General features: G+C 70.8%; 53 protein-coding genes (1 of these 53 cut by a window edge). 19 read left to right on the top strand and 34 right to left on the bottom strand.

The genetic code is table 11. From position 1 onward, the window contains the following. On the bottom strand, window positions 1–3951 hold the 5' portion of the coding sequence (locus tag ASF18_RS09270; protein WP_056350991.1) for a VCBS domain-containing protein. Its footprint begins 1365 nt before the window's first position; the window shows 3951 of its 5316 coding nt (coding positions 1–3951); the start codon lies at window positions 3949–3951; the stop codon falls past the left edge of the window. Between the two features lie 666 nt (window positions 3952–4617). Between ASF18_RS09270 and ASF18_RS09265 the strand changes: the two genes are divergently transcribed. After that, window positions 4618–4902, top strand: a complete 285-nt coding sequence (locus ASF18_RS09265) for a hypothetical protein (RefSeq protein WP_056350989.1) — start codon at window positions 4618–4620, stop codon at window positions 4900–4902. A 34-nt stretch (window positions 4903–4936) separates the two neighbouring features. Here ASF18_RS09265 and ASF18_RS09260 read toward each other — a convergent pair whose 3' ends face one another. Further along, on the bottom strand, window positions 4937–6070 hold the full coding sequence (locus ASF18_RS09260; RefSeq protein WP_056350987.1) for a glycosyltransferase family 4 protein: 1134 nt from the start codon (window positions 6068–6070) through the stop codon (window positions 4937–4939). A gap of 338 nt (window positions 6071–6408) precedes the next feature. Here ASF18_RS09260 and ASF18_RS09255 point away from each other — a divergent pair, with 338 nt between their 5' ends. Together ASF18_RS09255 and ASF18_RS09250 are read left to right on the top strand one after the other, a co-directional pair. Next, window positions 6409–7593: an acyltransferase gene (locus ASF18_RS09255; protein WP_082487319.1), complete on the top strand. Its 1185-nt coding sequence runs from the start codon at window positions 6409–6411 to the stop codon at window positions 7591–7593. A 971-nt stretch (window positions 7594–8564) separates the two neighbouring features. Continuing rightward, on the top strand, window positions 8565–10736 hold the full coding sequence (locus tag ASF18_RS09250; protein WP_056350984.1) for an AAA family ATPase: 2172 nt from the start codon (window positions 8565–8567) through the stop codon (window positions 10734–10736). A gap of 532 nt (window positions 10737–11268) precedes the next feature. On the opposite strand, the gene ASF18_RS09245 is transcribed toward ASF18_RS09250, so the two are convergent. Next, the gene (locus ASF18_RS09245) at window positions 11269–12798 is read right to left on the bottom strand and encodes an oligosaccharide flippase family protein (protein WP_082487313.1); all 1530 of its coding nucleotides are present in this window, start codon (window positions 12796–12798) and stop codon (window positions 11269–11271) included. A gap of 246 nt (window positions 12799–13044) precedes the next feature. On the opposite strand from ASF18_RS09245, the gene ASF18_RS09240 reads away from it, so the two are divergent. Continuing rightward, window positions 13045–14106: an acyltransferase gene (locus ASF18_RS09240; RefSeq protein ID WP_056350982.1), complete on the top strand. Its 1062-nt coding sequence runs from the start codon at window positions 13045–13047 to the stop codon at window positions 14104–14106. Here ASF18_RS09240 and ASF18_RS09235 read toward each other — a convergent pair. Then, the gene (locus tag ASF18_RS09235) at window positions 14054–15466 is read right to left on the bottom strand and encodes an O-antigen ligase family protein (protein WP_082487308.1); all 1413 of its coding nucleotides are present in this window, start codon (window positions 15464–15466) and stop codon (window positions 14054–14056) included. The genes ASF18_RS09240 and ASF18_RS09235 overlap by 53 nt on opposite strands. 79 nt (window positions 15467–15545) lie before the next feature. Between ASF18_RS09235 and ASF18_RS09230 the strand changes: the two genes are divergently transcribed. Then, a complete protein-coding gene (locus ASF18_RS09230) occupies window positions 15546–16625 on the top strand; it encodes an acyltransferase (protein ID WP_056350978.1) in 1080 nt (359 codons plus the stop codon). 67 nt (window positions 16626–16692) lie between these two features. On the opposite strand, the gene ASF18_RS09225 is transcribed toward ASF18_RS09230, so the two are convergent. The 5 genes from ASF18_RS09225 to ASF18_RS09205 all read right to left on the bottom strand — a co-directional run bounded on the left by ASF18_RS09225 (window position 16693) and on the right by ASF18_RS09205 (window position 21629). Further along, window positions 16693–17880: an MFS transporter gene (locus ASF18_RS09225; protein WP_200941369.1), complete on the bottom strand. Its 1188-nt coding sequence runs from the start codon at window positions 17878–17880 to the stop codon at window positions 16693–16695. Window positions 17881–17983: 103 nt separating this feature from the next. Further along, window positions 17984–19462, bottom strand: coding sequence for an MmgE/PrpD family protein (locus ASF18_RS09220; protein WP_056350976.1), 1479 nt, complete (start codon window positions 19460–19462; stop codon window positions 17984–17986). 328 nt (window positions 19463–19790) lie between these two features. Then, complete coding sequence (locus ASF18_RS09215; protein WP_056350974.1) at window positions 19791–20372, bottom strand: YceI family protein; 582 nt, start codon at window positions 20370–20372, stop codon at window positions 19791–19793. Beyond that, complete coding sequence (locus tag ASF18_RS09210) at window positions 20369–20971, bottom strand: cytochrome b/b6 domain-containing protein (RefSeq protein ID WP_056350972.1); 603 nt, start codon at window positions 20969–20971, stop codon at window positions 20369–20371. Before ASF18_RS09210 ends, ASF18_RS09215 begins: the two co-directional genes overlap by 4 nt. A gap of 34 nt (window positions 20972–21005) precedes the next feature. Then, a complete protein-coding gene (locus ASF18_RS09205; protein WP_244472638.1) occupies window positions 21006–21629 on the bottom strand; it encodes a YceI family protein in 624 nt (207 codons plus the stop codon). A gap of 112 nt (window positions 21630–21741) precedes the next feature. Between ASF18_RS09205 and ASF18_RS09200 the strand changes: the two genes are divergently transcribed. The 5 genes from ASF18_RS09200 to ASF18_RS09180 all read left to right on the top strand — a co-directional run bounded on the left by ASF18_RS09200 (window position 21742) and on the right by ASF18_RS09180 (window position 25360). Beyond that, window positions 21742–22749 carry a LysR family transcriptional regulator gene (locus ASF18_RS09200; protein ID WP_056211869.1) on the top strand — a complete coding sequence of 336 codons (1008 nt, stop codon included), beginning with the start codon at window positions 21742–21744 and terminating at the stop codon, window positions 22747–22749. 64 nt (window positions 22750–22813) lie between these two features. Continuing rightward, the gene (locus ASF18_RS09195) at window positions 22814–23857 is read left to right on the top strand and encodes a YihY/virulence factor BrkB family protein (protein WP_056211871.1); all 1044 of its coding nucleotides are present in this window, start codon (window positions 22814–22816) and stop codon (window positions 23855–23857) included. 197 nt (window positions 23858–24054) lie between these two features. Continuing rightward, complete coding sequence (locus ASF18_RS09190) at window positions 24055–24507, top strand: hypothetical protein (RefSeq protein ID WP_056350970.1); 453 nt, start codon at window positions 24055–24057, stop codon at window positions 24505–24507. Window positions 24508–24530: 23 nt separating this feature from the next. Next, window positions 24531–24794 (top strand): hypothetical protein, encoded by a 264-nt coding sequence (locus ASF18_RS09185; protein WP_156389806.1) that lies wholly within the window; start codon window positions 24531–24533, stop codon window positions 24792–24794. Then, window positions 24791–25360 carry an NUDIX hydrolase gene (locus ASF18_RS09180; RefSeq protein ID WP_056350966.1) on the top strand — a complete coding sequence of 190 codons (570 nt, stop codon included), beginning with the start codon at window positions 24791–24793 and terminating at the stop codon, window positions 25358–25360. The genes ASF18_RS09185 and ASF18_RS09180 overlap by 4 nt, the downstream gene beginning before the upstream one ends. 101 nt (window positions 25361–25461) lie before the next feature. On the opposite strand, the gene fabI is transcribed toward ASF18_RS09180, so the two are convergent. The 3 genes from fabI to fabA form a co-directional block, all read right to left on the bottom strand. Next, window positions 25462–26295 (bottom strand): enoyl-ACP reductase FabI, encoded by an 834-nt coding sequence (fabI, locus tag ASF18_RS09175; protein ID WP_056350964.1) that lies wholly within the window; start codon window positions 26293–26295, stop codon window positions 25462–25464. Window positions 26296–26700: 405 nt separating this feature from the next. Further along, entirely contained in the window at window positions 26701–27927 is a 1227-nt protein-coding gene (gene fabB / locus ASF18_RS09170; protein WP_056211879.1) for a beta-ketoacyl-ACP synthase I, read from the bottom strand. A gap of 114 nt (window positions 27928–28041) precedes the next feature. Next, window positions 28042–28617, bottom strand: coding sequence for a 3-hydroxyacyl-[acyl-carrier-protein] dehydratase FabA (fabA, locus tag ASF18_RS09165; RefSeq protein WP_056211882.1), 576 nt, complete (start codon window positions 28615–28617; stop codon window positions 28042–28044). A 337-nt stretch (window positions 28618–28954) separates the two neighbouring features. On the opposite strand from fabA, the gene irr reads away from it, so the two are divergent. After that, window positions 28955–29464 (top strand): Fur family transcriptional regulator Irr, encoded by a 510-nt coding sequence (gene irr, locus ASF18_RS09160; protein ID WP_056211884.1) that lies wholly within the window; start codon window positions 28955–28957, stop codon window positions 29462–29464. Window positions 29465–29616: 152 nt separating this feature from the next. After that, window positions 29617–30201, top strand: a complete 585-nt coding sequence (locus ASF18_RS09155; protein ID WP_056211886.1) for a histidine phosphatase family protein — start codon at window positions 29617–29619, stop codon at window positions 30199–30201. 8 nt (window positions 30202–30209) lie between these two features. Here ASF18_RS09155 and ASF18_RS09150 read toward each other — a convergent pair whose 3' ends face one another. The 8 genes from ASF18_RS09150 to ASF18_RS09115 form a co-directional block, all read right to left on the bottom strand. Beyond that, window positions 30210–30923: a hypothetical protein gene (locus tag ASF18_RS09150; protein WP_056350963.1), complete on the bottom strand. Its 714-nt coding sequence runs from the start codon at window positions 30921–30923 to the stop codon at window positions 30210–30212. A gap of 121 nt (window positions 30924–31044) precedes the next feature. Further along, entirely contained in the window at window positions 31045–32052 is a 1008-nt protein-coding gene (locus ASF18_RS09145) for a nickel transporter (protein ID WP_056350960.1), read from the bottom strand. Beyond that, window positions 32043–32738 (bottom strand): DUF1007 family protein, encoded by a 696-nt coding sequence (locus tag ASF18_RS09140; RefSeq protein ID WP_056277364.1) that lies wholly within the window; start codon window positions 32736–32738, stop codon window positions 32043–32045. Before ASF18_RS09140 ends, ASF18_RS09145 begins: the two co-directional genes overlap by 10 nt. Before the next feature lie 220 nt (window positions 32739–32958). Continuing rightward, window positions 32959–33429, bottom strand: a complete 471-nt coding sequence (locus ASF18_RS09135) for a cytochrome c-type biogenesis protein (protein ID WP_056277367.1) — start codon at window positions 33427–33429, stop codon at window positions 32959–32961. Beyond that, entirely contained in the window at window positions 33426–35426 is a 2001-nt protein-coding gene (locus ASF18_RS09130; RefSeq protein ID WP_056350958.1) for a heme lyase CcmF/NrfE family subunit, read from the bottom strand. The genes ASF18_RS09135 and ASF18_RS09130 overlap by 4 nt, the downstream gene beginning before the upstream one ends. A 76-nt stretch (window positions 35427–35502) precedes the next feature. Next, window positions 35503–36024, bottom strand: a complete 522-nt coding sequence (gene ccmE, locus ASF18_RS09125; protein ID WP_056211898.1) for a cytochrome c maturation protein CcmE — start codon at window positions 36022–36024, stop codon at window positions 35503–35505. A 145-nt stretch (window positions 36025–36169) separates the two neighbouring features. Further along, complete coding sequence (gene ccmI / locus ASF18_RS09120; protein ID WP_056350957.1) at window positions 36170–37699, bottom strand: c-type cytochrome biogenesis protein CcmI; 1530 nt, start codon at window positions 37697–37699, stop codon at window positions 36170–36172. 207 nt (window positions 37700–37906) lie between these two features. Further along, on the bottom strand, window positions 37907–39325 hold the full coding sequence (locus tag ASF18_RS09115) for a sensor histidine kinase (RefSeq protein WP_056211902.1): 1419 nt from the start codon (window positions 39323–39325) through the stop codon (window positions 37907–37909). Between the two features lie 249 nt (window positions 39326–39574). Here ASF18_RS09115 and ASF18_RS09110 point away from each other — a divergent pair, with 249 nt between their 5' ends. Both ASF18_RS09110 and ASF18_RS24390 read left to right on the top strand, forming a co-directional pair. Continuing rightward, window positions 39575–39832 carry a type II toxin-antitoxin system prevent-host-death family antitoxin gene (locus ASF18_RS09110; RefSeq protein WP_056350956.1) on the top strand — a complete coding sequence of 86 codons (258 nt, stop codon included), beginning with the start codon at window positions 39575–39577 and terminating at the stop codon, window positions 39830–39832. A 241-nt stretch (window positions 39833–40073) separates the two neighbouring features. Then, window positions 40074–40280 carry a hypothetical protein gene (locus ASF18_RS24390; RefSeq protein ID WP_056350955.1) on the top strand — a complete coding sequence of 69 codons (207 nt, stop codon included), beginning with the start codon at window positions 40074–40076 and terminating at the stop codon, window positions 40278–40280. Window positions 40281–40282: 2 nt separating this feature from the next. Here the strand turns inward: ASF18_RS24390 and ASF18_RS09100 are convergent, their stop codons facing one another. The 6 genes from ASF18_RS09100 to ASF18_RS09075 form a co-directional block, all read right to left on the bottom strand. After that, a complete protein-coding gene (locus ASF18_RS09100) occupies window positions 40283–40960 on the bottom strand; it encodes a response regulator transcription factor (RefSeq protein ID WP_056211908.1) in 678 nt (225 codons plus the stop codon). A 101-nt stretch (window positions 40961–41061) separates the two neighbouring features. Further along, on the bottom strand, window positions 41062–41433 hold the full coding sequence (locus tag ASF18_RS09095) for a PepSY domain-containing protein (RefSeq protein WP_056211910.1): 372 nt from the start codon (window positions 41431–41433) through the stop codon (window positions 41062–41064). Between the two features lie 100 nt (window positions 41434–41533). Next, window positions 41534–41743: a hypothetical protein gene (locus tag ASF18_RS09090; protein WP_056350953.1), complete on the bottom strand. Its 210-nt coding sequence runs from the start codon at window positions 41741–41743 to the stop codon at window positions 41534–41536. 10 nt (window positions 41744–41753) lie between these two features. Next, a complete protein-coding gene (locus ASF18_RS09085; RefSeq protein ID WP_056277385.1) occupies window positions 41754–42101 on the bottom strand; it encodes a hypothetical protein in 348 nt (115 codons plus the stop codon). Window positions 42102–42146: 45 nt separating this feature from the next. After that, on the bottom strand, window positions 42147–42728 hold the full coding sequence (locus tag ASF18_RS09080) for a hypothetical protein (RefSeq protein ID WP_082487334.1): 582 nt from the start codon (window positions 42726–42728) through the stop codon (window positions 42147–42149). Window positions 42729–42778: 50 nt separating this feature from the next. Beyond that, window positions 42779–43462, bottom strand: coding sequence for a lysozyme (locus ASF18_RS09075; RefSeq protein WP_082487291.1), 684 nt, complete (start codon window positions 43460–43462; stop codon window positions 42779–42781). A gap of 98 nt (window positions 43463–43560) precedes the next feature. On the opposite strand from ASF18_RS09075, the gene ASF18_RS09070 reads away from it, so the two are divergent. Continuing rightward, the gene (locus ASF18_RS09070) at window positions 43561–43770 is read left to right on the top strand and encodes a hypothetical protein (RefSeq protein WP_056211916.1); all 210 of its coding nucleotides are present in this window, start codon (window positions 43561–43563) and stop codon (window positions 43768–43770) included. Window positions 43771–43780: 10 nt separating this feature from the next. Here ASF18_RS09070 and ASF18_RS24660 read toward each other — a convergent pair whose 3' ends face one another. Both ASF18_RS24660 and ASF18_RS09060 read right to left on the bottom strand, forming a co-directional pair. Next, on the bottom strand, window positions 43781–45298 hold the full coding sequence (locus tag ASF18_RS24660; protein WP_056350948.1) for a DUF2793 domain-containing protein: 1518 nt from the start codon (window positions 45296–45298) through the stop codon (window positions 43781–43783). A gap of 42 nt (window positions 45299–45340) precedes the next feature. Further along, complete coding sequence (locus ASF18_RS09060; RefSeq protein ID WP_056350946.1) at window positions 45341–49234, bottom strand: glycoside hydrolase/phage tail family protein; 3894 nt, start codon at window positions 49232–49234, stop codon at window positions 45341–45343. An 85-nt stretch (window positions 49235–49319) separates the two neighbouring features. Between ASF18_RS09060 and ASF18_RS09055 the strand changes: the two genes are divergently transcribed. Both ASF18_RS09055 and ASF18_RS09050 read left to right on the top strand, forming a co-directional pair. Further along, window positions 49320–49574 carry a type II toxin-antitoxin system RelE/ParE family toxin gene (locus tag ASF18_RS09055; protein ID WP_056212124.1) on the top strand — a complete coding sequence of 85 codons (255 nt, stop codon included), beginning with the start codon at window positions 49320–49322 and terminating at the stop codon, window positions 49572–49574. A 48-nt stretch (window positions 49575–49622) separates the two neighbouring features. After that, window positions 49623–49997, top strand: a complete 375-nt coding sequence (locus tag ASF18_RS09050) for a helix-turn-helix transcriptional regulator (protein WP_056211922.1) — start codon at window positions 49623–49625, stop codon at window positions 49995–49997. On the opposite strand, the gene ASF18_RS09045 is transcribed toward ASF18_RS09050, so the two are convergent. Genes ASF18_RS09045 through ASF18_RS09035 form a run of 3 tightly spaced genes read right to left on the bottom strand, consistent with a single transcriptional unit; the run spans window position 49994 to window position 52260 of the window. After that, window positions 49994–50461 carry an NlpC/P60 family protein gene (locus ASF18_RS09045; protein WP_244472637.1) on the bottom strand — a complete coding sequence of 156 codons (468 nt, stop codon included), beginning with the start codon at window positions 50459–50461 and terminating at the stop codon, window positions 49994–49996. The two genes, ASF18_RS09050 and ASF18_RS09045, sit on opposite strands and share 4 nt — an antisense overlap. A gap of 7 nt (window positions 50462–50468) precedes the next feature. Further along, window positions 50469–51362, bottom strand: coding sequence for a DUF2163 domain-containing protein (locus ASF18_RS09040; RefSeq protein ID WP_056350944.1), 894 nt, complete (start codon window positions 51360–51362; stop codon window positions 50469–50471). A 22-nt stretch (window positions 51363–51384) separates the two neighbouring features. After that, window positions 51385–52260, bottom strand: coding sequence for a LysR family transcriptional regulator (locus tag ASF18_RS09035; RefSeq protein WP_056350942.1), 876 nt, complete (start codon window positions 52258–52260; stop codon window positions 51385–51387). A 149-nt stretch (window positions 52261–52409) separates the two neighbouring features. Between ASF18_RS09035 and ASF18_RS09030 the strand changes: the two genes are divergently transcribed. Both ASF18_RS09030 and ASF18_RS09025 read left to right on the top strand, forming a co-directional pair. Next, complete coding sequence (locus ASF18_RS09030) at window positions 52410–53024, top strand: glutathione S-transferase (RefSeq protein WP_056350940.1); 615 nt, start codon at window positions 52410–52412, stop codon at window positions 53022–53024. 29 nt (window positions 53025–53053) lie between these two features. Further along, window positions 53054–54004 carry a pyridoxamine 5'-phosphate oxidase family protein gene (locus tag ASF18_RS09025; RefSeq protein ID WP_056350938.1) on the top strand — a complete coding sequence of 317 codons (951 nt, stop codon included), beginning with the start codon at window positions 53054–53056 and terminating at the stop codon, window positions 54002–54004. Here ASF18_RS09025 and ASF18_RS09020 read toward each other — a convergent pair. The 3 genes from ASF18_RS09020 to ASF18_RS09010 all read right to left on the bottom strand — a co-directional run. Beyond that, window positions 53985–54638 (bottom strand): DUF2460 domain-containing protein, encoded by a 654-nt coding sequence (locus ASF18_RS09020; RefSeq protein WP_056350936.1) that lies wholly within the window; start codon window positions 54636–54638, stop codon window positions 53985–53987. The two genes, ASF18_RS09025 and ASF18_RS09020, sit on opposite strands and share 20 nt — an antisense overlap. A gap of 19 nt (window positions 54639–54657) precedes the next feature. Continuing rightward, entirely contained in the window at window positions 54658–55233 is a 576-nt protein-coding gene (locus ASF18_RS09015) for a phage tail tape measure protein (protein WP_056350933.1), read from the bottom strand. A 16-nt stretch (window positions 55234–55249) separates the two neighbouring features. Further along, window positions 55250–55498: phage tail assembly chaperone (locus ASF18_RS09010; RefSeq protein ID WP_244472636.1), on the bottom strand; the 249-nt coding region annotated here is incomplete at its 5' end.

Raw genomic sequence — 55498 nt, 5'->3', positions numbered from 1 at the left:
GTAGGTCCAGTGGCCATCCGCATCGAGGTGGAACGTCCCGTAATTCGTCTGGACGTCCGAGCTGAGGAAGAGAGCCCCGGTCGAGATCGCCAGGTCTCCACTCACGACGAAGGCCTTGTCCTCCATGACGCTGCCGCTGGACAGGCCGGAGATCGCCGGGATGACGACGGGGCCGGCGACCGTCAGATCGAGCGTGGAGGTCTGGGTGCTGCCGACGCCATCCGCCACCGTGTACGAGAAGAGGTCGTGCACGACCGTATTGATCGGGACGTCCACCGTCCGGACGTAGGAATAGGACCCGTCGTCGTTGAGGGTGAGGGTGCCGAAGGCGCCGCCGATGCCGACACCGGTAGTCCCCGTTCCTTGTGCACCGGACACGTCCACAATCTTGAGCGCGTCGCCATCCGCATCGCTGTCGTTGGCCAGAACGCCAGCCGCTGCGTCGACTTGAAGGCTCGACCGCTGGACGAGGCCGACATCGGCGTTCGCCACAGGCGCACGGTTCACGAGCACGTCGAAGGTCGCCGTCGTTGAGCCGCCATGTCCATCATCGACCCGATAGTCGAAAACGTCATGGATCTTACCGGACACGCTCGCGATCGCCGTCTCGTCCGGCGTGTAGGCGAACAGACCACCGGCGGTGACGGACAAGGCGCCGTAGCGCCCGGCGATCGTGGTCCGGCTCTCGGAAACCGCCACCATGGTGTCGGGACTGCCATGAAGACCGATACCCGACAGCGTCAGCGCATCGCCGTCGAGATCGAAGCCGGACATCAGCGAGGTGAACGGCGCGCCGGTCTCATGCGCGCCGGACCCGTTCGCGGCGGCGTAAATCGTCCTGCCCGTCTGATCGAGGACAGGAGCCCGGTTGAGCTCCATCGAAAGTGTGGCGTCGACAGTCCCGCCCAAGCCGTCCCCGACGGTGAACGTGAACACATCGCTGGCATGGCTGCCGACCACATCGGGAACGCCAGTCACCGTGTAGGTGTACCGCCCGTCCGCGCCCAGGACGAGGTCTCCGAAGCTGCCATGCAGGACCTGCCCGACGCCAGAGGAGTCGTTTCCGAACGAGACGACCGAGAGCGTGTCCCCATCCGGGTCGACCCAATCCGTCAGGACGCTGCCGTTCTGGGACTGACCAGGCGCCGTCAGGACCGACCGAGTCACGTCATGCGGGACGGCGGCGCGATTGAGCTCCACGGTCAGGGAGGCGGTCTGGACGTGGCCGTGGCCGTCCGTGACGGAGTAGGTGAAGAGATCGGTCGGATGCTCGCCGCTGGGCAGATCCGCACGCGTGAGCACGTAGCTGTACGAGCCGTCCGCGTTCAGCGTCAGGTCGCCATAGGTGCCATGCAGCGTCCCGAATTCCGTCAGAGGATCGAGCGACGTGAAGGCAAGCAACCGGTCGCCGTCCGGGTCGCTGTCGTTGGCCAGCACGCCCGCGGCCGCCCCGACCAAGGCACGGCCCCCGGGCGCCAGAGTCAGGGTGAGGGTGTCGTTCACCGTGATGGGAGCATCGTTGACGACGAGATCGGACGCGAGGGTGTCGCCGTCTTCGAAGCGGAACACCTCGACGTTCGTGACGATGTCCGTGCCATGGTCGTCGAGACCGCCCACGTGGGCGATGGTGAAGGATTCGGTCTCCGTCGAGTAGCTGATGTCGTATTCGGCGCGCTGGCCGGAGAAGATGGCTATGTCCGTGCCCGCACCGCCATCGATCCGATCGTTTCCGCCGCCACCGGTCAGGGTGTCGTTCCCGTCGAGACCTTGCAGAACGTTGTCGCCGCTGTTGCCGACGATCACGTTGTCGAGCTGATTCCCTGTCCCCTGGAGCGGGGCCGAGCCGACAAGAACCAGCGCTTCGACATTGTCCGCCAACGTGTGGCTGACCGCGCTGCGCACGGTGTCGAAACCCGCGCCCGCCGCCTCGACGATCACCTCGCCCGCATCATCGACGACGTAGAGGTCGTCCCCGAGCCCGCCCGACAGTGTGTCGGCGCCCGCTCCGCCATCGAGCGTGTCGTTGCCGGCTCCGCCCGAGATCACGTTGGCGACCGTGTTGCCCCAGATCTGTGCGTCGCCCGTCCCCGTGTAGATCAGGTTCTCGACGTTGTCGGCCAGGTGGTAGTCGTGAAGCGTCGTGTAGACACTGTCGTTGCCGCCCCCGATGCCCTCGTAGATCGGGGCACTATCGGCTTTGACGATATAGAAGTCGTCCCCGTGATGCAGGCGCATCTGCTCGACGGGGTCCACCGGCGCGGCATCCGGCATGGAGGCACCCGGTCCCGGGGTGCGGAAAGCGTTCGGATCGGTCACGTCGACCGTCGTCCCGTCCGGGTGGACGACCTGCTGGGCCGTCGCCACGCCGCCCGTGTACGACGTGATCGTCGTCGTTCCATCCACGCCCACGAACGTGTCGGTCACGATGACCCCGGCGTCATCGTAGTTTCTGGTCTCGGAGCTGCCGTCCTTATACGCGTAGCTGGCGTAGAAGAGCGAATTGTCGTCGCGGTACTGCTCGAGCGTGATCTGCTTGTTACTGTCGGTGAAGGCCCGGTAGGCCCAGCTGTAGGGCTGGCCGGTGATGTGGTAGGCAACGATTTCCATCGTCACGTAGGCTGTCGTGCTGTAGATCTTATGCGTAACCTGAGCGACATCACCGTTCTTGACCGAGGTCGTGAACGCCTCGGTGGCGGTTCCGGTCGTGTCGTAGGTCGTGAAGGTCCGGTATCCGGTGACGCCTGACCAGAAGCCGAAGTTATACCCGCCCTCGATCAGCGCCAGCGTATCGCTGTTCGTGGCGACCAGCGACTTGAGCTGGGCGAGCGACGACACCGTGAGGGTGTGGGTGTCCGTCAGTTCGATGGCGCCGAGACTCGTCATCGCGTCGAGGTAGGTCAGGCGTGCGACCACATCGGTCGAGGTGCCGACCTCCAGCGGGATTTCGGACGATACCTTCGAGAGAACTCCGGACCCATCGACGACCGCGGCCGTGAACAGATGGCTGCCCGAGGAGAACTTGAGATCGGCCGTGAAACGCCCGTTCTCGTCGGCGATCGCGGTCGTGAGGAAGGTGGGGCCGTCGAAGATGGCGACCGTGCTCCCGGCGGCCGCATGCCCGGAGAACGTCGCGGTCACGGCTGACCCGATGCCTTCGTTCCGATCCAGTTGGAGCGTCGGGGCCTCCGCGAGCACGTGGCTCGCCGTACCGACGGCGGGGATCTGGACGTTGTCGCCGTAGGTGATGTCGAGGTCCGAGTAGACGACCGCCACGGTCTCCGACGCATGATAGCGGTAGAGGCCTTCCTTCCAGTAGACGGTGCCTTCTCCCGCCGGAGCGAATCCGAGCGGGCCGCTGTAGTCGGCGATGACGACGCCATCGCGAACGATGACGAGGCGCCCGTTCGGCCCATTGTCGAAGTTTGCGTAGACATCGTATTGATACGTCTGTCCACGAACGATCCCAGTGGAATCGCGGAAGATCTCTTGTGCGTATATATTGCCGTCCGCATCCTTCCAGCGGATCGTGGCTCCGATTCGATCGTCGCGATACGTATCAAATGCGAACGGAGGGGGGGATACTTGCTCGTCGGTCAGGAATTCGTGATGAATCTGTCCGAGCACCATCCAGGTAGCCGTAATCTTTGCCCCAGGCTCCAGCTGGAACTTGTAGGAGACATGCATCGGCGTACCGTACGTGACCTGCTCCGTACTGCCGATCTCCGATCTTTCCTTGCCGGTACCCACATCGTACCAGTTCACGTCGCCCGAGCGCACCTCGAAACGCAGCGCATCGGGCCCGACGGCGCGAACCGCCCAGCTGGCATACGGATTGAAGCCATAGCCACTGCCGGCGTTGTAGACGGTGTAGTCGTGGTTGCCGAGACCCAGCGTGTAATAGATCGGTGACTTTGTTTTCCAATCTTCCGCGGATACAACTACACCAGCCATTATGACGTCCTGTAAAAAACTATTAACCGTAAAGCCGGTGATTTTGGGGCCTACCGAGCGATTTGGAAGAATATAAGGCGGAGTATCGGTCGGGCGGGCGGAAGTGCGACTGGTTGGTAGGGTTAATTATTTCCTGTGGCAAGCCTTGTGCCAGCGGTGTGCGAGTCCGGGCCTCGCTGCCGAGATTGTCGAAGCTGCGTTGATTGGGCGCACGCGATCTGCCGGGAGTTTCGATGTCGGCCTTCTCGGATCGGCTCTCTGCTTGCTCCTCGACGACTTCCTGTCGGCCTTCGGTGAACTAGGTCCGATCGACTCGGTAGGGCTGGCCGACTGTGTCTTGGCGTACTCTGGTTGGCGCAACACTTCGCGATGATTTGATGGAATATGCGACGCTCTCATTCCGATCTCCGTCGATAGTTCGAACTGGTCTTCCGCCCCTCGGCCGAGCCGCTGCACGTGCGATCGAAGGCGAAGGACCCGGGGGCGTCGGGGATGGGATCGATGGAAGCCGCGAGACCGCAGTAGGCTTTTGGTTCCGTTAACTAAAGCCGATTCGGGCGTGGTCGGGGGCGTGTGCGTTTCATCAATCGATAACGCCTTGCCCCGGACTATGGCGATACATTGATCGACTTCGTCCTTTGTCTCTCTCGTGCTTGGACTTGAAAGATGCCGCAGATCTGGATCACCTACGATGAGCTCGGTGCTCATTACGGCGTTGCCTCCGATGGCGCTCGGGAGATCGCGCGCGCACGCATGTGGAGCCGCCGCCGGTCCCATGACGGTCTGACCCGCGTGAAGCTGCCGCCCGACGTCGCCCTCGCCTACATGTCTGCCTTCGTCAGCGAGGCGGCCGTGACCGCAGCCGACGATCTGAGACAGAGGGTTCAGGCATCGGGGTCCGCCCGCCTGGCAGCCGCCGCGGGGCCCTCCGCGATCGGGCGAGCCGCGTAGTTTCGACAAAGGGTCCGAGGGGACGGGGGCCGGCTCACGCCGGACGCCAGGACTGCACGACCTCGTCGTAGAAGGCATCGAGCCGCTCGCAGATGGTCGCGTCCCGCTCCGCTGCCGGCACGCCCGGCGCCGTCAGGCGCCAGAGGAGACGGGCGCGCGCCGCGCCCTCTCGCGCCAGTCCCTCCGCGAGAGAAGGGTCCTGCGCGAGACGCGCGAGGGCCGCCTCGATCGCCTCCGGCGTGACGGCATCGAGATAGAGCGCGCAATCGCCGCTGATTTCGCGCAGGCCACCCGTGCCCGACGACACGAGTGTCGCCGCACCGGCATGGGCTTCAACGGCGGTTCGGCCGAAGGGCTCGATCCACTTGGAGGGCACGAGGGAGATGGCGACAGATTCGTTAAGTGCCTTGATTCGGCTGAACGGCACCCCGGTCAGGAGTTCAGCCCGCGCTCCCATGGGAGCGAGGGCCGCCTTGACGGCGTCGAAGTAGGTCGGATTGCGCTCGGGTTCGGACACCACGAAGACGGCGCCCCACTCGGGATAGCGAGCCGCGAATCGGGCAACACCCTCGGCGGCCTCCAGGGCCCCCTTATCCTCCTGGGCGCGACCGACGAAGAGCACCTGCTTCGCGCGGGGCACCTTCGGTGTCCAACCTGAAAAGTCGAAGCCGTTGCTCACGACGGCCCGCGGCACCCGAACCTGCGGCCAGCGCGTCTCGAAATCGCGGCGCGTGGTTTCGCTGACGAAGGTGATTCCACCGAGCCGATTCAGACGCCACGCCGTCAGGGCATCGAGCGCCGCGGCAGCGGGGCCTGTTGCCGACGGCGCGACGAAGTTGTGCGTCTGGAGCACGACCGGCAACGAGGGGTTCAACGCCGCGATGCGGGCGGCGGTCGCGATGTGCTGCTGGAAGACGATCAGGTCGCAGCCCAGGCGCGCGACGGCCTGCCTCAGGTCCCAGGCCGTTCGGTAGCTCGCGAGCCGGCGGGCCGGCGCGAAGCGCTCGATCGACACGTCGAGGAGCGGCGCACCCCCGGCCTCGGCGAACACGGTCGTCCCCGACCGGTACCGGCTGCCCGCGACCCAGTCGGCGACGCAGAGTTCGACCGACGTCGCGTGACGCGCCTCGAAACGCATGCGCCGCGGCAAGACTTGGAAGATGCGCATCAAGGACCTCGGCGCGGGAGATGGGGGAACCGGCTGCGTTGGACATGGGGTGCAGGGCTGCCCACGCCGTCGTCGCCGAAGGCGGCAGTCATCACCGGGCTGGGTTCGATGTCCTGCAGCCGAGACGCGCTGGTGGATCGTCCTGCACGCGGCGCAACGGCCTGCAGGCCATAGCCAACCTTCTCAAGAACACCTAATCAGCAACGTCAAGGGAGCAGGCATGCGGGCTGCGTCGCGGCCTGCGCACGGCGTCGGCCTGTGGCTTTCTCGGACGGTCCCGCCGGGCTATGGTGCACCGCACCGTGCTCGACCCCGAAACGCAATGATGGTGGTAATCCTTGGACCAAAGGCCAACCGTCGGGGGCGCCGCGTCGCAGATTCGGACGCCCCGATCGGCGATCGACACGTCTGCGGCGCCCATCGATACGCGCGGCCCGAGCGGACCCCGTCAGCGCTTTACGGGGATCGAGGCGGCGCGCGGGATCGCGGCGCTGCTGGTCGTCGTCTATCACGCCAGTCGGAACATCGCCGAGCCTCGACTATACAATACGATGCTCCTGAATGGTCATTTCGAGATCTTTCATGTCGGAGTCGATTTCTTCTTCGTCCTGAGCGGCTTCATCATCGCCTGGATGCACTGGTCCGACATCGGGCGGCCGTCGCGCCTCAAGGGCTATGCCCTGCGCCGGTTGATCCGCATCTATCCACCCTACTGGGGCATCCTGATCCCGGTGACGATCGCCTTCTACCTCAGCCCGGGGTTCGGTCGTGGATTCGACCGCGAACTCGACACCACCCTCGCATCGCTCGCCCTCGTGCCCTGGCCCAAGCCGCTGATTATCGGCGTCGCTTGGACGCTGGTCTACGAGATGATGTTCTACGTGCTGTTCGGCCTCGCGATCGTTTTGGGCCGGTGGGGCATCTGGCTGTTTCGCATCTGGTTCGTCGCGATCCTGGTGGCGCAGGCCTTCCCGCCCCTTCCGCTTCCGCTCAACATCCTGCTGTCGGCCTACAACCTCGAATTCCTGCTCGGGGTCGCGACGGCGATCTTCCTGTCCCGGGCAAAGGTGTCACGGCCGGCTCTGGTTGCGATCGGCGCAGGGCTGGCCTTCGCGCTCTTCATGGCCCTCGGCAATCAGTTCCCGGACATCTCCCTCGCCTTTCGGCTCGCGTTCGGCCTGCCTGCGGCGGCTCTGATCGCGGGACTCGTGGAACTGGAGCGTTCGGGACGCCTTCGCGTGCCCTCCGTTCTCGTTTTCCTCGGGTCGGCGTCCTACGCGATCTACCTGCTCCACCCGGTCGTCCTGGCTGCGCTCATCCATGTCCTTCTGCGGGGTCTGCCCCAGGACGTGCCGCTCGGCCTCGTGCTCATCACGCTCGTCGCGGGCGGGACTGCGGCCGGGTGCCTGTATCACGTCCTCGTCGAGCGTCCCCTGACCCGGATGTTGAGGCGACGCCTCATCGAGCCATCGAAGCCCCCTGGCGCCGCGTCGGCGGACGTGGCGGGCGGCCTCGTCCGCTGACGCCCCGCCGGCAATGTGCGCCGAGCAAGCTCTATAAGGATGGCTGCGTGCGTTGCACACCGGCCTTGCGCCCAGAGAGGACCTCGGATTGCGAGGCCGGGTCTTCCACCCCGTTCGCGGCGCGCCAATCTCTCCCTGGCCACCGGTGTGGCGATCCGGGATCTGGCCGGCTGGCCCATGTCAGACCGGCGCACGGCCATCGCGAGCGTGCGATTCTAAGATTGGCACCCATTGTCCCGCCGACAGCGCGCATAATTGAAGTAGCAGTTCTGCCGACAGGCGCGATACTCGAGCCTGTCGGGGTTTCCCAGTATCGAGCAGTACTTATTTTGGCACATTACCACGCCGTCGTCGCATTGCTGCGCGCCGCTCGGGGAGCACTTCGGAGTTTGGCCCTGGCCAGAGCCCTGGGCATGCGCAAAATTACAGAGGCACAGGAGAAGGGCTAGAGATATCAACCGCAACACAATGAAATCTCGCGCTACTCTATGTCTGCCCGTGACGTTCGACCGGTCACGTCATCAAATCGTCAATTCGGGCGAAGTTGCATCGTTGGGTTTACGATTCCGTTGATCAATCTCGCAGAAGCGCCGATGAAGCGCAATCCAGCCCTTCCACGGCGTCCGATGTAGACTCACCGTAGACTCATCTGTGCCGTGATCCTGCCGATTTGACTCGATACGGTTCTGTTTGCCGACGCAAATTCAAGCTTCGCGTTCCGTAACAGAGTGACTGATTTTTACCGGTCTTGGCGATTGCGAACTTCCACCCTTACGCCCAAGCCGGGATTTTGATAGACACCCGGATGGGATGAGCGCGGTTCCGACGCGACCGTTACGCCGCACCAAAAAATTCGATCAGGATTGCCGCTTGGCCAGGCCCTTGCAGGTACGACCCTGATGTATGCTTGCTAGAGGTCGAGAATGCTTAGGGTAAACAATCTTAGCCAACCCGCGTCGGTCGATCAGACGATGCCGAGCGGTGGCTTTGAGATCGCGACCTATGTCAAGATCGCGCAGCGGCAATGGCCGACGATCCTGGCGGTGACCCTTCCGCTGGTTATGCTTGCCCTCATCTATGTGCTGACCGCACAGCCCAAGTTCACCGCTTATGCAACGTTGCTGATCGATACGCGGAAGAACCAGCTCCTCTCCTCGCAACAGCAGGTGGTCGGCGATCAGGTGTTCGATTCGACCGGCGTCGAGAGCCAGGTCGAGATCCTGAAGTCCGACAGCATCGCACTCGCGGTGATCCGTGACCTCAAGCTCGTCGACGACCCGATCTTCGCGGATGGTGGCCTCATCCGGTCGATCATCAATCTGTTCGGCTCCGACGAGCCGGCCACACCGGCGGAAAAGGAGCAGGCGACGGTCGCGGCGTTCGAGCGGAACCTGCAGATCAAGCGGGTCGGACTGACCTACGCGATCGAGATCAGCTACACGTCGACCGATGCGGCCAAGTCCGCAGCCATCGCGAACGCCATCGCGGATGCCTACACCACGACCGAACTCGAGAGTCGCTACGAAGCGACCAAGCGCGCGAGCAAATGGCTTCAGGATCGTATCCGGGAACTGCGCGAACAGGCGACGGTCGCGGAGGCGGAGGTCCAGAAGTTTCGGTCCGACAACAACATCATCGACACGGGTCGTGGCTTGCTGACCGAACAGCAATTGGGTGACGTCAACGCCCAGCTCGTATCTGCTCGCGCAGCCACCGCAGAGGCAAAGGCCCGTCTGGATCGGATCAACCAACTCAGCAAGGAAGACATTCCGAACGCGACCGTCACCGATGCACTTCGCGATGACGTGATCACCAGGCTCCGCGCGCAGTATCTCGATCTGTCCGCCCGCCAGGCGGACTTTTCGAATCGCTATGGCGCGACCCACGCCTCGGTGCAAAACCTCGTCCGGCAGATGACAGAGATCCGTCGTTCCATCCGCGACGAGGTCAATCGGATCGCCGAGACCTACAAGAGCGAGTACGAGATTGCCCGCACCCGCGAGAAGTCGCTGCAGGACAGTCTCGCCTCGCTGGTAACGAGTGCGGGCACGACCGGCCAAGCCCAAGTCAAGCTTCGCGATCTGACGAGTTCGGCCCAGACCAACCGAAATCTGTACGACACGTTCCTGCAGCGCTTCATGGAAGCGACGCAGCAGCAGAACTTCCCGGTGACCGATGCGCGCCTAATCTCGGCCGCGACGCCCCCGAAGCGCAAGAGTTCGCCGAAGACGATCATCATCGTGCCGGGTGCCCTGGCGCTCGGCCTCCTGCTCGGGTTTGCCGCCGCGCTCGGCCGCGAGAAGCTCGGTGCCCGCGTCTTCCGCACCGCCGCCGACGTCGAGTCCGAGACGCAGGTCGAATGCCTCGGCATCCTGCCCAATGCGGCTCGCCTTCCCGCCGCGCCAATCCCCGCCACGGCTGGGCTTTTGAGGACTGCCATGGCGCGACAGGCGGTCGACGCCCCGTTCTCGCGCTTCTCCGAGTCCCTGCGCGCGGTTAAAGTCGCGGCCGACATCAGCGCGATGAACCGTCAGAGCCGGGTGATCGGCATCGTCTCGGCATTGCCGAACGAGGGCAAGACGACCGTCGTCGCGAACCTGGCCGGGACCATCGCCGCTTCGGGACGCACGGTGCTGGTGATCGACGGCGACCTGCGCAATCCGTCGCTGACGCGTCTGCTGGCACCGGAGGCACGCGAGGGGCTGATCGAGGTCCTCAGCGGAAGCCGCTCCGTCGCCGACGTCACACAGGTCGATTCCGAGACAGGCTTCCGGCTGCTGCCCGCCGTTCTGAACAAGCGCATGTGGCAGACCGCCGAGTTGCTGTCGTCGGAAGCGATGGCTTCGGTCTTCGAGGCGGCGCGTCGCCAGTTCGACTATGTCCTGATCGACCTGCCGCCGGTCCTGCCCGTCGTCGACGTCCGCGCCGTCTCCTCGATGATCGATTGCTTCGTCATGGTCGTGGAGTGGAACAAGACCTCACGCCAGGCTGTCGCCGAGGCCCTAGATGGAACCGAGTTCCTGCGTGACCGCCTGCTCGGGGTCATCCTGAACAAGGCCAGTCCGGCGCAACTGCAGCGCCTGGAAGGTTATAAGGGCGCCTACTACACCAGTTACTACCACGAGAGGCCTGAGGCCGCCTGAGGCCGCCGCTTCGGTCACGCCGCGCTGCTCTGCATCGGTGCGGCTCGACCGGGATCTCGGCCGGGCATCGAAGGTCGAAAGCCTCGCTGCATGGGCGGTCCGGGATCGGGGCCTCCGGCAGAGGGGGCTCCGACGGCTGCCGGCAGCCTCGATGCATCTCGGGCGACGGGGCCGTCCGCACCGCGCGTTGCGCGCGGGAGGGTCGACGCGCCGGCGCCGTTTCCCTGCCCGGGCCGATCCCTGTCCGCACTGCGACGCGCCCGCGTTGATCCACCATCCACGATCGGTCCGAGCCCGCCGCGTCACGCGAAACGAGGCGCGGGCGTCCCCGCGACCGCTCGCGCGCTCACGGCACGCGGGGCGATCGTAGGGGATTCGGCCCCTGGCGCGTCCCGCCACTCCGCGAGGACGATCGCACCATCCAGCCCCGGGTCGGGTGTCGAGCCCTGCTCGGAGGCGCCTGCGGCCCACCGAGCCGGAAGCCCGGCCTTTCGAAGGCCGAACCGGAGACGCCTCCGCCGTTTCCGAGGCGTCAGGCCCTCCGCCGCTGCAAGCGTTCCAAGAGGGGGGCGCCCAGGCTGCGCAGCCGTCGGAGCGAGGGGGGCAGGAGCAGGGCGAGGAAGGGCGCGGCAATGGCCCAAGGCCCCAGTTCGCGCCAGAACAGTCCGATCGCGGCCGCGCCCCACCACAGGGCGGTCAGCCGGTAATCGGGAGTTCCGACCGTACGGGCGAGGATGAGGTGTAGGATGGCATAGGCGGGGAGCGTCGCCACCTCGCCGAAGCCGTATCCGCGCAGGCCGTAGAGCGGGACGGCGATGGCGGCGACGCCGGCGAACAGGGCAACGTGGACGACATGATAGCCGGCGAGCGGCCAGTTCCGGTTCAGAACCGACAGCGTCGCCGTGTGCATGTTGAACGGCGCCATCGTCAGGTAGGACAGCGCAAGGTAAGGATAGATGTCGAGCACCGGCAACCAGCGCTCGCCGAAGACGAGCGGTACGATCCACTTTCCGAACCAGGCAAAGGCGAGGAGGATCGAGCCAATGGCGAGCGTCTGTAACTCCATGCCCTGGGTGATGGCTCGCAGAAGACGCGGGACGTCGGAGGTCACCGAGCGCAGCACTGCAACGGAAAGCCGCCAGGCGATCGTCTTGAGGACGCTCAACATCTCGACGATGCCGACCGTCATGCCGACGATGCCCACCGCGGTCGCACCGAAGGCGGGTCCGACGATCAGCGGATTGACGAGGCTGCGAGCCTGCCAGATCCAGTTCTGCGCCGAGAACGAGAAGGCGTAGCCGAGCAGGTGACGGGCCGCCGCGGGCTGCCAGCGGAAGACGGGCCAAGCGCGCGTCAGCACGTGGGCGAGCACGAACGACACGCCCTGTTGCCCGACCCAGGCCACGGCCAGCGAGACGGCGCCACTCCCTCCGAGCACCAGCGGAACCGCGATCAGATAATAGGCGAGCTGACCCGAGAGCTCGATGGTCGCGACCGAGCGATAATCGAGCGCCCGCTCGGCGCGCGCGGTCGCGGGAATCGAGAGCACCTGGAGCGGGATCGCGAGCACGAGAACGCTCAGGACGTCACGAAAGCCCTCGACGTTGACGTATCCGGCCAGCAGCGCGCCGCTTCCCTCCAGCACGACCACGAGGGCGAGGGCCGTTGCGGCGAGGAGCGTGTAGCTCGTCCCGTACTCCTCCGCCGTCAATTCTTTCTCGTGGCGCAGAAGGCAGACGCCGATGCCAGCCTGTCCGAGGCTCAACCCGTATTGGTAGACGCCGATGGCCGCCACGTAGGCACCGTAGCGCTCAGGTCCCAGGATGCGACTGATCAGCAGAACGCCGATGAACTTGAGGAAGATCGAGATGATCTGGCGTCCGAACAGGAACGCGCTTCCCCGGAAAATCGCCGCGCGGGCCGTGGTGCCTCCGCCCGCCCCGGCGGGCGCACCGGCGGCGTCGGCGGCCGTCCCCTCGACCGGATTGGGCATCGCGGGCGGGATTGCAGCCTGAGACAGGCCGGAGGTTGCCTCGGAGGCGGGGCGATCAGGATGGGGCATGGCTGATCCTTAGGATGTGCCGCAAGCTTTGTCCCGGCTGCTGGAGTTGGAGATCACGCCTCGCCTCCGAGATCGCCTTGAACTTGCTGCACCTGTGGCTTCGTGGCACCTGTCGGGCGCGGCCGGTGGGTCGGACCCCAGATCGATTGAGAGGAAGATATGGCCGTCATCTTGGGGGAGGCCGCGTCGGTCTCTGTTGCCGGACATCCGCACGCGGTGCCTGCCGCTTCCGGGTCGCGTACGATCATGAGCCTGCAGTATGGACGCGGAGCGGCCGCGCTCCTCGTCTGTCTGTTTCATGTCTATGGCTTCACCGAAAAGTATTTCGGGGTGACGACAGGCGGACGCATCTTCGAGGGCGGCCATTCCGGGGTGGAGTTTTTCTTCGTCCTGAGTGGTTTCATCATCGCGACCGCCCACGCACGGGACATCGGGCAGCCGCATCGCATCGGGACGTTCTTCCGGAAACGGGCGGTCCGTATCCTGCCGATGCTCTACCTCACCGTCGTCCCGCTCGGCGTGCTGTTCCTGACTCACCCCGTCTACGGAGCCGATCGAGCTCTCACACTGCCCAAGTTCATCCTCGACCTGCTTCTGATCCCGCGTGAGGGCCTGCTGACGTTGGCGCCGGCCTGGACCCTTCAGCACGAATTCGTCTTCTACCTGTTCTTCGGTCTCGTCATCCTACGCCCGGCCCTGGGCATGGGGGTGTTCGTCGCCTGGCAATTGGCGTGCCTCGTCACGGTCGCCTTCCGGCTCGTCGAGCCCGACTATCTCATGCCGATCAACAAGCTGCTCGGCGTGCACAATTTCGGGTTCGCACTGGGGCTGGGCGTGGCTTGGCTCTACCGCTCCGCCTATTTCCCCCACCTGACGCGCGTTCTGCCGGTCCTGTCGACCGTCGCCATCGCGGGCCTGATCGCCCTTTTCGTAGGCGAGTGGCGCTCCGGCTCCGGCGTCCTCGGTGGTCCGGTGCCGCTGACGCTGGCCTATCTTACCTGCTACGCCGTGCTGATGACGGCTCTGCTGGCGCTGCCCAACCGGCCCCGCCCGCGCCTCGACGCCACCCTGGGTCTCCTCGGGGCGGCCTCCTACGTGCTGTACCTGATCCACGAGCCCGTCGCGTCGATCGCCGTGAAGGTCCTCATGGCGGGGCCCTTCAAGGCGTATGTCGGACCGAACATGGCCTACATCGCGACGGTCGCAGCCGCGGTCGTGGCTTCGATCATCGTCCACCTCTTCGTCGAACGGCCGGTTACAGCCTTCTTGACACCGAAGCGGCGGGTGGATCCGGCTCGGGGCGCATAACCCCGCCGGCTCGCCGAACGCGGTCCTGTCGGCCTGCGCCGACCGCGCGCCGGCCGGACGCGGCGGCCGGCCCTGACTGGCCGACCCGACTCAGCTCGTCCGTCAGCATGGTGAAGGATAAGGCGAGCCAGAACATCGAGGCCGTGCCCGGGTCGGTCAGGACGGTCTCGCTGAAGCCGCGGATGAAGATGTTGAGGATCAGGAGGCTCGGCAGCATCGTCGTTGCCGAGCCGAGCTTCATCGCCCGCAGCGAGAGCCGGCCCGCCCGCAGGAACAGGAAGGCGGCAAGCGCGACGCCGACCACACCGAGCTGGATCCACACGTCGAGCCAGTTGTTGTGCGAGTGAGGGACGCTCGTGCCGACGAGTCCATCGATGATCTGCGTCTCGGACGACTTGATGTTCCAGAAGCCGTAGCCGTAGCCCAGGATGGGCCGGCGCTGGATGATGTACCAGACAGCCTGCCAGATGGGCGTCCGCCCGGTGAGATCGCTGCTGCGGCCGACGAGACTGAGGAGGTCGGTAGATTGCTGGACCAGAGCCAGGACAAGCCCCACGGTCAGAAGCAGCAGCGTGACGAGAACCTTGTCCGAAGGACTGCGCAGCAGCGAGATCGCTGCGATCACCAGGCAGATCAGCGCGCTGATGGCTCCGGTCGCCGACCGCGCATTGACCAGGAGGCCCAGCAACGCGAGGAACGTGACGGCGGCGAAGAGGCGATTCGAGGCGCGACGCCGGAAGGATTCGAACACCACCAGGGTGCCGAGCGCGGCGGTCGCGCCGAGGAAGTTCTTGTGGCTCGATGCCCCGCGCCATGCGTCGGTGTAGCCGTTGAGCAGGCTGAGGCCGTAGGCGGGGAAGAAGGCCACCGCCACGTAGCTGCTCACCGCCGCGATCGCAAAGGCGCGCGTGAGCAGCTTCAGCAACTCGTCGTACGCGAAGCGCTGCACGAGGTAGATGGGATACACGACAATGATCGTGAGCCGCGCGCACCGATTGATGACCGTGCTCGGCTCCGCCGACCAGGTGACGCTGACGAACGCATAGGCACAGAAGAGCAGTAGCGGCCAAGATTTGAGTGCCGCTTGCATCATCCTGTCGACATCTCGGAAAGAGAAAAATACGAGACAGGCAATGGTGATGACGAGCGTGAGGGTTGCCGACGGGAAGGCCGAGACAACAACCGGATCGTTTGCAAGCCGGTACTGAGGCGCTAGATAGTTCTCAAGCGGCAGAAACGTCGAGAGCATTTGAAAGCCGACGATAATCATCGCGACCAAGCCCTCGATCGAATCTGCTCTACCTGTTTTATCCGTCATGCGCGTCAGCCCCACGGGTGGCGACCCGGTCGGCCAACCCATAGCGGCATCTCGGACGGCTGTCGATTGACGCCGCGCCGGAGAGCTTCCGCGAAAGTTCCCCCTCGTCTATAGCGTTACCATGGATACGTTCGCAGCCACGACCAGCCCGGCGCACGGGCCTGCTTCAGCGGACGGGACCGCATCGCCGGGCCTCCGGGCTGCCCCGGCCGAGCGCGAGCGGCTCCTAGACATCGATCGGGCGAAGGGACTGGCGATCACCCTCGTGGTCCTGGGCCACCTCGTAAAGTCCGGGACCCTGGGCGAGCAGGCCTGGTACGCACAGCTGAAGCTGGCGATCTATGCGTTCCACATGCCCTTCTTCATGTATCTGAGCGGTTTCGTCTTCTTCTATACGGGTTGCCATCTGCGCATCGGGGCCGCCTACGGGCGACTGGTCCGCCAGAGATCGCTGCGCCTGCTGATGCCCTTCGGCATCATGCTGGTGCTGACCATCGTCGGCAAGACTCTGGCCTCGCACGTCATGTACGTCGACGAGGCTCCGAGGGGATTCGGCGGGGGGCTCTACGATGCTGTCTTCGCAACCAAAACCAGTCCGGTCTTCTCCATCTGGTACCTGTGGGTGCTGTTCGTCTACTCGGTCGTCTTTCCCGTGCTGTGGCGCCTCACGCGCGGCTCGTTCCTGGTGATCGCAGTCATCGCCCTGGTTCTTCACGCTCTTCCGGTGGCCGATGTACTGTTCGCCGACCGGATCCTGGCGTTCTTCATCTTCTTCGTCGCGGGTTGCTTCGCGGCCGGCTTTCGCCATGCGATCCTGCCGGCCATGCGGCGTTATCTGCCGCTGAGTGCCGCCATCTTTGTCCTGGCGCTGGGCATCGTGACGCGCGTACCGAACGGGTGGGATGCGCTGCTCGTCGTCGGCCTGCTGTCGATGCCGGCCTTGCATGGGCTGATGCTCAGCAGTCTCGTCGCGCGCGACCGTATCCTGCTGGCGATCGGCAGCTTTGCCCTGGCGATCTATCTCTTCAATACCGTCTTCATCGGCTTGGCGAAGGCCGTCTATCTGAAATTTCTGCCCTACACGGGGGCCGGCTTCGTCGGGCTTATCGTCTTCACCTTCATCGCGGGCCTCGTCGGGCCGATCCTGTTCAAGGTGCTCGTGCTGCGCCGCTCGGCAACACTCGACCGGTTCACGAGCTGACGGCGGCCCGCCGGGTTCTGCGGCGCGCGGGCTGTACCGGCGCGGCGGATCCGTCCCCCTGCGCGCGTCACCGCGACGGCGTCGTCGCCAGGCGCCGGGCCGTGACGAGGCCGAGGCCGGCGATGACGACGGCGCAGAGGCTGAGGGCGGTGAGCTGGCCGAGGCCCCGGAGGGCGCCACCGAGGATGGCCACGCCCAGGGCCTGTCCGCAGAAGAACGAGAAGGCGTGGAGCGCCACCGCCGAGGCGCGGGCGGTCGGCGCCACCTCGGTCACCTGCACCTGAAAGGTGTTGTGGAGCATGTAGAAGCCGAGCCCCAGGGCCACCAGGGCGGCGCAGTCGAGCTGCCAGGTGCCGGCCAGCCCGAGGGTGACGAGGGCCCCGGCGCAGATCAGGCCGCCGCCGATCAGCATCCGCGACAGGCCGAGGAAGCGCAGGAGCAGGCCGACCGAGAACGCGTAGAGCAGCCCGCCGGCGGCGAAGCCGGCCAACGCCAAGCCGGCCTCGCGGGCCCCGCCCTCGCCGCGGGCCTCGATCAGCGGGGCGAGGTGGGGAAAGATCCCGAACACCGCGATCGCCTCGATGAACACGGCCCCGAACAGGATGCGGGCGCGCGGATTGCCCACGATGGTGCGGTAGCGCGCGACCGCCGTGCGGAAGTCCGGTCGCCGGGCCGGGGCTGCCGCGCGGCGGTCGAACCCGAGGAGCGCCGCGCCGCAGCCGAGGGCCGCCACCGCCGCGGTGATGGCGAAGACGCCGGCCCAGCCGATCGCCCCCTCGATCAGGCCCGCGAAGGTCGAGCCGGAGAGCTGCCCGAGAATCACCGCCACGAGGAAGCGGCCGATGGCGACCTGCCGGCGTTCGATCGGGATGCGGTCGCCCATCAGCGCGAGCGCCAGGGGGACGACGCCGCCGGCGCTGCCCCCGGCGATCATCCGCAGGACGAACAGGGTGTCGAGGCTGGTGGTCAGCGCGCAAGCTGCCAGCGCCAGGGTCAGGATGCCGAGGCAGATCGCGATGATCCGCTCCTTGCCCAGGGCATCGCCGACGGGGCCGAGGATCGGCTGGATCAGCGCGTAGGGCAGGGCGAAGGCGGTGGAGAGCAGCGCCACCGTGTGGGGATCGCTCTGCAGGTCGCGCGCCAGCACGCCGACCAGCGGCTCGATGGAGCGGCCCGCGAAGGTGCTGGCGAAGCCGGCGAAGGCCAGGATCACGATCAGGCGCGTGGTCGAGAACTCGGCCTTCAGGTCCGTGATCCTTGCTGGCGGCGGGCGAGGGGGGGCTGGCGCAGGGCGAGGCCCAGGAGCGGGCATCGCCATACGCGGCCGGGATCGGCCCGTCGATCCCGATCCTCCGCGGTCAGGCCTGGACCCCGGCCCGGGCCACGTCGCCGGCATTCGGCAACTCGGCGATGCGCCAGCACAGGTCCATGACCCGGCGCACCTGGGCGTCGGGCAGGATCCCGTCCGCGAGGTCGGTGAACTTGGTCTCCAGCGCCGCGTCCGACATCGGCCGCTCGACGCTGCCGATGGCATGTTCGATGCGCCGGGGCAGGCTGCGGCCGTCCGTCAGCACCACCGTGAGCTCGACCTGCTCGGGCCGGATCGCCGGGTCGACCACCGGCTTCACCCGGGCGCGCAGGGCCGCGATCACGGGGTCGTTCACCGCCCGGTCGCTGAACTGCTTCTCGCCGCCGGCCCCCTCCACCAGCGCCACCGCGACGGCGTGGGTGATGCTGAACTTGCCCTCGAGGCCGGTGCGCGGCGTGGTCTTGCCGGTGAGTTCGAGCACCAGGGGATGGACCTTCATGTCGACCCGCTCGATCATGTCGGCGGTGAGATGGGCCTCGTTGCGCAGCTGCACCGCCGCGTCGATGGCCGGATGCATGACGATGCCGCAGGCGAAGGGCTTGTAGGTGTTCAGCGCCGCCTCGTAGCGGGTGCCGAGCCCTTCCGTGATCTCGCGGTAATCCTGCTTCGTCGAGATGGTGTTGGCCCAGCCGCGCCTGGCCTCGATCATTCCGTCCGAGCTCGTGTAGTTCTTCGCGGCCAGGATCGCGGCGAACAGGCCGTTCGAGGCGGCCCGGCCCGGATTGAAGCTCTTGTTCATGGAGCCGAAGGATTCGCGCAGGCCCACGGGCTGCGAGGCGGCGAGCCCGAGCGCCCAGACCATCTGCTGCTCGGTGAGGCCCATCAGCTTGCCCGTCGCGGCCGCCGCCCCGAACACCCCGGCGGTGCCGGTGATGTGCCAGCCGACATCGTAGTGGTTCGGGTAGACCGCGTTGCCGATCCGGCACTCCGTCTCGACGCCGAGCACCAGGGCGTTGAGGAAGTCCGCCCCCGAGACCGGGTTCATCTCGGCGTAGGCGAGGATCGCCGAGGCGACGGGGCCGGCCGGGTGGATCACGGTCTTCAGGTGGGTGTCGTCGTAATCAAAGATGTGGCTGGCGACGCCGTTCAGGAAGGCGGCGTTCAGGATGTCGAAACGCTCGGGGCGCCCGAACAGGCCGGCCTGCGGCGGGCCGGAGAACGGCTTGAGGGCCGAGACCGCGACATCCAGGGTCTCGTGATGCGATCCGCCGATGGCGACGCCGACCCAGTTCAGCAGGGTGCGGGTGCCCTCGCGGCGGACGGCCTCGGGCAGGTCCGCGTAGCGCGCGCCGACCACGTAGCGGGCGAGGATCCGGGTGACCTCCGGCGGCACCGGCTTCGATTCCGCCTTGGCCTCGCCCTTCGGCTCCGGTGCGGCTTGGGCGGGACGGACGGCGCTGCCGGTTCCCGCGAACGCGAGGCTCGCGGAGCCGAGCAGGGCGCGGCGGTCGATCGTCGGCACGGGCATGGATCTCTTCCTCTGGCGTCCTGCAGCTCGCGCCCGCGTGGACGCCGCCGTGCCGGACGCGCCGGGGCCGAGGCCGCCGGCGGGACCGGAACCGAGGCATAACCCGACCCTCGCGGCAGGGCTCCCGCTTTCTGCAAGCCATCCGCGGTTTTGCGCGCCGGTTACGCATGAGAAACAAGATATCCGGTCGGATACAAAAGTCTCGATGCGCCGTGCAAGCACAGGTTTCGCTTTCGGAGCGTCCTTCCGGCGACGTGCAATCGGAGAGATGCGATTCAGCGTGAATCCCGATGAGCCCGCCGACGGCCCATGTGCTGGCCGATCCGCTTCAGGGCTTGGGGGCCGTCTCCGTCGCAGTGAGGTCGATGTCGACGCCGACCTCCAGGGCGACCCATTGGCCCGAAGCCCAGGGGCCCTGTCCGACGCCGAACTGCGTGCGTACGAGGTCGAGGTGGCCCACCGCCCGGGCCGTCGCTCCCGCGAACGTCAGGCGGAAGGGCAGGACCGCGTCGCGGCGGATGCCGCGGATCGTCAGGCTGCCGACGGCCTCGTAGGCGTCGCCGCCCTTGGCGACGAACCGCGTCGCCTCGAACCGGGCCTGCGGCGTGGCCTTGACGTCGAACCACTCCGCCTGGGGCAGGGCGGTATCGCGCTGGGCATCGCCGGTCTCGGCGCTCGCGAGGTCGATATCGACCACGGCGTGCCCCGTCTCCGGGGTGGCGGGGTCGAAGGTGATCTGTGCGCTGAAGCGCTTGAAGCGACCCTTGAAGGGCGTGCCGACCTGGACGCCCGAGAACCCGATCCGACTCTGGGCCGCATCGACGGTCCAGGCTGCGGCCGCGGCGCAGGCGGGCAGGGCCAGGGGCGCCGCCGCGAGGGCGACCGCGAAGGCGAGGCGAGCGGCGATCATGGCTGGAATCCGGACTTGAGCGGGGCGCGGGGCAGCATCCGCCGGAGGGTGTCGTCGCGCAGGACGAGGTGGTGGCGCAGGGCCGCACCGACATGCAGCAGCAGGAGACCGATGAGGAACCAGGCCCCCCAGGCATGGACCTGCTTCAGCACCGCCTCCACGGCGGCCTTGTTCGCCAGCTCCGGCAGCACCGGCAGGTGCGGCCAGGGCAGGACGCCGTAGAGCACGGTCGGCAGGTTGAAGGGCGAAGCCGAGACCACGGCCCAGCCGACGAGCGGCAGGCCGAGGAGGAGCCCGTAGAGCAGGGCATGGGCCGCGTGCGCGCCGGCCCGCTCCCGGGCCGGCAGCGTCGCGGGCAGGGGCGGCGGCCGGTGGGCCAGGCGCCAGCCGAGGCGCAGCAGCGTCAGAACCAGCACCGTGAGGCCCACCGACTTGTGCCACTGGTAGAGCTGGAACCGGCGCATCGGCGCCAGGTCCCCGTGCGTCATGGCGAGACCGATCGCGATCAGCCCCAGCACCGCCAGCGCACTGAGCCAGTGCAGCGCGATGGCGACGCGGGTGTAGCGCGGCTCGGGCCCGACGCGGGCGGTCTCGGTCATGACGCGCTCCCTTCGGCGGGGTGGACGGAAAGGCCTATTCCTTGCGCTCGAAGGCGCCCGCGATGGTGAGGTGCAGGTCGTCGCCGATCAGCGGCACGTAGGTCTTCACGCCGAACTCGGAGCGCTTGAGCGTGCCGGTGGCCTCGAAGCCCACGGTGACCTTCTTGTTCAGCGGGTTCACGCCGGCGCCGATGAGGGTGACGGTCAGGGTCACCGGCTTCGTCACGCCGTGCAGGGTCAGGTCGCCGGTGACCTTCGCCTTGTCCTTGCCCTCGGGCGTCACCTTCGTGGAGACGAAGGTCATCTCGGGGAACTTAGCCGCGTCGAGCCACTGGTCGCCCTTGAGCTCGCCGGTCAGCTTCTCGCTGGTCGTCATCACCGAGGCCACCGGGATCTTGATGGACAGCTTCGAGGCGGCGGGGGTCTTCGGCTGCAGCTCCAGGGTGCCCGAGACGTCCGAGAAGCCGCCCGAGTAGTTCGAGAAGCCCATATGCGAGACGGTGAAGCCGACCTGGGTGTGGCCGGGATCGACCGCGTAGGTGCCGGCCTGGATCTGGGCCGGGTCGCGGGTCGGCGGGGTCTGGGCGAGGGCCGGCGCGGCGAACGCGAGGGCGAGGGAGAGGGTCTGGGCGACGAGGGACGGCGAGAGACGGATCACGGGGTTCGCTCCGAGGATGAGGGCGCCGATGAGGGTGGCATCTGGGCGCCGGGTCGGTGGAGCGCCAATAGGCCGCTTCCCGCGGGTGCGATAGCGCGCTAATCGGGGACACATGGTTGCGCATCTGGAAACCTTCGCCGGAAACCTCGACGATGTCCGGGCCTTCTGCGCCGTCGTCGACCTCGGCAGCATGACCCAGGCGGGCGCCTTCCTGCGCGAGACCAAGGGCAGCGTCAGCCGGCGCGTCGCCCGCCTCGAATCGGTGCTGAAGGTGACGCTGCTCGCCCGTACGCCCCGGGCGGTCTCGCCCACCGCCGAGGGGCTCGCCTTCCACGCCCGGGCCCTGGAGAGTCTCGCCCTTCTGGACGAGGCCCTGCAGACGGCCCGCGGTGCCCGCACCCTGCCGCGGGGGCACCTGCGGGTGACGGCCTCGATCGATTTCGGGGTCGAGGTGCTGCCGGATCTCGTGGCGAGCTTCCGGGCCCGGCACCCGCAGATCACCCTGGAACTCCTCATCACCGACAGCCGCCTCGATCTCGCGGCCAACCGGGTCGACCTTGCGCTCCGCCTCGGCGGCGGCGACCACCCCGACAGCGGCTACACCGCGCCGATCCTGGCCGACCTGACGATCGGCCTCTACGCGGCCCCGGCCTACCTGGCCCAGCGCCCGGCCCCGGCCGACATCGACGGGCTGGCGGCGCACGACGTGGTGCTGGCCCGGGAGCGTCTCGGTGCCACCCAGATCCTCGTCTCGGATGTGGAGGGGCGGGAGGCCGGGATCACCCTGCGGCCGGCCGTGCGGGCCACGGATTTCGCCACGGTGCTGCGCCTCACCCTGGCCGGGGCCGGGATCGGCCACATCCCGAGCCTCGTCGCGGCCAAGTCCCTGGCCCGGGGCGACCTCGTGCGCGTCCTGCCCGACTGGGCGAGCCGGGGCGGGACCCTGCGCGCCGTCACCCTGGCGGGCCGCGAACTCCCCGCGCGGGTCCGCCTGTTCCGCGAGCACGTCCGCACCGAGATGGCCCGGCGGGCCGCGATCTGCCCCAGGTCCGGGCTCGATCGTCCCACGCCTGTGCCGGCATCGGTGGCGACCTGTGACGAGAGTTCAGGCAGAGTGTGATCCCGGGGGCGGCGCGCCCCGCGCGGCGGGGTTCCGGCGACGAGCGGTCCGGCAGGGTGTCGGCATGGTGCGAGACGACGATGAGGGGCAGGATTGGCGCTCGGTCAGCACCCGCCCCCTGAACCCGGAAGAGCTGGCGGAGGCGCGCCAGCGCGCGCACGAGCCCGGGCGCGGCCGAGGCGCGACCGACCCCGTCGACATCCCCAAGGCCGGCTGGCGGGACATCCTGTGGCGGGTGTTCTGGGCGATGCCGCAGGACCGGGTGCTGACCACGGCGGGCGGCGTCGCGTTCTTCGCCCTGCTGGCGGTGTTCCCGGGCCTCGTCGCGGTGGTGTCGATCTACGGGCTGTTCTCGGATCCCCACGTCATCAGCCAGCACGTCAGCCTGCTGGCGGACATCCTGCCGCCGGGCGCCCTCGAACTGGTCTCGGACCAGCTGGTGCGGATCGCGCAGCGCAGCACCGGCTCCCTGAGCACCACGTCCGGCATCAGTCTGCTGATCGCCCTGTGGAGCGCCAATTCCGGGGTGAGCGCGCTCTTCGACGCACTCAACGTGATCTACAAGGAGCGCGAGAAGCGCAGCCTGGTCCGCTTCTACGCCACCACCTTCCTGTTCACGATCACCAGCGTGGTGTTCTTCCTCGTCTCCACCGGCGCGGTGGTGCTGCTGCCGGCGATCCTCGACCGCCTCGGCTTCATCACCGCCACCGACACCGTCCTGCAGATCGTGCGCTGGCCGGCCCTCCTTGGCGTGGTCACCCTCAGCCTGTCGCTGATCTATCGCTACGGCCCGAGCCGGAACCGGGCGAAGTGGCGCTGGGTGACCTGGGGCAGCAGCCTCGCGGCGCTGTTCTGGGTCGGCGCCTCGGGGATGTTCTCCTGGTACGTGGCGAGCTTCGACAGCTACAACCGCATCTACGGGTCGCTGGGAGCCGGCATCGGGTTCATGACCTGGATGTGGCTGTCCATCGTCATCGTTCTCGTGGGGGCCGAGATCAACTCGGAGATGGAGCGCCAGACCGCCTGCGACAGCACCGAGGGCCGGCCGAAGCCCCTGGGCGTCCGCCAGGCCTTCGCCGCCGACAGCGTCGGGCCGAGCCAGGACTGAGCGGGAGCCCGGGGCCGGGCGGCGCCGTCGCCCCCCTGAGCCCGGGAACAGCGCCGACGCCCGACGGGTTTCCGGACGGCAGAGCGTCGGGAGTGGCGGATGGCCGGACGACAACACGCACGACCACCCGGGCCGGGCGGAGCAGGGGCCGCTGCGGCGCGGGCCGGCGGAGGCGCAGCCGTGACGGGGTCGCGCCCATGGTGAGCGCTTCGGCGACCGTCGCGCAACGGGATCTCGACCGGCTGATCGCCCTCTGGCGGCAGAAGGGCGAGCTCTCCCCGGCCGACCTCCAGGCTGCCCTGCCGATCCACGGCATGAGCGCCGAGGCGATCGCACAGGTGGTCCTGGACCTCGAGGCCGCCGGAATTCCGGTTGAGCTCGAGGACCTGCTCACGGGGCGGGCCCATCCCGACGGAATCGCGCGGCTGCCCCTCGCGCCCGCGCCCGGACCGCCCTCCCTCGACGCCGCACCGGCCGCGCCGCGCCCGGACGCGCCGGCGTCCCGGGCCGGCGCGCCGGTGGCCGCCGGCTTGGAACCGGGTCCCGCGACCCCATCGGCCGAGGGGCACCGGGTCCGGAACGCCGTGCTGGTGGCGGGCCTGATCGTGCTGGTGCTGATGGGGGCGGTCCTGATCGCCCTCGGCCGATGAAGCGCGGCGCTCGGGAGACCGACATGGACATCCAGACGCCCCTCGCGGCGGCGATCGTCGCCGAACTGAAGTGCCGGGCCGAGGCGAGCGAGCACGGCCTGCGGGTCGCGGCCGGCGAGCCGGATTTCGTGACGCGCGACGGCCGGGTGAACCTCGACGAACGGCATCAGGGCGATCGAGGGCGCCCGGGCGGGCGGTCCCTGATGGTCGGCCACCCGCACGACAGGCCCGCGCCCCCGGGCGAGCCGGAACGCGCCCCCAGGGCGAGAAAGACCGTCCCGCGATGAAAGCCGAGATCCTCAGCCTCCGGACCCTCCACGAGGGCTGGAGCCGCTACTCGCTGGCCCGGGTCCGCCTCGCCGACGGCAGCGAGGCCGAGCGCGAGATCGAGGACCACGGCAACTCCGCGGGCGTGCTGCCCTACGATCCGGTGCGCCGGGTCGCGACCCTGGTGCGGGAGCTGCGGGTGCCCGCCCTCTACGTCGCCGGCGAGCAGAGCCAGCTCGAGGCCCCCGCCGGCCTGATCGACGACGGCACCCCGGAGGACAATGCCCGGCGGGAGGTGCTGGAGGAGGCGGGCCTGCGCCTCGGCGACCTCGACTTCGTCGGCGCCACCTATTCCTGCGGCGGCATCTCGACGGAGCGCATCCACCTGTTCCTGGCCGCCTACGCCGCCACCGACCGGGTGGACGGGGGCGGGGGCGCGGACGGCGAGCACGAGAACATCCGGGTCGTCGAGATGCCGTTGGCCGAACTCGCCCGGATGGCCGATCGCTGCGAGCTGACCGACCTCAAGACCCTGACCCTGGTCCTCGCCCTGCGCGCCCGCCGGCCCGCGCTGTTCTCGGGCTGATCCGAGAGTCTGTCAGGAGTCTTGAGCCTGACAGATTCTCGGGTCCTTTCGTCTCGTTTGTCTGTTCGGGATAACCGGTTTCCACGGATCCCCGACAAACGCTAGACCGCGTCGCCGATGACCCCGGCCTCGTCCTGGGCCTGCAGCACGTCGGGGCGGGGCATCGAGATGATGTTGTAGCCGGAATCGACGAAGTGGATCTCGCCGGTGACGCCGCCCGAGAGATCCGAGAGCAGGTACATCGCCGAGCCGCCGACCTCCTCCTGGGTCACCGTCCGGCGCAAGGGGGCGTGCGCCTTCTGGTGGTTGAACATCAGGCGGGCATCGGCGATGCCGGCCCCGGCCAGGGTCCGCATCGGGCCCGCCGAGAGGGCGTTGACCCGGATGCCGTCCGGGCCGAGGTCGCCCGCGAGGTAGCGCACGGAAGCCTCGAGGGCCGCCTTGGCGACCCCCATGACGTTGTAGTTCGGCATGATCCGGGTGGAGCCGCCATAGGTCAGCGTCAGGAGCGAGCCGCCGCGGGGCATTCGCTTGGCCGCGCGCTGGGCGATCTCGGTGAAGGAGAAGCAGGAGATCGTCATGGTCCGCGAGAAATTCTCGCGGGTGGTGACGTCGACGTAGCGGCCCTTGAGCTGTCCCTTGTCGGAGAACCCGATGGCGTGGACGACGAAGTCGAGGCCCTCGGGGAAACGCGCGTCCAGGGCGGTGAACAGCGCGTCGACGCTGGCGATGTCCTCGACATCGCAGGGCAGGACGATGTCCGAGCCGATGGAGGCCGCCAGCGGCGTCACCCGGCGCCCGAGGGCGTCGCCCTGGTAGGTGAAGGCCAGCTCGGCCCCGTGGCGGTGCAGGACCTTGGCGATGCCCCAGGCGATCGAGTGATCGTTGGCGACCCCCATGATGAGGCCGCGCTTTCCCGCCATCAAACCCGTCATGCACGTCCCCCGGTCGCGGATCCTCGGGCCCCTCGGACCCGTCATCGTTGGTGGGAGGCTTAGCGCGGGGGTCGTGGCCCTGTCCAATCCCACCGGAGCCGAAGGCGCCTTCGCCGAAACGCAAAGGCCCCGTCGTGCGGGAGCCGCGACGGGGCCTTTGGGTGCAGGCGGGGCGGCGCGGCGGCTAGAAGTAGCCGTCGGTGTCGCAATTGGCGCGGTCTATCATGACCTGCTTGATGTAGACGGCCGTGGTCCCGGCAAGGGCGAGGCCGCCGACGGTTCCCAGCGTGAACCACAACATGGCTGTGCCTTCCAGCAATCCCGAGAAACAAGGAACGGCGGAAGGTCTCTCCAGTTCCTTAACGGGCCGGGCTGGACGTTAAGCCTGATCCGGATCCGTCGCCCTCAGGCGTCGACGTGCTTGAGGACGAGCGTCGCGTTGGTGCCGCCGAATCCAAAGGAATTCGACAGGACGTGCCCGAGCTTGGCCCCGTCACGGCGCTGGCGCAGGATCGGCATATCGGCGAAGGCCGGGTCGATCTCGTCGATATGGGCGCTCTCGCAGATGAAGTCGTTGTTCATCATCAGCAGCGCGTAGATCGCCTCCTGCACGCCCGTCGCGCCGAGGGAGTGGCCGGTGAGGGACTTGGTGGCGGCGATCGGCGGACAGTCGTCGCCGCGCCCGAAGACCTCGCGGATCGCCTCGATCTCCTTGTCGTCGCCCACGGGCGTCGAGGTGGCGTGCGGGTTGATGTAGTCGATCCTGGCGCCCTTCAGGCCCTCGATCGCCTGGCGCATGCAGCGGACCGCGCCCTCGCCGGAGGGGGCGACCATGTCGTGCCCGTCCGAGGTGGCGCCGTAGCCGGCGATCTCGCCGTAGATCGTCGCGCCGCGCGCCCTGGCGTGCTCCAATTCCTCGAGCACCAGCACGCCGGCACCGCCCGCGATGACGAATCCGTCGCGGTTGGCGTCGTAGGCGCGGGACGCCCGGGCGGGGGTGTCGTTGTACTTCGAGGACATGGCGCCCATGGCGTCGAACAGCACCGAGAGCGTCCAGTCGAGGTCCTCGCAGCCACCCGCGAAGATGATGTCCTGGCGCCCGCCCTGGATGACCTCGGCAGCGTTGCCGATGCAGTGGTTGGACGTCGCGCAGGCCGAGGAGATCGAATAGTTCACGCCCTTAATCTTGAACCAGGTCGCCAGGGTCGCCGAGGCGGTGGACGACATGGCCTTGGGCACAGCGAAGGGGCCGACGCGCTTGGGACCCTTGTCGATCGCGATGGCGGCGGATTCGACGATGACCTTCGTGGACGGCCCGCCCGAGCCCATGATGATGCCGGTGCGATCATTGGAAATGTCGCCCGCCTCCAGGCCGGCGTTCCGGATCGCCTGGTCCATGGCGACGTGGTTCCAGGCGGTGCCGCCGCCGTGGAAGCGCATCGCGCGCCGGTCGACGACGCCCTCCGGGTCGAGGGTGGGGCGGCCCTCGACCTGGCTGCGGAAGCCGTGCTCAGCGTAGGAGGCCGAACGCCCGATGCCGGACTTGGCCTCGCGCAGGGAGGCGAGGACTTCCTCGGTGTTGTTGCCGATGGATGAGACGATGCCCATCCCGGTGATCACGACACGCCGCATGGACACGATGCTCTCCGCCGCCGGGGCTTGTTCTTCGCGGTGCTTGTTCTCGAGACGGCACCTTCGCGTGGATTCAGGTAGGACTCGGGCGTCCCGATCTCAACCGCGTCGGGCTCAGCCGCCCGCCGCCTGGGCCTGGAACAGCGCGACGCGCAGGTCCTTGGCCTCGTAGATCCGGGTGCCGTCGGCCTCGAGCCAACCGTCGGCGATGCCGAGCACGAGCTTGCCGAGGCGCACCCGCTTGATGTCGATGCCGTAGACGACCTTGGTCACCGTCGGCAGGACCTGGTCGGTGAACTTGACCTCTCCGACGCCGAGCGCCCGGCCGCGGCCGGGGGCGCCGAGCCAGCCGAGATGGAACCCAACGAGCTGCCAGAGGGCGTCGAGGCCGAGGCAGCCGGGCATCACCGGATCGTTCTTGAAGTGGCAGCCGAAGAACCAGAGGTCCGGTCGGATGTCGAACTCGGCCAGCACGTGGCCCTTGCCATGGGCGCCGCCCTCGGAGCCGATCGAGACGATGCGGTCGAACATCAGCATCGGCGGCAGGGGCAGCTGCGCGTTCCCGGCGCCGAACAGCTCGCCACGGCCGCAGGCGAGCAGTTCCTCGTAGGAATAGTGCGAGGCCCGCTGGGGCGCGGCGGTCGCCGGGGCGGTGCCCGACGGAGCGTTCGGATCGGAAGCGGAAGACATGATGAGCGGATCGGTCCTCAGGGTTGGGTCCGGGGCGCACGTGGCCCCCTCGGCGTCGCGCCACCGGCGCCGGAACGGACACGGCACGGGCCGATCCGGCCGGCGCTGCGGCGTGAAATCGGCGCTTCGTTAACACAGGGCTGGTGCGCCTCAAAGCTGCCCGCCCGTTCGAAGCGTCCCAATCCGCGGCCGCCGCTCGGAGGCACGACGGGACGGAGGGGGCCGCCGCGTAGGGCAGGGCCAGCCCCGCGTGCGGCTCGGGTTGCGATGCGGCAGCGGGTTCCGTATACATATCCGCTGAGTTTCCCGTTTTCCGCGTGGGATGTTTGTACGCCCGATGTCGAACCTTCTGCCCCTGCAGGCCGTGCTGAACGCGCGGGCCTCCGTTCCCGGCGGCGACATGGCCGCCGGCCGTCGCGGTTGCCCGCTGTCGGATCTGCGCGATCGCCTGCGCCGGGCGGGCCTGCGCCCGACCCGCCAGCGCCTGTCCCTGGGCTGGCTGCTGTTCGGCCGCGGCGATCGCCACCTCACGGCGGAAATGCTCTACGACGAGGCGATGCGCGCCAAGGTGCCGGTGTCGCTGGCCACCGTCTACAACACCCTGCACCAGTTCACCGAGGCCGGCCTCCTGCGTCAGCTCGCCCTCGACGGATCGAAGGCCTACTTCGACACCAACCCGAGCGAGCACCACCACTTCTTCCTCGAGGACGAGGGACAGGTGTTGGACATGCCCGATTGCGGGATCACCGTGGATTCCCTGCCGGACGCCCCCGAGGGCATGGAGATCGCCGGCGTCGAGGTGATCGTCCGCCTGCGCCGCCGTGGCCCGGTCGCCCGCAAGGCCTGACCGCCCGCCGAATCCGCACGCACCGTCTTCGAGGCCCGGGCAACCGGGCCTTTTTCTTTGGCGCGGTGCCCTGACGCGCCGCGCAACGATGGCGCGCCTCGCGAAGTTATCGCCGGCGCGCCGTTCTCCCATCCCATCGAAACCGGACCCATATGGCCCCCACTCGCATCGTCTGCGTCCGCCACGGCGAATCGACTTTCAACGCCGCGCACCGCCTGACCGGACAGGATCCCGGCCACGTCGACGCCCGCCTGACCGAGCGGGGGCAGGGCCAGGTCCGGGCGGCCCGGGCGGCCCTGCATGACATCCCCTTCGATCTGGTGGTGACCTCGCCCCTGACCCGGGCGATCCAGACAACCCAGGGCATCTTCGGCGACCATCCGAGCCGCCCGCGCATCCTCGTCGAGGTCCTGCATCGGGAGTGCCAGGAAAGCAGCTGCGATGTCGGCCGGGCCGCCTCGGTGCTGGCCGCCGAGTTCCCGGACGTCGCCGTCGACCATCTGCCGGAGATCTGGTGGCATGCCGAAGGCGCGCCCGACGCCCGCGGCGTGCATATCGAGCCGCGCACCCTCTTCGACGCCCGCGTCCTCGGCTTTCGCGACTGGCTCGCGGCTCGGCCCGAGCACAGCATCGCGGTGGTCGGCCACGGCACCTTCTTCTATCACCTGACGGGCGTCTGGCTCGACAATTGCCAGACCGTGACCTTCGACCCGATGGCGGCGCCCGCCCCGGTCTGAGCCGGGCTCTACGCGAGCCCCGACCGCGCGGCGTCCAGGCGCCGCTGCACCAGCGCGCGCTCGAGAGGCGCCGCCCGGCGGCCGATCTCCAGGGCCTCGTCGAGGATCGCCACGGCGCTCGCCCAGACCTCCGGCACGAAGGCCGCGGCACCCTCCGCGACCTCGGCCGCACAGCGCGCATCCGCGAAGGCCTTCCCGGCGGCGGTGGCGGCCCGGGCGACCGCCGCGGCCCGAGCGCCCTGCCTCCAGGCCCCGCGCTGCGAGGCCTCCTGCGCCCGCGCGCCGCCCTGCCAGGCGGCGTCCCGGGCAACCGCCCGGGCCCGGTCCGTATCCGCCGCCCCGTCGCAGGCCGCGGCCAGGGTGGGCAGGCCCGCCAGATCCAGCAGGGGCGGCAGGATGCGACGGACGCTCGCCAGGGCGAGGAAGGTGACGCGCTCGGCCTCCACGGCCGGGACGTCCGCCGAGCCGGAGAGCCGCAGCACGAAGGCCATCAGGCGCGGCCGCTCGGCATCGGGCATCGCATCGTTCAGGCCGAGGGCGTAGGCGGACAGGGGCGGCGAGAAACAGGGCGGGCAATCGGCCGAGGCGCGGATCGCCCGATAGGGCAGGCCGGCGGCCACGATCGCCGCCTCGTTGATGCAGGTGCCGCCATCCGGACCGGGAAAATCGTGCGAGCCAGCCAGCAGCCGCCAGTTCAGGATATGCTCGAAGCCCGCCGCCATGCTCGCGCTCTCTCCGTCTTCGGATCGCGAGAGTGCCACGGCCTCACGGGCTTGGCGAGGGAGAGCGTGGCGAGGGAAGGCTCGGCGAGGGAAGGCTTGGCGAGTAAGGGCGCCAGAGGCGTCAGCCGCCGAGATCGGCCGCGAGCCCGGCCAGCATGGCGAGGCCGAGCACCAGCACGAAGGCGCCGGCCAGGAGTTCGAGGCCGCCGACCGCGAGCACCCCGGCCCGTCCGCGTCCGCCCGCGAGGCGCAGGGCGAAGGCCTTGGCGAAGACCGCGAGGCTCGCCAGCGTGCCCGTGGTCAGCGCGGTGCCGAGGGCCATGGCCAGGGTCGCGGCGATGCCGGCGGCCAGCAGGCCCTGCGAGGCGGAGAAGACCAGGATCAGCACCGCCCCGGCGCAGGGGCGCGTGCCCGCGGCCAGCACGACGCCGGCGCGCTCGCGCCACGAGTCGAGCCGGGCCAGGGCCGCGGCATCGTTCAGGTGGACGTGGCCGCAGCCGGGGGCGCAGGCCGGATCGGTGCGGCCGGCCAGTCGGCCGGCCTTGCGCCAGGTGACGCTGAGGCCGAGGAGCGCCACGAGGGCGAAGCTCACGGTCTCGATCACCGTGCCGGCGCGGGTCATGCCGGCGGCGGTGGCGCCGAGCACCAGGGTCCCGATGCCCACCAGGGCGATGGCGACCAGGGCCTGGAGCAGGGCGGCGGCGAAGCTGAGGCTGAAACCGCGGGTGAGGGCCCGCTCGCCGGCGACGATGTAGCCGGCGATCACCGCCTTGCCGTGGCCCGGTCCGGCGGCGTGGAAGACGCCGTAGGCGAAGCCGAGGAGCATCATCGGCCCCCACGCGCCGCCCGCCTTGAGGGACTGCACCGCGGCCTGGAGGCTGCGGGAGAAGCTCGCCTGCAGGGCGAGGATCCGGCCCCCGATCCCACTGGCGGACGGGGTGGCCTCGCGAAACCCGATGCCGAAGGGCGAGCGCGGCGGCGGCGCGGTGACGCTCGGGCTCACCAGCCAGGCGAGGCCGGCGACGATCAGGGTCGCGAGGGCGACGGCCGCCAGGACGAGGAGGACCTGCCGGGCGAGGCGGGACCGGCCGTCCGGGCGGGCGGCGTCGAGGGCGGTGCCTACGGACACGCGACGATGATCCGGTTGGCGAACTGGACGCCGTAGTTCGAGGCCGAGGTCAGCGCCTCGAAGAACGCCTCCGACATGCCCGGTTTGGCATCGCCGGGCTTGGCATCGGCGGTCTTGGCGTCCGGGGTCTCGGTCTTGGGTCGGGTAAGGGTGGCGGCGCAGCCGGTCGGCGCCCCGGCGAGGCGGGCGGCATCCACGCCCTCCGCCAGGCTGAAGGCGACGAAGAAGGTCGGGTCGTAGACCTCCAGGGCCGTGACGCCGCGGCCCTGCGCCACCGGCGTCTTCAGGGGCAGGAGGAAGCTTAGGGTCAGCTTGTCGCCCTCCATCGCCATGCGGGGCTCGACGGGATCGGCGAAGGCCTGCTCCTTGCCGCCGACCTTCATTTTCGTGAAGTAGGCGAATTCGGCGAGGTTGGCGGTGTTCTCGGCGGCGAGGCCTGCGAGTTCGTCCGGCGTCAGCTTGCCGTCGTTGTTCGTGTCCAGCCCCTGGGTCACGAAGGCCGAATACGAGGCATCGAAGGTCCAGGCGTGGCGGACGCCGGTGACGCGGCCGCCCTCGCCGTAGGCGATCTCGGCCTTGGTGGTCACCCAGACGTGGGGATGCGCCTGGGCGGGGAGCGCGGACAGGGCGGCCCCGAGGGCGGCTCCGGCCAGGGCGGCGATGCGGAAAAGCGAGGCGGTCGGCATGGCACGGGACGCTCGCGAGTCAGGGTAAAGACTTCGTAAAGCCGCGCCGGCCGCGGGGTCCGTCGTTGCGAACCGGTCTCCCGCCTCACTGGGGCAAAAGCGAGGCGTCGGCCCACGGGCGCTTGTGCATCCGGACCACGCGCCCCGGGACCTTTGAGGCCGTGTCGCGCAGGCGGGCGGGAGCGACGCCGAGCGCGCTCGGCCCGCAGCCGGGCCGGGGTCAGTCTCGCCGGGTCAGAGCGGCGATCTCGGCACGCTCCTCGGCGCTGAGGCCCGCGGCGGCCGCGGCCGGGCGGCGGCGGGACAGGCGCCAGAGCCCGAACAGGCCCAGGCCGATCACCGCGACCGGGGTCAGCCACAGGAGCAGGGTGTGCAGGGCGAAGACGGGGCGCAGCAGCACGTACTCGCCGTAGCGCCCGACCACGTAGGCCTGGACCTGCTTGTCGTCGTCGCCGGCGGTCAGGCGCTCGCGCACGATGAGGCGCAGGTCCCGGGCGAGGGGAGCATCGGAATCGTCGATGGACTGGTTCTGGCAGACGAGGCAGCGCAGGCCCGACGAGATGTCCCGCGCACGCGCTTCCAGGGCCGGGTCCTTCAGCACCTCGTCCGGCTGGACCGCCAGGGCGCCGCCGACAGAGGCCAGCGTCAGCCCGAGCGCCAGGGCGAGGTGCGGGAGCACGGCCCGGCTCATTCGGCGGGGGCCATGCCGGGCGGGACGGGCTTGGCCCGTGCCCGCGCCGGGGCGCCGACGCGCATGCGCCGGTCGGTCAGGGAGATCGCGCCGCCCAGCGCCATCACCACGGCGCCGAGCCAGATCAGCAGCACGAGGGGCTTGTAGTAGAGCCGCAAGCCGATGGCGCCCTCCGGCAGGACCTCGCCGAGGCTGGCATAGACCTGGCTCGCGCCGATGGTCAGCAGGCCGGATTCCGTCACCGTCATCTTGCGGCTCGGATAGAACCGCTTGCCGGTCTCCACCGTGCCCACGAAGTCGCCGCCCGCGTTGCGGATGGTCAGGAAGGCGGTGGTCTCGGCGTAGTTCTCGCCGGTGCGCGGACCGACCCGGTCGAGGGTCGCCACGTAGGGGCCGGAGGCGAGGGACTCGCCGGGCTTCAGGGTCTTCAAGCCTTCCGTCGCCCAGCCCTGCGCGGCGATGCCCAGGACCACGACGCCGACGCCCGCATGGGCCATCGCGGTGCCCCAGGCGGAGCGCGGCAGGCCGGCGGCGCGGCGCCAGATCGCGGCGCCGCGGGCGCGGTTGCCGCCGTAGCCGCGGGCGCGGGACACGATCTCCATCGCGGAGCCGATGACGAGGTAGGCGCCGAGGCCGATCCCGACGGGTGCCATCATCGGGCCGCCCCAGGTCAGGGCCGTCACGGCGAGGCCGACCACCAGCGCGGCGGCCAGGGCCGCGAACAGGCGCTGCGTCGCCGCGTGCACGTCGCCGCGCTTCCAGGCCAGGGTCTGGCCGAAGGGCACGATGAGCAGCAGCGGGATCGCCAGGGGCACGAAGGTGTAGTTGAAGAAGGGCGGCCCCACCGAGATCTTCTCGGCGGTCAGCATCTCCAGCAGCAGCGGGTAGAGGGTGCCCACGAAGACGGTGGCGCAGCCGGCGGCCAGGAACAGGTTGTTCATCACCAGCGCGCCCTCGCGGGAGATCGGCGCGAAGATGCCACCCTGGCGCAGCATCGGCGCCCGCCAGGCGAACAGGGTGAGCGAGCCGCCGATGAACAGGATCAGGATCGCCAGGATGAAGACGCCGCGGGTCGGGTCCGTGGCGAAGGTATGGACCGAGGTCAGCACGCCCGAGCGGACGATGAAGGTGCCGAGGAGCGAGAGCGAGAAGGTGAGGATGGCGAGCAGCACCGTCCAGACCTTCAGGGCGTCGCGCTTTTCCATCACTACGGTGGAATGCAGGAGGGCGGTGCCGGCGAGCCAGGGCATCAGCGAGGCGTTCTCGACCGGGTCCCAGAACCACCAGCCGCCCCAGCCGAGCTCGTAATAGGCCCAGTACGAGCCCATCGCGATGCCGAGCGTCAGGAAGCTCCAGGCGATCAGGGTCCAGGGCCGCACGGCCCGGGCCCAGACCGCGTCGATGCGCCCGTCGATCAGCGCCGCGATGGCGAAGGCGAAGGTGATCGAGAAGCCGACATAGCCGACGTAGAGGAGCGGCGGGTGCACCGCGAGTCCGAAATCCTGGAGCAGCGGGTTGAGGTCGTTGCCCTCCACCGGGGCCGGGCTCACCCGGGTGAACGGGTTCGAGGTCGTGATGATGAACAGCACGAACACGAAGGTGATCAGGCCCTGCACCGCCAGGGTGTTCGCCCGCAGGGTCGGCGGCACGGACTCGCGGGAGACAGCCACCAGCGCCCCGAACAGGGCGAGGATGAGGACCCAGAGCAGCATCGAGCCCTCGTGGTTCCCCCACACGCCGGAGATCTTGTAGAGGAAGGGCTTGGCCGTGTGGGAGTTCTCGATCACGTTGAGGACCGAGAAGTCCGACGTGACGTGGGCGTAGGTCAGCGCCCCGAAACTGAACAGGATGCAGGCGAAGGCGCCGAGGGCGGCGGGCGTCGCCACGGCCCGCAGGGCCTGGTCGCCCGAGCGGGCGGCCCAGACCGGCATCACCGCCTGGACCAGGGACAGGGCGAGCGCCAGGGCGAGCGCGAAATGGCCGACCTCGATCAGCAAGGCGGGGTGTCCTTCCAAGGGAGGATGTGCCGCGGGACGCGGGGCCGACGGGGGACGGGCCGGGGCGCGCGGGGCATCATCGCTCGCTGCGCTGGCCGAGGGTCTTGTCGCCGGCGACCGTCTGGGCCTCGGGGGCGGCCGCAGCGGGCTTGTCGACCAGGCCCTTGCCCTCCTGCCACCGGCCCTGCGCCTTGAGGGCGTCGGCGACCTCGCGCGGCATGTAGGATTCGTCGTGCTTGGCCAGAACCGTGTCGGCCCGGAACAGGCCGCCCGGCAGCAGGGTGCCCTCGGCGACCACCCCCTGGCCCTCGCGAAACAGGTCGGGCAGCAGGCCGCGGTACTGGACCGCGATGGTGGCGTTGGTGTCCGTCACCGCGAAGTCGACGGTCTGGTCCGGCCCGCGCTGGAGCGAGCCGTCCTTCACCAGGCCGCCCAGGCGGAAGCGCGTGCCCGGGGCCACGGTCTGCGCGGCCACCTCGGTGGGCGAGCGGAAGAACACGATCGACCCGCTCATGGCCGACAGGATCAGGCCGAGCGCCAACGCCAGCACGGCGCCGCAGGCGGCGATCAGGATCAGGCGGCGGCTCTTGCGGGTCACGTGGGCAGGATCCCGGTTGATGGTTCGGACGGTGGGGCGGCGCGCGTTCCGCGCCGGACCGCCCGGCGGGGTTTCTTGCAGGTTCCGGTGTCGGCCGGGGCGCCACCCGGGTCAAGGGCCGGGGCCGGGACCGATTGTCAGGGGCTCAAGGCTTTGCCGCCGCATTGCCGGGCTTCGCGCTGGGCTGGAGGCTGAGCTCGCGCGACAATTCGCCGAGCCGCTCCATGGCCGCTGCATCGGGGCTTAGGGCCATGCGAGCCCGATCGAGGGCCTGCAGGGCGCGCTCGCGCTCGCCGAGCACGCTGTAGGAGCGGATGAGGCGCAGCCAATCGTCGACGCTGCCGCCCTTGGCCGCCAGGCGGCGGTCGAGACCCGCGACCATGCCGCGGATGGCGGCGTCGCGCTCGGCCACCGGCATCGCCTTGACGGCCGCGACGGCGGCCTCCGTGCCGGCTCGGGCGGCCTCGTCGGAGGCCGAACCGGTCCGGGCGGGAGGAGCGGAGGGCGTGGCCGCGGCCGCATCCGCTGGGGCCGCGGCCAGACCGGCCTCGGCGGCGATCGCGTCGAGGCGGGTCTTCGCCTCGGGATCGTCGCCCAGGGCCTTGCGCGCCCGCTCCAGGGCGTCCTTCGCCTTGTCGCGCTCCTGGAGCACCCCATAGGAGCGCACGAGGCGCAGCCAGTCCTCCAGGCTCCCGCCCCGGTCGGCCAGGCGCTTGTCGAGGCTGTCGACCATGGCGCGGATGGCGCCGTCGCGGCTCGCCGGGGGCAGGGCCTGGAGGGCGGCCGCGGCGCCGGCTTCGGGGGCCTTCGTCTCGCCGGGCGCGGCCTCGCCCTTCAGGCGCGCCAGGTTCTCGCGGACGAGGGGCAGCCAGGGGGCGTCGGCCGGCGCCGCGTCGGCCATGGCCTGGAGGCGCTGGATCGCCTGGGGAATGTCGCCGTCGAGCTCGGCCGCCCGCGCCAGGTAGAATTTCGGCTTGGCGACCTGCCCGTCGAGGTCGACCGCCCGCTGGAAGATGGCCTTGGCCTGGGGCGTGACCGCGCCGTTGGCCGCCGCCACCAGGGCCTCGCCCCAGTCGGACAGGCGCTGCGCCGTCTCGCCGAGGATGCGGGTGGCGGCCTCGTAGGCATGCGCGGCGTCGTCGAAGCGGCCCATCCGCATGTAGACGGGGGCGAGCACGGACCAGCCGCGCCCGTCGGTGGGATCGGCCGCGAGCCGCGCCTCGATCTGGCCGATGGCCTTGAGCAGGTCCTGGTCGCCGCTCTGGGCGGACTGGCGCTCCGCCGCACTCTGAGCCGGCATGTGCGGCGAGCCGTAGAGACCGTAGGCGATGAGCGCGACCAGGGGGATGGTGGAGAGGGCGAAGGCCGAGGCCGCCCGGCGCTGGCGCAGGGCCGGCTCGGCGATGTCCTGGGCCGCCGGGACGCCGGCGCGGTTGGCGCGCAGCAGGCGCCGGGCCGCCTCGGTGCGCGCGGCCTCCGCCTCGGGGGGCGCGATCAGGCCGCGGGCCTCGTCGCGCTCGATCTCGCGGAGCTGGTCCTCGTAGAAGCCCGTCTCGGTGGCGAGGCCACCGCCCTCCGGCGGGGCGGCGGGATTGGCCCGGCGCGACATCGGCCAGAGCAGGGCGAACACCGCCGCGCCGGTCATGACCGCCAGTATGAACCAAAGTGCCGTCATCACGCCCCGAACGCTGCCCCGCTTGCATGTAGACGCGGGCCCCCGCCGGCACGATGCAGGCCTCGGGCGACACGGTGTCACGCGCAGCACGTCGGGGGGAGGACGCAACCCTAGAGCATGACGGCTTGCGGGGAAACCGGGTCCCGGGATCCCGGCCGGGGATCGGCGGCCCTCACGCCGCTGCACGGCGCTCCGCGAGTCCGCGGCTCAGTGCGGGGCCACGCCGGCCGGCGCATCGCCCGGCACCTCGATCACCGCCCGCAGGCCGCCCAGCGTCGCCTCCTCCAGGCGGAAGCGGCCGCGATAGAGGGCCGCGAGATCGGCCACGATCGAGAGGCCGAGCCCGGAGCCGGGCTTGGTCTCGTCGAGGCGGCGGCCGCGCCCGAGCACGTCCGCCCGGTCCTCCGGGGCGAGGCCCGGGCCGTCATCCTCGATCGCCACGAGAAGGTGGGGATAATCGTTCTTGCCCACCGCCTCGGCGCGGATCGCCACGCGGCCGTGGGCCCATTTCGAGGCGTTGTCGACGAGGTTGCCGATCATCTCCTCGAAGTCCTGGCGCTCGCCCCGGAAGCGCAGGCCGGCCGGCACGTGGACCTCGTAGGCGATGTCCTTGTCGCGGTAGATCTTGCCGAAGGTGCGCACGAGGCCGGCCAGCGCCGGCTCGACCTCCGTGGAGGTGCCGAGGGTGCCGGCGAGTGCCGCGGCCCGGGCGCGGTCGAGGTGGTAGTTCACCTGGTCGCGCATCACCGCGGCCTGCTCGCGGATCTTGGCCGCGAGGTCGTCGGGTGCATCGGCGGCGCCGACCTCGTTGACGATGATCGAGAGCGGGGTCTTCAGGGCGTGCGCGAGGTTGCCGACCTGCGTCCGCGCCCGCTCCAGGATCTCCCGGTTGGTCTCGATGAGAAGGTTCACCTCGCCCGCCAGGGGGGCGATGTCGCGCGGATACTCGCCGGTGATGCGGTCCGATTCGCCCCGCCGGATGGCTCCCAGCGCCGTGCGCAGCTTGGCGAGCGGCGCGAGGCCGAAGCGGATCTGCAGCAGGGTCGTCAGGGCGAGCGACAGGCCGAGGAGCCCGAAGGTGACCATCAGCGAGAAGCGGAAGCGGTCGACGTCGTTCTCGATCTCGTCGGCGGGGCCGGCCACTCGTACGGTGTAGCGGCCCTCCTCGCCGAGATCGACGTCGCGCTCGATGATGCGCAGGCGGCGCTCGTCCTGGGCCCGGCCGTAGCCCTGGCGGATCTGGCCGATGCCCGCCTTGCTGTCGGGGGTGGCGGCAGCCTTCAGGGGCACGCCCACCAGGGAGCGCGAGGTGCGCAGGTCGCGCGGCTTCGCGTCGGGCCGGCCGATCTGCCAGTACCAGCCCGACAGGGGCAGGTCGAAGCGCGGATCGCTCAGGGTGAAGGACCGGCTCTCGGGGTCGTTGGGCGAGACGAGGTCGGTGGCGAGGTTGTTGGCGTAGACCAGCAGGCGGCTGTCGAAGGCGCGCTCGGTGTTCTCGCGGTACAGGGTCGTGAGGATCCAGGCGGCGATGAGCAGGATCGCCGAACTCGCCAGCAGCGCCGAGGTGGCGAGGCGCACCGCGATCGAGCGGCGGCGCATCGGGAGCCAGGAGGGGGAGGGAATCATGCTGGCCAAAGTCTGGGTTGCAGCCGATCTGCGTTGCAGCCGAAAATCAACGCGACGGCCGAGGATGTGCCGCCGCCGATCGCACGGGTCTTGGGGGGGTCGCCTGAGATTTCGATCGACTCCGGCTTGACCGGCACGCCCATTCTAGCCTGGGCGCAGGCCCGTGTCTCACCATGACTCGATCCGTATAATCCGCAGAATACGGATTATACGGATCTGTCTCCGCTTGTTGTCGAGGCTTGGATCGGCATGAACCTGTTCAAACTGATCGATACGGATGCCACCGACTTCGCCAAGCGCGCAGGATTCTATCAGGACGAGGCGATCCGTAACCCGGTCGTGATCAGCAAGAACGGGCGCCCGAAGACGGTCCTCGTGGCCTATGACGAATTCATCCGCCTGCGCGAACGCGACCGGCGTTCGTTCACGATCGACGACATCCCGGATGACATCGCCGACGCGATCCTGAGCGCCGAGGTCCCGAAAGGCCTGACGGACACGGATTAGCGCAGGTCTCCGACCATAGTCCCGGGCGAGCCGCCGATCGCCCGGGACCGTGATCCGCTACGCGTTCCTCTGGTCGGACGAGAGTCGCGAGGGTTTGGAATCATCGCGGATGGACCGACCCGCCGTCCTGGTCATCGCACGCAAACCCACGGACGGAAGCTGCATCGTGGTTCCGATCACCCATCGGGAGCCCGAGGACCGACCCGCCGTCCTGTAAATTCCCGCGGAGGTTTGCAAAAGCGTGGGCCTCGATGACCGGCGACAGTGGGTCATCGTGTCCGCGGGCAACGATTTCGTTTGGCCGGGACCGGACCTACGGTCCATTCCCGACCACGACCCGCCGAGCGTGATCTACGGAACCGTGCCGCGGCGCTTCTTCGCCCTCGTGCTCGCGCACATGCAGACCCTGATCCGGGCGAGGCGGCTCGCGGTGAGTCCGCGTCGTTGAGATCACACCCGCGGCGCGGGCTGGTTCGGGTCGACGAGGTAGCCGAGGCCCCGCACGGTCTGGATCAGGTCGACGGCGAGCTTCTTGCGCAGGCGGCCGACGAAGACCTCGATGGTGTTGGAATCGCGGTCGAAATCCTGGTCGTAGAGGTGTTCGGTCAGTTCGGCCCGCGAGACCACCCGGCCGGTGTGGTGCATCAGGTAGGAGAGCAGGCGGTATTCGTGGCTGGTCAGCTTGACCGGGTTGCCGTCCACGAAGACCCGGCCCGAGCGGGTGTCGAGCACCACCGGACCGCAGGCGATCTGGCTGGTGGCGTGGCCGGCCGCGCGGCGCAGCAGAGCGCGCACGCGCGCCATCAACTCCTCCATGTGGAACGGCTTCGTGACGTAGTCGTCGGCCCCGGCATCGAAGCCGTCGACCTTGTCGGACCAGCGGTCGCGGGCGGTGAGGATGATGACCGGGGTCTTGATGCCGGCCCGGCGCCACTTCTGCAGAACGCTGACGCCGTCGGTCTTGGGCAGGCCCATGTCGAGGATGATGGCGTCGTAGGGCTCGCTCTCGCCGAGATAGCCCCCCTCCTCGCCGTCGAAGGCCTTGTCGGCGACGTAGCCGGCCTCCTCGAGGGCGTTCACCACCTGCCGGTTGATGTCCCGGTCATCCTCCACGACGAGCAACCGCACGGTCCCGAACTCCTACGATGATGGCCCGGACCCGCGGGTCGGCGCGGCGCGCACGTTAGACGTCTCCGCGCCGGCGCGAAACGGCTTCCGACCGAAAGCCTTCACGGTCCGCTGACCTGCCCGGTGGTGGCATCGACGACGACGTGGACGAACTGGCCGTCCCGGCGCAGGGCCGTGAGCAGGTAGACGAGGGTGTCGTCGCTCCGGCACAGGCGGGCCCGCTGGATCTCCGCGCGGGGAATCACCTGGCGGGCGGCGCGGATGGCGGCCACCGGGGCGATCACCCGCTTCTCGGCGACGGCCTCGCGCAGGTCCGCCGGACTGAGACAGGTTTCGCTGCGGGGCATCGCGATCAAGGGCGCCGAGACCGCGCTGGTGCCCGTCGTCGTCTCCTCCGCGAACGTGTCGATCGAACCCGTCGCGAAGCCCGCGACGGTCAGTCCGATCAACACCAGGGCGAGGAGGATGCGCATGCGATGACGTTTAGGAAGGATGCACTGAATGTGCCCTGAATGCCGACCCAAGCCCAACCTCGGCCATTCGGTTCCCGCCGGGCTCCCGGGGGCTCGCGGCTCAGGCCGGCCCGGGGGCCTGGGCGGCGAGGCGCGCGAGGGTCGCCCGGAGCGTCGCTCCGACCAGGGCCTGGCCGTCGATATGCGCGAGGGCGGCCCGCCGCAGGGCCTGGGACGAGCGGTCGAACCCCGTCCGGGCGGCGTGCAGGCGCAGGGCCGCCACCCGGCGGCGGTCGCGGCGGGGATTCAGCAGGAGGGCGAGGCGGTCCATGGCGGTGTCCTCAGGGGCGCGGCCGGATCTCGGCGAGCCGGCGCAGGATGTCGTCCAGCTTCTCCCGCGCCCGCTCGTCGTTGCGCTCGACGCTGCGCGCGAGCTCGGCGATCACGCGGGCGAGGTCGTCCAGCACCCGGGTCCGGCTCTCCAGGGCGGCCGCCACGGCGGCATGGCTCTGCGAGGCCCGCTCGAGGGCGGTGGCGGTGGCGCCGGTATCCCCGAGGCGCGCCTCCTGGGCGCGCACCGAGTCCCGGTGGAGATGGAAGCAGGCGAGGCCGAGGAGGACGGCGACGATCCATCCCGCGCCCTCCTGTGAGACGAGCAGGTGCGCGGCCTCCAGGGCGATCTTCTGCAAGGCCCCCTCCCTCGTGAGATTCCCCCCGCCCGCGGACCCCTACCGTCAGGCCGGGCGGTGCGCCCGCGCCGCCCGGAGCGCGGGCAGAAGCGTGTTGGCGACCGTGGCCTCCTCCGCCAGGGGCAGGCTGCGAAACACCTTCTCGCCGAGGCCGTCGACGCCGCCTGCGGCCCGGATGAGCCAGCCCGGAGCCGCGTCGAGGCCGCGCTGGACCGCGCCCGCGATCACCAGCGATCCCATCGGGACCGTTAGCGTGCGGCCTTGCGCCGCCCCCGCCACCGCGTTGACCGCGTAGGCGCCGACATTGCGCACCAGACGCTCCACCAGGCTGGCCGTGATCAGGACCCGCACGGGCCCGGCGATCCGCGCCAGGGCCGCCGTCAGGGCGGTGACCGCGAGGGGCACCACCACGCTCCCGATGCCCTGGATTGCCGCCGCGAGGGCGTCGCCCCAGGGGACGGTCACGGCGGCGGTCGCCGGTGCGGCCGAAGGGGCCGCCGAAGCCCCCGCGACCGAGGCCGCTGCGACCGCCAAGAGGGCGAGGCCGACGCCGGCGGCGAAGGGGGCGGCGAAGGGGCGGGCGCGCAAGGGGCGGGCGCGCGAGGGAACGGGGACGAATCGGATCATCGCGGACTCCATCGGTGGGGACATCGAAGCGAAGGCGGAGGGGCCGGCCCTCAGGGGCCGCCGCGCAGGCGGTTGCGGAGGGTCGCCCACAGGCGGGCCAGGGCGACGGGCCGCCCGGGCGCCGGATCGGGGGCCGGCTCGAGGCCGCGGCGCGGCAGCGGCGGGATGCGCGGCACCGTCCGGCGCTGCACGGGCAGGGGCGGGGTCAGGGGAAGCTGCAGGGACGGGGTCAGGGCACTTGGCGCGGGAACCGGCGCCGCGTCGCTCCGGCGCGCCCGCGGCAGGGCGCGGTCGTAGGGCGTCAGGAACTGGTCGTGCTCGGCGCCGCGCCGCGGGATCAGCGCGGCCGGGCGGTTCCAGAGCAGGATCGCCGCCGCGGCGCCGTCGCGGTCGCCGGCCTTCAGGCGCCGGACGACGGTGGAACGCGCGAAGGCCGACGGGCCGATGTTGAAGCAGAGCGAGACCAGGGCGTCGAAGGCGTGGTCGGGCAGGGCGTCGGGCAAGGCGTCCTGGATGGCATCGTCCACCGCCCGGACGTAGCGGGCGACGTCGCGCCGGAAGAGGGCGTCGCAGGCGGCCGCGGTCAGGCGCAGGCCTGGCGTCACCAGGGGCGGCCCGGCCGCCGCGGTATGGCCGATGCCGATGGTCCAGATCCCGACGCTGTCGCGATAGGCGGTGAGGCGGCGCCCTTCGCGCGCGATGAGCACGGCTTCGCCGATGGCACTGAGGTTCATGGCCTGTCTCCGCTTGATGGCGTGGCAGCTAGACTTGCGCGATACGCGACGCGATAACTGACGCGATACTTGGAAGGACCGCGGGGTCGGGGGCGGACATGCTGCGAAAGCTCATCTCGACGGCCTTGCGACGCGAGACCGAGACTGAGACCGGCGACATCGCCCGTGAGGGGTCGGCGCGGCCGCCCGACCTGGCGTTCCCGCCCATGCGGCCGGTCGAGCCGCCCGCCGCCCGGAACGACAACCCCTTGGCGGCCCTGTGCGAGGCGGTCGAGGCCGACCTGCGGGCGGCGGGATACCTGCGCTGACCTGCGCGGATCAGGGACCGGCGGCCGCCTCCAGGGCGGTGAGCCGCGCCTCGAAGCCGCGGGCGAGGAACAGCAGCAGCTGGTCGGTGCGGAAACCGTAGCGCTCGCCGGCCGCGCGCCCGGGACAGGCCGCCTGTGCCGGGACCGCCGGCGCGATCGTGGCGCCGTCCGCGTCGCGCACGGCCTCCGTGGCCGGGACGGCCTCCTGCGGGGCGACCGCTGGCCAGGAATCGCGGCAGACGAAGCCGTAGGCGAAGGGATCGAGGCCCTCGGCCTCCAGGATCGCGACGGCCCGCTGGACGGTGAGGCCGACGTGGCGCCGGGCCCCGTCCCCCTTCCGCGCCACGGCGTCATGGAACCGGAAGGTGCCGATCTCCCGGGCCAGCGCGCGGCCGGCGGCGATCTCGGCCTCCGAGAGGGGGGCGACCGGCGTCTTCTCGCGGGCATCGGACGTGCTGATCGCTCCGGTCCCGGCATAGAGCACCGAGGCGCGCAGCGCCGGCGTGCCGAGGCTCCAGGTGTTGTCGGCGGCGTGGGCGATGATGCCGGCGACCCCGAGCCGCGTCGTCAGGGGGGCGCTGGTGCCGAGGCCGAGATTGCCCTCCGGCCCGAAGCGCGCCGCCTCGCGCAGGGCGCCCGAGCGGGCTCCGTCCGCCGGCTTGACGAAGACCGCGAGGCCCCCCGGAAAGCCGCCCGCCGTTCCGCCCGTTCCGCCCGTTCCGGCCAGGCCGGCGACGGTCCAGGCGAGGCCCCCGCTCGACGCCTGCATCGTCAGGCCGCCGGCCAGCAGGCTGCCATCCGTGGCGAGGTCCTGGGTCAGGCGGAGGGCCGGCGCTCCGAGGAGAGGGGCGGGCGCCGGCCCGGCGACGTCGACCCGGCCCGTCGCCCGGTCGATCCGCAGGGCTTCCCGGAACCCCCCGGTGTCGGGCGCGACCTTGATCGTGAGATCGTCGCTGCCCGACAGCCCGATCTCGGCCCGTCCCGTGAAGGCGCTCTGGAACAGCAGGGAGAGGACGTTGCCGGGCCCCTGCTTGTTGAGGGTGCAGCGCAGGTCGCCGGTGCCCCCCTCGGCCGCCGTCAGGGCGGTCCAGAGGGCGGTGTTCAGCTTGGCCGCGAAGGGGTTGGCGGCGTCCGCCGTGGTGCCGAGGCCGAGGCGCGTCAGGGTCTGGAGCTGCCGGAGGGTGCTGCGGAACCTGACCCATCCGGCGGCCGTGAAGATGTAGAGCTCGTCCTCGTCGAGGATCCAGGCGAGCCAGCCGGGTTTCGGCGCGAGGCCCCGCCAGCGCCCGTCCTGGAACTGGGCGACCTGGCCGGACAGCCCCGCCCAGGCCCCGGTGGGGGCGGGGCTCAGCACGAGGTAGCGGTCGCCCTCGGCGGGGGCGGCCGGCGGCGCGGCGAGGTCCTTGTCGCGGCAGGCGAGCTGGACCACCGCGTCGAGCTGGATCAGGGCCTCGTTGTGGGTGACGTGCTTCTGGGCCTGGCCGGCCGCGATCAGCGGCAGCGCCAGAATCGGGGTGGTCTCGGGCATCGTCGGGCTCCGGGTGTCTCGGGACTGGGTTGAATCGCGGGTTCAGGCGGGCTCCACCGGCACCCGCGCCCGGGTCTCGGGGCCGGGCCCGGCCGCCGCGCCGACCTGCGCCACCGCGACGTCGAGGCGGTCCTGGGGCGTGCCGAAATCCGCCGCCTCGTCCGCCGCGGCGTAGAGGAGGTCCGACCGGTCCGCGCTCAGGGTCCGGAGGGGGTGGCCCGCGGCGGCGTAGATCGTGACCCGGTAGGCCTCGGGCTCCTCCAGCGGGACCTCAACGGCGTCCCAGGAATCCCCGTCGCGCCGGGCCCTCCGGATCCAGGCGAGGCGCACGCCCCCCGGCGCCCGCCGTGCCCGGAGATGGACGGGGCGCAGGGGCTTAAGGGCGGTGAGGCCCGCCGTGGCGCGCAGCGCGACGGTGGCCGGATCGGCCGGATCGCGCGCCGCCGGGCCGAGCCGGTAGCGGAACGGGCGGCCGGCCTCGTCGAGGCGCTCGACCAGGGGCACCACCGCCCCGTCGAGGCGCACGATCAGGCTGCCGGCCGAGGCCGCGCGCCCGGCCTGCGCCTCGCTGCCGGCCAGCCCGCGCAGGAGCCCGGTGAGCCGGTAGGTGCCCGGCCCCACCAGCGTGGCGCCGGCGGCTGCGATCAGCTCGATCGCCCCGTCCCCGGCGCTGCGCACCGCGAACAGGTTGCCGCCCGCGAGGGCCGCCGCCTCGCCGATGGCGTCGAGGTCCCCGGCGTGGCGCAGGCGGACCGTGAGGGCCGCGCCCCGGTCGAAGCGCCAGAGCGGGCCGGGGGGCAGCGCCGTCAGGGTCTCGCCGAGGCAGGCGGGGTGGTCGACGAAGCCCTGCGGCACCAGCGGGGCGGCCTCGCCCTCCGCCCGCCAGATCGCCATCGGCCCGGGCCAGGGGTCGGCCGTCACCGCCAGCGCCTGCAGGGTGGTCGGGGTGCCGCGGTCGGCCGGCAGGTCGAGGGCGACCGCGAAGGGCGGCCCGGCCAGGGCCGGCACCGCCCGGCGCGGGCGCGGTCCGGCCGGTTCGCCCGCGCGCGGCGCCCGGCCGTGACGGGGGACGCCCCGCGTCTCGATGGCGCGCCCGCGCGGGCTGTCGGCGATGCGCAGGATCCGGTGCGGCAGCCGCTCCCCCGGCAGGGCCAGGAGGTCGCCCGGCGCGAGGTCGATCCGGCGCGGGCTCAGGGTGAAGCGCGCGGTGTCGCGGGCCGCGAGGGCGGCGTCGAGGGCGGCCTCCGCCAGGGCCTCGGCGCTGGCGCGCCGGGTCACCACGGCGGCCTCCATCCGGGTCTCGCGCCGGCGCCGGCCGGTCGGCCGGGTCGCGGCGGCGCTCGCCCGGCGGTACTCGGCGGTCTCGCCGTCGGTGAAGCCGAGCGCCAGGGAGCGCGGCAGCTCCGCCTCCTCGGCCCGGACCCGGGCCAGGGGGGCCTCCGCGTCGCGCAGGACCACGAGGTCGTCCGCCGCGATCGCCTGCGGCACCTCCCGGCGCGGCCCGCGCACGATCAGCGCGCCGGCCGCGGCGGAGACGTCGAGGCCGTAGAGCTGCGCCAGGGGCTCCAGGGCCGCCCGGGCCGACATCGGCCGGTCGATGACGTAGCCGTCGAGGGTCGCGTCGGCGGTGATGGCGGCCGGCACGGTGATCCCGAGGTCGGCCAGGATCGCGGCGATGAGCCGGTCGAGTTCCAGCCCCTCGATCCGCCCGGTGATCCAGTGGCCCACCGGCCAGTTGCCCGCATCCGCCCAGACGGTGTCGAAGTCGGGAAAGGCCGGGTAGGGCCGGGCGTCCCAGCACCAGACGAAGATCCCCTCCGCCGGCACCATCGGCCCGCCATAGACCGGCGAGACCGGGTTGTGGGCGGCCTCGAAGCCGGGCAGGTCGGGGTCGAACCGCCCCAGGATCGCCGCGAGGCCGCGCGCCTGGATCAGGTCGTCGCGGGTGCCGCGCGAGGCGGGCGGGCTGGCGTTCTCGGCGGATTTCGGGTCGGGGAAGACGTTGGGGCCGTTGGTGCCCTTGTCCACCGCCGGCACCCCGATCTCGGTGAGCCAGATCGGCTTGCCCCGCGGCACCCACGCCGTCGCCCGGGTCTCGCGCCCGTCCTCCCGCTCGATGTGCGGGTTCGCCCACCAGCCCACGAGGTCCTTGGCCCGGAAGATCCAGGGCTTGGCGGCGCCCCCGTCGGTGATCGGCGTGCGGACCTGCGCGGCCCGGTCGGCCGCACCGGCATAGAACCAGTCGAAGGCCTCGCCGGCGCCGAGCCGCCCCTTGAGATAGGCCGGGTCGTAGATCGAATCGGCGAGCGCCAGGTCGGCATGGGCGTCCCCGTCGCGCCAGTCGGTCAGGGGCGGGTAGTAGTCGATCCCCACCGCGTCGATGGCCGGGTCCGCGAACAGGGCGTCGAGGGGGAAGCGGACCGTGGCGCCGCCGTCGCGCACGTCGGCGCCGTACTCGGTCCAGTCGGCGGCGTAGACGAGCGCGACGTCCGGGCCGAGGCGCTGGCGCAGGGCCGTCGCCAGGCTGCGGAAGCCCTCCACGGCGGGGTAGCGCCCCGCCTCCGCCCGCACCCGGGTGAGGCCGACGAACTCGCTGCCCAGGATGAAGCCGGCGAGGGGAATCCCCGCGGCGGCCCAGGCGGCCGCGAGCGTCGCGTAATGCAGCACGAAGGGGCGATACTGCGCGAGGAAGGCCGCCACCTGCGTGCCGGCCGCGGCGGTGCCGTCCGGGCTCGCCGGCTGCCCGGGGGCGGGGTCGCAGGTGATGCGCCCGCGCCAGGGATAGGCCGGCTGGCCGGCGGCGGCCGGGTCGCGCGGGTCCGGCCGGCGGTTGCCCGCCGGCACGTCCATCATCACGAAGGGGTAGAGCACCACCGCGAGGCCGCGCCGGTGCAGGTCGGCCACGAGGCGGGTCAGGCCCGCATCCGAGGGCGTGCCGCCATAGGCCGGCCCGCCTTCGGGCCCGGTCGAGACGGGCGCCACCTGGTCGCGACCCAGGCCCGCCACCGACCAGGCGTCGCCGCTCGTCACCTTGGCGGCGGAATCGACCCGGGGGGCGAGGGTGCAGAGTCCGGCGCGCAGGTCGTCCCCGAACCAGCTCGCCACCACGGAGACGCGCTCCAGCCGCGGGCAGAGCGCCTGGAGCGCGTCGAGGGAGGCGGTGACGTCGGTGCCCGCCTGCAGCTGGAACCGGTTGGCCGGGCGGGTCGTGCCGTAGCCCGCCTCCTCGGTGACGCGCAGCGGATCGAGGCCGAACTCGGTGGAGCCGGGGATGAGGCAGACCGCCCGGATCATCCCGGCGAGGCCTGCCACGGGGCGCAGCACCTCGAAGGCGAATTGCGGAATCCGGTTGCCGAACTCGGCCAGGGCGAGGCGCTCGAGCACCACGTAGGCGAGGCCGCGATAGGCGGGGGCGTTCGCCGCCCCCTCCTTGGCGACGATGAGCGGGTCCGGTGCCTGGTCCCCGTCGCCGACGTGCAGGCGGAGGGTGACCGTGGTCAGGTCGATCTCGCGCCCGTCCGCCCAGACCCGCCGGAGGCCCGCCACCGGGCCCTCGCAGAGCCCGATGGCGAGGTCGACGAAGTAGGCATAGGCCGTCCGCTTGACCTTGCCGCCGCCGAGGCCCTTGCCGCCGGCCGCGCTGGCGGCGGCGGGGCTCGCCACCTCCAGGGGCCGGGTCGCCCAGATCAGGGTGCCGCCGATGCGGGCCCGGCCGTAGACCCGCGGGATGGGGTCGCCCTCGCCGGAGCTGAGGCCCGCCACGTCGGAGAGGCGCGGCCCCTCGACCGTGCGCCCGCCCGCCAGTCCCCCGAACAGGGCGGCGTCGAGGCCGGAGCCCGCCGCCGCCCCGAGGGCACTGCCGATGATCCCGCCGATCGGCCCGCCCAGCGCCGTACCGGCCGCCGCCCCGGCGGTTTGCAGGATCAGCGTGGCCATGGCGGACTCCGATAGCGGGGGCGAGGTCTGAGATCTCGGGGCAACTCGCCCTTGCGGTATTATAGCGATGTGCTATTTTTAGTTGGTGAAACGGATCGCTTACAGCAAGGCTGCCCTGAAGACGCTGAGCCGGATGCCGGCCAACGTCTCGGCGATGATCCGCTCGAAGATCGCCCTGCTGGCGGCCGATCCGGCCGCCCAGGCCAACAACGTGAAGGCCCTCAAGGGCGAACCCGGGGTCTTCCGCCTGCGGGTCGGCGACTGGCGGGTCCTCTATACGGACCAGGGCGAGATCCTCGCCGTGATCCGGGTCGCCCCCCGGGGCAGCGCCTATGACTGACCCCGACGAACCCGTCGCATCGGACACTGCCGGAACGGACCTTCGCCCATGAACGCCCAGACCATCGTCACCCCGGCCGGCGAGCGCCTCGTCGTCCTGTCGGAAGCCGATTTTCGCGCCCTGAGCGAGGCGGCCGAGGACAATGCCGACCGCCTCGCGATCCAGGAATTCCGCCGTCGGCTCGCAGCCGGCGAGGAGGAGTTGCTGCCCTCCGGGATGGTGGACCGCATCCTTGGCGGGGAGAACCGCATCCGCGTCTGGCGCGAGCACCGCGGCCTCACCGCCCGCGCCCTGGCGGAGGCCGCCGGGATCGCCCAGCCGTTCCTGTCGCAGATCGAGACCGGCAAGCGCGAGGGCACCGTGGACACCCTGCGCCGGATTGCCGAGGTCCTGTCCGTCACGATCGACGACCTCGTCGGTTAGCCGCCCTCCACGCCCGGGAAGCGGTAGACCTGGGCGAGGTGGCGGCGCCACCAGGCCGTCAGGGCGACCTCCGTGACGGCGGCGCCGTCATGGGCGTGGATCATCGTGCCGGCGCCGGTGGCGAGGGCGCAGTGCCGGGCCGGCAGGTGAGCGCGGAAGCGGAACAGCAGGACGTCGCCGGCCGATGGCGGACCGTCGACGGGCAGGAGGTGGCGCGCGGCCGCGTCCGCCAGGGGATCGCAGCCGGGCGGCGCGGATTCGGCCCAGGACGCGGCGTAGGGCGGGGCCGCCTCGGGCTCCGGGCCGAGGGCCTCGCGCCAGACCCCGCGCAGCAGCCCGAGGCAGTCGCAGCCGACGCCCTTCAGGGAGGCCTGGTGACGATAGGGCGTGCCGATCCAGGCCCGCGCCAGGGTGACGATCCTCTCGGGCGTCATCGATTCGGATGTCATCGTCTCGAATGTCATGGCGGCCTCACCGGAACAGGCTGCCGCCGTCGAGGCCCGGGCCGGCGCCGGGGGCGGGGCGCAGCACGAAATCGTTGCCCGGCAGGTGCGGGAAGCCCTGGAAGTTCGGCACGTTGGCGAACTTGTCGCGGCAGGTGGCGAGGCGCTTGTCGCAGCCCGCCGTCAGGCGGAAGCGGTCGCCCGGCGCTACCGGGCGGGGCGGGGCCTGCCAGAGGTCGAGGCGGATCGTCCCCGTCGCGCCGGCCTGGTCGCGGATCTCGGCCTCCTGTCCGGCCTGGCCGTCGCCGATCCAGGCGAGGCGCCCCCCGGCGAACCACCCTGGCGCGAAATCTCCCGCCAGGGCGACGGCGAGGCGGCCGGGTTCCGGCGCCGCCAGCACCGTGCCGGTCGTGGCGAAGCGGGCATCGGTCAGGTCCACGCGGCAACGGGCATCGCCGAGATCGGCCCCGCAGGTGGCACGGTAGGTCCGGCCGCGCTCGGCGTCGAGCTGGTCCATCAGCCCGCGCAACTCGGCCACGAAGGCGGTGCCAGCCCGGCGCACCTCGCCGACCGTGCCGATTTCAAGGAGCAGGCGCGTCTCGGGGCGGCGCCAATCCACCAGCCAGGTTTCCACCGAGGCGGCGTCGTAGAGGCCGCCGGCGATGTCGGCGTCGGTGAGCCCGACCGCCGAGAGCGCCCCGGCGACCTCGCCGCCGCCGATGGCGAAGCCGAGCTCGGCGCTGGCTTCGGCCGCCTCCAGCCCGGAGCGGGCGGCGTAGGTCAGGCCGCCGAAGCTGAGGTCGCGGTCGTGGTCGGTGAAGCCGAGCCGGACGCCGTCGCGCCGGGTCAGGGCCCAGCAATGGCACAGCGTGGTCGCCCCGCCGGCGAGATGCGCGGCGAGGTCGGGGGGCAGGTCGCGCATGGTCTGGAAGCCCCGAAGAATGTCAGGAACGGGTCGGGTTGACTCGCGGGTCGGCCCGGAGCCGCGCCACCGCGAGATCGATGAAGGCCCGCACCTTGGCGGGTGCGCGCCGCCCCTCGGGGCTCACGACGTGGACCGGCATCGCCGCCGCCTCCGGATCGTCGAGGACGAGGCGCAGGCGCCCCTCCGCCACGGCCGGGGCGACCTGGTAGGACAGGAGCTGTGCGAGGCCCTGGCCGGCCAGCGCCGCCGCCAGGACGGCGTCGATGGTGTTGCAGGTCAGCCGGGGCCGCAGGGCGACGGTCCCGGGGCCGGTGCTGGCCGAGCCGATCACGGCGTGGTCGCGCAGGTCCCGCACCGTCCCGGGCGTCCCGTGCCGGTCGAGGTAGTCCGGTGCGGCGCAGAGCACCCGCCGGACGGTGCCGACCCGGATCGCCGCGAGGCCGGAATCGGCAAGCGCGCCGATCCGGACGCCCACGTCGGCGCCCTCCTCGACCATGTTGACGATCCGGTCGAGGAACAGGGCCTGCGCCGAGACGGCGGCGTGATGGGCCAGGTATTCGGTGATCACCGGCAGCACGTAGAGGCGGCCGAACTGCACCGGCGCCGTCACCGTCAGGGTGCCGGAGGGCGTGGCGTAGGAGCCCGCCGCGGCGGCCTCCGCCTCCGCGATCTCCGCCAGGATGCGCCGGCAATCCTCCAGGTAGCGCCCGCCCGCCTCGGTGAGCTTCACCGAGCGGGTGGTCCGGGTCAGGAGCCGCGCCCCGATCCGCGCCTCGAGGGCCGCCACCGCCCGGGTCACGGCCGGCGGGCTGAGGCGGAGCTGGCGCGCCGCTTCGGCGAAGCCCCCGCCCTCCGCCACCCGGACGAAGACCCGCATCGCCTGCCACCGATCCATGCCGTCCTCCGCCGACTCGCGATTGTTCCATTTTGCGGAACAGTGGCTTGCGCGGAAAGCGCATTCTCCCCGTCCGTCCCCTGGTCTTGAATGCGGATGTCGCCGGTGCCCCGGCCCTGGTTCTGTCCCCGTCCCCGAGGAGGCCTCCCATGAAGCTGTTCCACGTCGCGCTGTCCGGCCACGCCCACCGGGCCCGCCTGTTCCTGTCCCTGGTCGGCCAGCCCTGCGAGATCGTCGCGGTCGATCTCGCGAAGGGCGAGCACCGGACGCCGGACTTCCTGAGGCTGAATCCCTTCGGCCAGGTGCCGGTGCTCGTGGACGGCGAGACGGTCGTCCCCGATTCCAACGCCATCCTGGTCTACCTGGCCAAGCGCCTCGGCCGCACCGACTGGCTGCCGGAGGACGCGGCCGGCGCGGCGCGGGTCCAGCGCTGGCTCTCGGTGGCGGCCGGGCCCATCGCCTTCGGGCCGGCGGCCGCCCGCCTGATCACGGTCTTCGGCGCCACCTTCGACGCGGCCGAGGTCATCGCCCGGGCCCACGCCATCCTCGGCCGCATCGAGGCCGAACTCGCCGAGCGGCCCTGGCTCGCCGCCGACCACCCGACCCTCGCGGACGTGGCGCTCTACAGCTACGTCGCCGCCGCGCCGGAGGGGAACGTCGACCTCGCCCCCTACGGCGCCGTCCGCGCCTGGCTCGCCCGCATCGAGGCGCTGCCGGGCTTCGTGCCCTTCCCGCAGACGCCGGCAGGCCTGCGCGCCGCCTGAGTCCCATCCCTCCCGTCAGGAGAACGCCCATGTCTCCCACCGACTGCCCCTCCCGCTCCCTCCCGGAAACCCGGCCCACCCCGCCCTGGCACGCGGGCGAGACCGCCCTCCAGGCCCGGGTCGGCGTCGCCGAGCGGATGGCCGAACTGGGTCCCCGGGTGATCCGCGACCACCTGATCGCGCAGCACCGCGCCTTCTACCGCCAACTCCCCTTCGTGGTGCTCGGGACGGTCGATCCGGACGGCGAGGCCTGGGCGACGGTGCGGACCGGGGCGCCGGGCTTCCTCGACGCGCCCGATCCCGGGCACCTGCGGGTCCGGGCGGCTTCCGAGCCCGACGATCCCGCCGAGGCGGGACTCTCGGACGGCGCCGCCCTCGGCCTCCTCGGGATCGACCTCGGCACGCGGCGGCGCAACCGCCTGAACGGCACGGTGGTGCGCGACCGCCCGGACGGCTTCGCGGTCCGCGTGGCGCAGAGCTTCGGCAACTGCCCGCAATACATCCGCGTCCGGACCGATCCGGCGCCAGTCCCGGCCTCGCTGGCCGCGCCCCGGGTGTCGCACCACCTCGACGGGCAGGCCCGCGCCCTCATCGGGAGCGCGGAGACGATGTTCGTGGCGAGCTACGCCCTCGGCGCCGATGGCCGCCGGCAGGTCGACGTCTCGCATCGGGGCGGTCCCGCCGGCTTCGTCCGAATCGGCGCGGACGGGGTCCTGACGGTGCCGGATTATGCCGGCAACCGGTTCTTCAACACCCTGGGCAACCTGCTCGCCAACCCGCGCGCCGGGCTTCTGTTCATCGACTTCGCGACCGGCGACCTCGTGCAGATGACCGGGCATTCCGAGGTCGTCCTCGACGCTCCCGACCTCGCGGACCACCCCGGCGCCGAGCGCCTCTGGCGCGTCACGCCCCGCAAAGTGATCCGGCGACCGGGCGCCTGGCCGCTGCGGTTCGCGCCCCCTACGGCACGATCTCGATGAGCGGCACCCGCGGGATCTCCCCCGCGGCGAAGGCCGAGAGGTCGATGGTGAGGTCGTCGGTGTCGAAGCGGACCGGGACGTCGAAGGAGAAGCCCGCCGTCACCCGCGCGCCCGCCGCCGGCACGGCGTCGGCCGCGAAGGTGAGGCGGCCGGTGGCGGCCTCGCAGGCGACCTTGGCCGCCGCCACCGCGACGCCGTCCACCGCCACCCGCACGCTCTCGGCCACCGGCTTGGCGATGGTCCGCCGATAGGGCGCGGGCCCGGTGCCGTAGGTCTTGGCGAGCTGGAACACCCGGGTGGCCCCGTCCCCGAGGCCGAGGAGCTGGTCGGTGGCCGCGATCGGGCGCGAGGGCGGCCCGGAGGTCGCATCGACCCGGTCGCGGTAGCGGAAGCCGTAGAGCCGGCCCCGCCGCTCCTCGAAGAAGCTCAGCACCGCGTGCAGGGCGTCGAGGGTGCGGATGCCGAAGCCGGCATCGTAGCGCCGGCGGGAATCGGCCCAGCGGCTGTTGCGGTGCTCGCGGCCCGAGGCCAAGGTGACGATCTCGGTCAGCCGGCTCGGGCCGCCGCTGCCGCGCAGGGCCACATCGAGGGGAAAGCGGACCTCGTGGAAGTCGCTCGGCGGGTCGTCGACCATGTGGATTCCTCCTTTCGCCTCACAGGCCGCGCCGGCCCCGGGCCACCGCCCGGGCGAGGCCGGCGGCCACCTGCGCCTCCGAGCGGCGGAAGCTCTCGAGGTCCGGGGTGGCGATGTGGATGGTCACGGGGGCGGAGGCCTGGCCGCCCGTCGCGACGCCGAGCCGCCCGTCGCTGCCGCGCTTCAGGGGCAGGATCGCCTCCGGCCCGGCCTCGCCCATCAGGCCGAGGCCGTCGCGCATGGGGAAGTAGGTCGGGGCGGCCACGACGCCGCCGGCCGCGAAGGGGCGGACGCGGCCCCGCTGCAGAACCCCGCCGTCGGCGAAGGCCGCTTCGGCACTGCCCGCGCCCGACCCGATCAGCCCGTTCACCAGCCGGGTGATCCCGGCCTTGACCGGGCTCAGGGCCGCCTTGACCGTCACGCTGGAGAGCTTCGTCGCCAGCGTGCCGAGGACGCTGTCGAGCTGGCGCCCGGCCCCGACATTGAGGCTCAGCGCCTGGGACAGGCTCCGGCCGAAGCGCTGGGCGAGCCGGTCGAGGGTCTCCAGCTGCCGGGCGCGGGCCGCGGTGCTGCGGTCGGGGTCGGTCTCGGCCATGGCGGGGGTCCTCGCATCAGGTCGGGTCGGGGAAGCGGGCGATCAGGTCCCGCAGGGCCGCCCCGTCGAGGGCGGTGCGAGGCCCGGTCAGGCCGGCGGCGGCCATCAGTTCGCGCGGCGTGGCGCGCCAGAAGTCGCGCGGGCGCCAGCGCAGGCGGGCAAGGCCCAGCGCCAGCGCCTCGTCCCACGGGAAGGCGGAGGGCGGCTCCGGCGCGGTCCCGCCCGTGGGACTCAAGGGGTTTCGGGGGCCTCGCCGAAGGCCGCG

The sequence above is a fragment of the Methylobacterium sp. Leaf89 genome (assembly GCF_001422215.1).
GTDB lineage: Bacteria > Pseudomonadota > Alphaproteobacteria > Rhizobiales > Beijerinckiaceae > Methylobacterium.
Note: the sequence above shows the minus strand (reverse complement) of the source record. Positions and strands in the feature narration are given on the sequence as shown.

Excerpts from the sequence above, each read along its gene's own strand:
- ASF18_RS09115 (WP_056211902.1), bottom strand. The coding sequence starts at position 39,325 with ATGATTCCCTCCCCCTCCTGGCTCCCGATGCGCCGCCGCTCGATCGCG.
- ASF18_RS09190 (WP_056350970.1), top strand. The coding sequence starts at position 24,055 with ATGGTGAGCGCTTCGGCGACCGTCGCGCAACGGGATCTCGACCGGCTG.
- ASF18_RS09035 (WP_056350942.1), bottom strand. The coding sequence starts at position 52,260 with ATGGATCGGTGGCAGGCGATGCGGGTCTTCGTCCGGGTGGCGGAGGGC.
- irr (WP_056211884.1), top strand. The coding sequence starts at position 28,955 with ATGTCGAACCTTCTGCCCCTGCAGGCCGTGCTGAACGCGCGGGCCTCC.
- ASF18_RS09135 (WP_056277367.1), bottom strand. The coding sequence starts at position 33,429 with ATGAGCCGGGCCGTGCTCCCGCACCTCGCCCTGGCGCTCGGGCTGACG.
- ASF18_RS24660 (WP_056350948.1), bottom strand. The coding sequence starts at position 45,298 with ATGCCCGAGACCACCCCGATTCTGGCGCTGCCGCTGATCGCGGCCGGC.
- ASF18_RS09185 (WP_156389806.1), top strand. The coding sequence starts at position 24,531 with ATGGACATCCAGACGCCCCTCGCGGCGGCGATCGTCGCCGAACTGAAG.
- ASF18_RS09070 (WP_056211916.1), top strand. The coding sequence starts at position 43,561 with ATGCTGCGAAAGCTCATCTCGACGGCCTTGCGACGCGAGACCGAGACT.
- ASF18_RS09230 (WP_056350978.1), top strand. The coding sequence starts at position 15,546 with ATGGATACGTTCGCAGCCACGACCAGCCCGGCGCACGGGCCTGCTTCA.
- ASF18_RS09140 (WP_056277364.1), bottom strand. The coding sequence starts at position 32,738 with ATGCCGACCGCCTCGCTTTTCCGCATCGCCGCCCTGGCCGGAGCCGCC.
- ASF18_RS09025 (WP_056350938.1), top strand. The coding sequence starts at position 53,054 with ATGTCTCCCACCGACTGCCCCTCCCGCTCCCTCCCGGAAACCCGGCCC.
- ASF18_RS09195 (WP_056211871.1), top strand. The coding sequence starts at position 22,814 with ATGGTGCGAGACGACGATGAGGGGCAGGATTGGCGCTCGGTCAGCACC.
- ASF18_RS09155 (WP_056211886.1), top strand. The coding sequence starts at position 29,617 with ATGGCCCCCACTCGCATCGTCTGCGTCCGCCACGGCGAATCGACTTTC.
- fabB (WP_056211879.1), bottom strand. The coding sequence starts at position 27,927 with ATGCGGCGTGTCGTGATCACCGGGATGGGCATCGTCTCATCCATCGGC.
- ASF18_RS09020 (WP_056350936.1), bottom strand. The coding sequence starts at position 54,638 with ATGGTCGACGACCCGCCGAGCGACTTCCACGAGGTCCGCTTTCCCCTC.
- ASF18_RS09210 (WP_056350972.1), bottom strand. The coding sequence starts at position 20,971 with ATGACCGAGACCGCCCGCGTCGGGCCCGAGCCGCGCTACACCCGCGTC.
- ASF18_RS09075 (WP_082487291.1), bottom strand. The coding sequence starts at position 43,462 with ATGAACCTCAGTGCCATCGGCGAAGCCGTGCTCATCGCGCGCGAAGGG.
- ASF18_RS09265 (WP_056350989.1), top strand. The coding sequence starts at position 4,618 with ATGCCGCAGATCTGGATCACCTACGATGAGCTCGGTGCTCATTACGGC.
- ASF18_RS09050 (WP_056211922.1), top strand. The coding sequence starts at position 49,623 with ATGAACGCCCAGACCATCGTCACCCCGGCCGGCGAGCGCCTCGTCGTC.
- ASF18_RS09200 (WP_056211869.1), top strand. The coding sequence starts at position 21,742 with ATGGTTGCGCATCTGGAAACCTTCGCCGGAAACCTCGACGATGTCCGG.
- ASF18_RS09220 (WP_056350976.1), bottom strand. The coding sequence starts at position 19,462 with ATGCCCGTGCCGACGATCGACCGCCGCGCCCTGCTCGGCTCCGCGAGC.
- ASF18_RS09215 (WP_056350974.1), bottom strand. The coding sequence starts at position 20,372 with ATGATCGCCGCTCGCCTCGCCTTCGCGGTCGCCCTCGCGGCGGCGCCC.
- ASF18_RS09045 (WP_244472637.1), bottom strand. The coding sequence starts at position 50,461 with ATGACATTCGAGACGATGACATCCGAATCGATGACGCCCGAGAGGATC.
- fabI (WP_056350964.1), bottom strand. The coding sequence starts at position 26,295 with ATGACGGGTTTGATGGCGGGAAAGCGCGGCCTCATCATGGGGGTCGCC.
- ASF18_RS09090 (WP_056350953.1), bottom strand. The coding sequence starts at position 41,743 with ATGGACCGCCTCGCCCTCCTGCTGAATCCCCGCCGCGACCGCCGCCGG.
- ASF18_RS09030 (WP_056350940.1), top strand. The coding sequence starts at position 52,410 with ATGAAGCTGTTCCACGTCGCGCTGTCCGGCCACGCCCACCGGGCCCGC.
- ASF18_RS09040 (WP_056350944.1), bottom strand. The coding sequence starts at position 51,362 with ATGCGCGACCTGCCCCCCGACCTCGCCGCGCATCTCGCCGGCGGGGCG.
- ASF18_RS09180 (WP_056350966.1), top strand. The coding sequence starts at position 24,791 with ATGAAAGCCGAGATCCTCAGCCTCCGGACCCTCCACGAGGGCTGGAGC.
- ASF18_RS09080 (WP_082487334.1), bottom strand. The coding sequence starts at position 42,728 with ATGATCCGATTCGTCCCCGTTCCCTCGCGCGCCCGCCCCTTGCGCGCC.
- ASF18_RS09245 (WP_082487313.1), bottom strand. The coding sequence starts at position 12,798 with ATGCCCCATCCTGATCGCCCCGCCTCCGAGGCAACCTCCGGCCTGTCT.
- ASF18_RS09015 (WP_056350933.1), bottom strand. The coding sequence starts at position 55,233 with ATGGCCGAGACCGACCCCGACCGCAGCACCGCGGCCCGCGCCCGGCAG.
- ASF18_RS09235 (WP_082487308.1), bottom strand. The coding sequence starts at position 15,466 with ATGGGTTGGCCGACCGGGTCGCCACCCGTGGGGCTGACGCGCATGACG.
- ccmI (WP_056350957.1), bottom strand. The coding sequence starts at position 37,699 with ATGACGGCACTTTGGTTCATACTGGCGGTCATGACCGGCGCGGCGGTG.
- ASF18_RS09250 (WP_056350984.1), top strand. The coding sequence starts at position 8,565 with ATGCCGAGCGGTGGCTTTGAGATCGCGACCTATGTCAAGATCGCGCAG.
- ASF18_RS09060 (WP_056350946.1), bottom strand. The coding sequence starts at position 49,234 with ATGGCCACGCTGATCCTGCAAACCGCCGGGGCGGCGGCCGGTACGGCG.
- ASF18_RS09095 (WP_056211910.1), bottom strand. The coding sequence starts at position 41,433 with ATGCGCATCCTCCTCGCCCTGGTGTTGATCGGACTGACCGTCGCGGGC.
- ASF18_RS09110 (WP_056350956.1), top strand. The coding sequence starts at position 39,575 with ATGAACCTGTTCAAACTGATCGATACGGATGCCACCGACTTCGCCAAG.
- fabA (WP_056211882.1), bottom strand. The coding sequence starts at position 28,617 with ATGTCTTCCGCTTCCGATCCGAACGCTCCGTCGGGCACCGCCCCGGCG.
- ASF18_RS09260 (WP_056350987.1), bottom strand. The coding sequence starts at position 6,070 with ATGCGCATCTTCCAAGTCTTGCCGCGGCGCATGCGTTTCGAGGCGCGT.
- ASF18_RS09150 (WP_056350963.1), bottom strand. The coding sequence starts at position 30,923 with ATGGCGGCGGGCTTCGAGCATATCCTGAACTGGCGGCTGCTGGCTGGC.
- ASF18_RS09240 (WP_056350982.1), top strand. The coding sequence starts at position 13,045 with ATGAGCCTGCAGTATGGACGCGGAGCGGCCGCGCTCCTCGTCTGTCTG.